We start from the raw sequence: 57,671 nt of genomic DNA, 5'->3' as shown, positions 1-57,671 counted from the left end.
CATACATGCCGGTCCCCTATACGTATGAAGACGCGCGCCGTGAAGCAAGGCCGTCCGCAATATTGTGTCCGCTGCCTCTCGTCGCATTCCGCCTCGTGCGAGAGCATCGCGAAGACCCGCCGGTCGGCAATAACCGCCTGTCACCGTAGAACGGCAAGCCTGCCGGATGTTCCAACGAATACTACGGCCGATGACTGCTGCACGCCGCCATAAGAGAACAACAAGCACAGAGCATACGATATCTAAAAATACAATTATTAGCAGCAGAAAATAGCCGTTAATTGTAAGCTCCGGTTAACCGTGTTAGCAGGGAACGATAAAATTTAACCTATAGTTTGTACTTGGAGACATAATTTCGCCCTACAAAAACGGGGGCGGGGCTATCATGAACACTGTCAAATCGACCGGTCTGACATTGTCTGGCGAAACATTTACCCGGCATATCATTCTGCCGATGGCCAGTATCGTGGTCATCGCGATCGCGGTTGTGCTGGGTTTCGTACTGGCCTCGGCCAGCGGCCAGAACAAGCTGGAGGTGGAGGCCTCCACGAAGCTCGCCACCACGGCCCTCCAGGTAAAGGCGAGGGAGGTCTCGCGAAACCTGCGCGACTACGCGGTGTGGGAAGACGTCTACAAGAACCTTCATGAAAAGGTGGATACCGAATGGGCGGCGACCGACGGCAACGTCGGCGCCAACATCTATGAAGGCCTTGGCTACGAGATGGCCTTCGCGATCGATCCGGGCGGGAACACGGTCTACGCGGTCATCGAGGGCGTTCCGACGAAGGTCGATGCCTTTCAGGTCATGCCGCGCGGATTGAGGGACCTGCTGCACGTTGCTTCCATACAGACCGATCCGGTTACGAGCCTCATCAAATCCGGCCAGGATGTCTTCATCGTTGCCGCCACGAGCATCCTTCCGCCCTCCATCGAAAGATCGACCGTCCGTTCAAAGGACCTGTCGATGCTCGTCTTTGCCAAGAAGCTGAACCAGAAGTTCCTCGACGGCATAGCGCGCGACTACCTTCTTTCCGGGCTGGCGATCATGCCGGAAAACCCGACGAGCGCCGAGGCCTCGATCCCCCTGCTGGCGCAGGATCGCATATACCTCGGCTCGATCACCTGGACACCGGCGAAACCCGGCTATCAATTGCTGCGCTTCATCCTGCCCCCGCTGGCCGTCGCGATCATCTTCCTCGCCGCCTTTTCGGTTCTGGTCGTCCGCGGCGCCCGCCGCTCCACCCGCGCCCTGGAGGAATCCGCCAGGACGGTCGAGGCCTATGCGCAGACGCTCAAGGAGAGCGAAGCCAGGTTCAAGGATGTCGCAGAGGCCTCATCGGACTGGATCTGGGAAAGTGACCCCAACCTCAGGCTGGTCTATTTCTCCGCACGCTTCACCGAGATGACGGGCATCGCCGCCGCAAACGTACTGGGCAAGACCCTCGAGCAGTTCTTCTCGAGCGACACCGATTCGGACGGATGGCGCCGCCTCATCGAGGAAACCCACGAGCGTGCCTCCTTCCGCGACATCAAGTGCTACTATCGCGATGCAGCCGGCCAGACCCGCATCTGCCGCCTTGCCGGACGCCCGATCATGGGCACGCAGGGAGACTTCCTCGGTTTCCGCGGTACAGCAACCGACATTACCGAAGAGGTCGAGGCGCAGCAGCGGGCAACGCATCTTGCGCTTCATGACGCACTCACCGGCCTTCCGAACCGCCTGCTCTTCCGCGAACGGTTGAACGTGGCGCTTGCCGGCAATGCCAGCGAAACCTCGCGCGTCGCCGTCATCTGCCTCGATCTCGACCACTTCAAGGAAATCAACGACACGCTCGGCCATGGCGCCGGCGACGTGCTGCTGCAGCAGCTCTCCAGCAGGCTGCTCGGCTGCGTCCGCACCAGCGACACCGTCGCCCGTCTTGGCGGCGACGAGTTCGCGATCATCCAGGTGGGCGTGCATCAGCCCTTCGAAGCCGAGCAGCTGAGCCGCAAGCTGATCGATGTCGTCAAGGCACCGTTCCACATTGACGGACAGGACCTCCATATCGGTGTCAGCGTCGGTATCGCCATTGCCGACGCCCTCGACAGCGACCCGGAACGACTGCTGAAGAATGCCGACATTGCCCTCTACCGCGCAAAACAGGCGGGCCGTGCGACCTTCAAGATCTTCGAGGCCCAGATGGACCTCGAGCTTCAGGCCCGCAAGGCGCTGGAATACGACCTGCGCCAGGCCGTGCTCAAGGATGAGCTGGAAGTCCACTATCAGCCGCTGATCGACATCGAAACCCGGGCCGTTGCCGCTGTGGAGGCGCTCGTGCGCTGGCGTCATCCGACCCGCGGCCTCGTATCTCCCGGGGAGTTCATCACGCTCGCCGAGGAAACAGGGCTCATCACCGGCATCGGCGAATGGGTCCTGGAAACGGCCTGCCGCCAGGCGCTGCAGTGGCCGCAGTTGCGTGTCGCCGTAAACCTCTCGCCGGTCCAGTTCCGCAGCCGCGAACTGATCGATACGGTGAAGGGCGTGCTTTCGCGCACCGGGCTCGATCCGTCGCGCCTGGAACTTGAGATCACCGAGAGCGTCCTCATCAACGATGCGACCGCGGCGATCGAAATCCTCAATGCCCTCAAGAATATCGGCGTGAAGATCGCCATGGACGACTTCGGCACCGGGTATTCATCCCTCGGCTATCTCAACTCGTTCCCGTTCGACAAGATCAAGATCGACAAGTCGTTCATCGGCGACATGAGCAGCAAGGAAAAGTCCGGAGCGATCGTGAAGTCGGTGATCAGCCTCGGGCAGAGCCTGAACATGGTCACGACGGCAGAAGGTGTGGAAACGATAGAACAGGCCACCTTCCTGACCAAGGAAGGCTGCGACCAGCTTCAGGGCTTTTACTTCAGCAAGCCGGTCACCGCGACGGAACTCACGAGCTTCATCGACCACTGGGATGCAGACGCCGCGCCCAACGGGACGACGACTCAGAAGAAGAAAACTCAAGCAGGAAGAAAATAATGACTGGTCAGGCAGCAACGGCCGCCATCGGCGAGCCGAATCTATCCGCACGCGAACTTCAGGCACGCGTTCACGACGCCATGCCCGCACTGGAAAGAGCCCGCCATATCGGCGCGCCGCTCAGGAGCTATCGCAACGTCGATGCCGTCATTGCGGAGATGCAACCCACGGAGCCCGTCTTCTGCATCTCGCCGGCAACACTTCGCGAGGCCGCCAAGAGCTTCCAGTCATTCCCGGGCCGCCCCCTCTATGCCGTCAAATGCAATCCCCATCCCTTCGTGCTCGAGACGCTCTATCGCGCCGGCATTACGGATTTCGACGTCGCCTCGCTCGATGAAGTGCGGCTGATCGACGGCATCTTCGGCAAGGCGGCGGGCCAGTTCTTCAATAACCCTGCCAAGACCCGCCCCGCCATACGCGCCGCCAGCCAGGACCACGGCATCCGCTTCTATACGGCCGACTGCGCCGAGGAGATCGACAAGATCATCGCCGAAACCGGCGCGCGCGACGATCTGGTGATCGCCGTACGCCTTGCGACCCGCCCTGCCGATGCCCGCTACGTCCTGTCCACGAAGTTCGGTGCGCAGCCCGACAATGCGGCGGAAATGTTGAAGACCATTCACGAGCGGGGTATCAGGGCGGGAATCTCCTTCCATGTCGGCTCCCAATGCCTGGCGCCGGGCGCTTTCGCAGCCGCCGTCGAACTTGCCGGCAAGGTCGCGCGCAAGGCGAACGTGCCGCTCAGCGTGCTCAATGTCGGCGGTGGGTTTCCGGCCCCCTATCCGGGCGACAACATCGCCGGGCAGGAACATTATTTCGGCAACATCGTGCGGGCAATCAGGGCGATCGAGCTGCCGCGCGGCTGCATCGTCCTTTGCGAGCCGGGCCGCGCGCTCGTTGCGACAGCGGGAACGACCGTCGTGCAGGTCGTGATGCGCAGGGGCCGGAACATCTTCATCAACGACGGCGTCTTCGGAACCCTCCAGGAACTTGGCCACCCCAAGGAGCGCCGGCCGACGCGGCTCGTCAGGAGCGACATGCGCGCCGCCGGTTCACCCGTCGATTTCAAGGTCTACGGCCCCACCTGCGATTCCAATGATGTGCTGGGCGCTCCCTTCACCCTGCCCGACGACATCAGGGAAGGCGATTGGATCGAGATCGGCATGATGGGTGCCTATAGCCTGTCGATGCGTACGCACTTCAACGGCTTCTACGCCGATGACATCGTCCAGCTGGGTGAATAGAGGAGCGTAACGGCGATGTCTGCGCGTTTCTCGGGCCGCCTGGTCGCGTCCCTCATAGGCGCGATTGGGGTGGTCCTCTGGGCGACCGAGACGACGCTTGTCACCTATACGACGGGCATTCCACCCCTGCAGACGGTCATGATCGCGTTCTTCGCGGCTGCCGCGATGTCGCCCTTCGTGTGGCTGGTGACGCGCACGCATCCCCTGCTCGCTTTCCGACTGCCGCTCAAGGTATGGCTGCTGACGGTCGTCTCGCTCGTCGGCTACCACGCCTGCATCTATTACGCGACGCAGAAGGCCCCGCCCGCGGCCGCCGCACTCTTGCAGGGGACGACACCGCTCATGATCGTGCTCGGCTCTGCGTTCCTGCCGGGTGAGCGGCTGCGCTGGTGGCACGTCGCCGGCGCGATGATGGGTCTGGCCGGTGTCATCAGCCTCATCGACACGGGCGGCAGCGAGTCCTATACGGCTGACGCGCCATTCTACCTTTCCCTGATCGGCCTGGCGGCCGCGCTCTGGGGGCTGTATTCGGTTCTCACCAGGACCTTCCAGGAGGTTCCCTCCTCGGCTCTCGGCATGTTCTACGCGGCTTCCGCGCTCGTTTCCGGCATTGCGCATCTTTCCCTCGAGGAATGGGTACAGCCGACCGGCGGGGAATGGCTCGCCATGGCCGCGCTCGGATGCCTGCCGATGGGCCTCGCCATCTACTTCTGGGATCACGGTCTCAAGCGAGGCGATATCCAGGCGCTGGGCGCGTTTTCCTACGTCGAGCCCTTCGTCGGGGCGCTGTTGGTGGCCCTGTTCACGACGGCATCGCTCGACCTTTCGCTGCTCTGGGCCGGAACGCTCGTCGTCGGTGGCGCGATCGTCGCAAGCGCGAGCCTCTGGAGACCGCGGAAGGATCGACCCCCCGGCCACAAGGGCGGCGGCGGCAGGGGCACGGCAATCCTGGAGGCACTCGACGATGTCTCGACAGACCATGAGCTCGGCCTCGTCAGCAACCGCATCCTGGAACGTCTCGCGCAGATCGGGGACGACTACGGGAATCCCCGCAAGCACGACGAGGAGATGCGGAACCTGCTGAAGGCGCTGCAGATTTCACTGCAGATCTGGGACGGCAGCGTCGACCACCACTCTCGCCACGATCGATCCGCACAGCCGGACGCAGCCGAACCCGCGACAGCCGGCTAAGCCGGGCGGCCGAGCCAAAAGCAATCTCCTCCACTGACGCGCCGAATGCGAACCACGGATGCCGCCCCACCCTTCACGGTGGCGCGCGGTCGCAGGGCAGGATTTGTTGCCCTTGATGCAGTCCCGGCATTGTCGGCATGTTGGTTTCCGCGAAGGTATCGGCATGATGGTTGCGTGTCGCCCGGGCCGGCTCGATTGCCGCCGGCCGGGCAACATCGACGTGAAAGGGAACGGCAGTGGTCAGCATCGAAACAGTTTTCACCCGTGCAAAGCTGGCGGACGGCTCGCAGAAAGAAATCGGCGTATCCGGCGGCAGGATCGTGTCGATCGAACCTGCCGGCTCGTCGGCACCCGCGGGCAGGACCGTCGACCTCGCCGGCGCGCTGGTCGTGCCCGGCTTTGTCGAGGGCCATATTCACCTCGACACGAGCTTCTATGGCGACGCCTGGATTCCACACAAGCCCTGCACCAACGGCTTCGACGTGCATGAACGCGTTGCCTTCCAGGCAGAAAACATTGCGCAGGCCGCGCCGATGGACGAACGTGCCCGAAACCAGCTCGATCTCTGCATCGCCAACGGCTCGACGCAGATGCGCAGCCATGTAATGGTCGACGGATCCGTCGGCCTGAGATCGCTGGAGACAATTCTCAAGGTGCGCGATGAATACCGAGATCTCATCGATATCCAGCTCGTCGCCTTCCCGCAAAGCGGCATCCTGAAAAGCCCCGGCACGCCGGAGCTGCTCGATGAGGCGGTCAGGCTCGGCGCCGATCTGGTCGGCGGGCTCGATCCGGGCAGCTTCGACCGCGATGTCAAAGGTCATCTCGACGTCGTCTTCGGCGTGGCGGAAAGACACGGGGTCGATATCGACATCCATCTGCATGATGCCGGCACGCTCGGCCTCTTCACCATCGAGGAAATCTGCGCACGGACGGCCGCGCTCGGCATGGGCGGCCACGTTGCCGTGAGCCATGCCTACGGGCTCGGCGATCTCGCCCAGGATGCGGCCCGCAAGGCGGCCGACCTGATCGCCGCAAGCGGTGTCTCGATCATGACCAACGCGCCCGGCAACCACAATTTCCCGCCAGTGGCTCTGCTTCGCAGGGCCGGAGTTACGGTCTTCAGCGGCAGCGACAACATTCGCGATTCCTGGTGGCCCTATGGCGACGGCGACATGCTGCGCCGGGCCGAGATCATCGGCTATCGCTCCGGTTTCTATACCGACGAGGAGCTACAGGCGGCCTTCGACGTCGTGACGGCAGCAGGCGCCAAGGCGCTCCGCCTCGAGGGGTACAGTATCGAGATCGGCGCGAGGGCCGACTTCGTCACGCTCCAGGCCGCCCACGTACCCGAGGCGGTCGTTGCGACGCCGAAGGGCCGCAAGGTCTTCAAGGCGGGCAAGCTCGTTGCCGAAAATGGTGCCGTGATCCGCTGATGCAAAGCGCAACCCGACAGAGCCCGACTGCGAACGCGACCTCCGGCACCGCAATGGTCACGGCACCGCACTGGCTCGCCAGCGAAGCCGGCGCGAAGGTTTTGCGGCGGGGCGGCAACGCGATCGAGGCTGTGGTCGCATCGGGTGCGGCACTTTCGGTGCTCTACCCGCACTTCTGCGCCCGCTTCGCTACGCGCCATCGCCGAAAATGGAGCGCGCGAATTCTACGAGGGGGCCTTGGCCGCCCGCATCGCGACCGGTCTCCAGGCAGCCGGTTCTCCTCTGAACGTCGGCGATCTCGCCAGGACCGGCACGCGTATTGAGCAGCCGCTCTCGCTTGCCTATCGCGGCATGACCTTGCTCGCACCGCCGCCGCCAACGCAGGGCGCAACGACGCTCGGCATCATGGGCGTCCTCGCCCAGTTCGGGATGGCGGATTTCGACTATCGCGGCGCCGATTTCTACCACCGTCTGGTCGAAGCCGTGAAACAGGGCTTTCTCGACCGCCCGGCTATCGCTGACCCTCATTTTGCCGAGGTCGATACCAGCCGCCTACTCGATCCCGCACGGCTCGCCGCAAAGGCGCAGGCGATCGACCCGGACCGCGCCCTGCCTTGGCCCCGGCCGTCCCGCAAGGGGGATACCGCCTTTCTCGCCGCGACCGATGCCGAGGGACGGAGCGTTTCGATGCTGCAGAGCATCTATTTCGACTGGGGCAGCGGCGTCGTGGCCGGCGGCACCGGCATTCTCTGGCAAAACCGCGGCGCGGCCTTCGGTCTCGATCCGGAAAGCCCGAACTGCCTCAAGCCGGGCAAGCGGCCCTTCTACACACTCAACCCCGGCATGGCGCTGAAGGATGGCCGCCCGCATCTCATCTATGGTACGCAGGGCGCCGACGGCCAGCCGCAGACGCTGGCGCTGCTGATTTCCCTGCTGATCGATCACGGGCTCGATCCGCTTGCGGCCCTGTCTCAGCCGCGTTTCCTGCTCGGCCGGACCTTCTCCGACAGCCGCGACAGCCTGAAGCTCGAGGCCAATGCCGGAGAGGCGCTTGCTGCGCGCCTTTCGGCGATGGGACACGAGGTAAGCACCATCGACGCATTCAGCCAGCTCGCCGGCCAGGCAGGCATCGTCCGGATCGGCGCGGATGGACTCATCGAGGGCGCGCATGATCCCCGCAGCGATGGCGGAGCGATCGGTATTTGACGATGAGCACACCTGTCTTCGACCTCCTGATCCGCAATGCCCGCCTTGAGGCCGTCGAAGACCTTGTAGACATCGCAGTCCAGGGCGAAAGGATCGCCTTGATCGGCCACGGATTGCGCTGCGGGGCAATCTAAACCGTCGATGCGGGCGGTGCCTTTGCCTGCGGAGGCTTCGTCGACAGCCATATCCACCTCGACAAGGCCTGCATCGTCGACCGATGCAGCATCTGCGAGGGAACGCTCGCCGACCCGCCTGCCGACGCTGCCCAATAGCCGCATCGGGGAATTGCTGTCGCATCACTGGATATCGGCCAACTAATCTGAGGCGTTAAGGGTGTGTTCGGCGGGCGCTTACGCTCCGCTGGTTTCGCTATTTCTTCTTCGCTTGATCGCGATGCCACTTGATGGCGAAGAACATGCCCGTGCCTAACACGAGAAGCTTCAACGGAAGGAAGACTATAGGGAACCAATCTACCCAGTCGTTCGTCATTGACCAATTCCTTTCAGAAATTGAATGCATTCAATCTCACATACAATAATACCATCATTAGCGAAATGTGCGTTTTGTCGCAGTGGCGACGCACCGCCTTCGCACTTGTCGAGTCATGTTGGACGAACGGGCCGGATACGGCGATCGTATCCGGTGGCGACAGCGCCATCCTGGCCGCACAATCGACCGTGCTGCTTTGATTTCTTGAAGAGATGGCAGGGCGATGCCGACACCTCGCTCGGTCTGTCTCGCCACATTCATCCTTGCGCATAGAGGCCATCTGAACGGCCGGCGCGCGACTACCCATTGGGAAAACTGCGCGAAGTTCCGGCAGGAGCTTGCGCAGATCGACATCCGCGTGGACGCTATTTTTGAAGAAGATGGTGGGGTCTGGACGTCGGCCGCGGTCACGGCCGATGTAGACATGGCCCTCGGGAAGCGCGGCGTCGCGGCTGATGGGGCGAAGCCACGGGATTGGAATAAGCGCACCGGCCGACATCGTTCTGATCGATTGCGACGGCGGGGCAGAAAGACCTTTCAGACAACAAGACCGCAGATATTTCGGCCACAGCCTTGAATAAGGCATGTGCGTATGGGCAACCGGCCACAAGGACGCGCACGGATAGAGCCGTGCAATCAGTCCTTGGCGTTGGGAAAGTACCGCCTCCTACAATTCTCAACCGAGGCCTTCAAAGGCGGGGCTTTCGGCGAGCCTTGAAACGGACCGTTCGATGGTCGCCTGGGCGTGTCGCGTCGCATCGGTCTGCAACCGGTTCGACGGCTGCAGCAGGAAAAGCGTCCGGCGCAAGGGAGGGTTGACGATGCGCCTTGCAATGAGCGCACCGGCCTTGACCTCGCGGGCGACGGTTCCGAAGGGAAGAACCGCGCATGCCGTCCCGTCGGTAATGAGCCCCTTGATCGCATCCATCGATTCGATCTGGAAAGCGACGTTGAGCGGAAGCCCGAACTGATGCATGGCCTCCTTCAGGAGGTGAATGATCTGGCCCTTCTCGGTCGGGATGACGAAGGTGGCCTTGGCCAGCTCTGCCATATCGATCGGCTTGTCATGCCCGAACGGCGAGTTCGGACTGGTTATGAAAAATACCGACTCCTGCAGCATCGGCTGCTTCCGTATGGCCTTGTGATCCGGCACGTTGAAGGCAAGCGCAAAATCGAGGTCGCCGCGGGCAACGCGCTCGCCCAGCACATGGCTCATGTCCTCCACGACCTGGACCGATACGGAACGCGAAAGATGGCTGAGATCCTGCGCGAGCGCGCCGGCCAGCATCGCCGAGAGGCTCGCGGTCAGCCCAACCGAAAGGTGCTCCTTCTCGTTCGGCACGAAGGTCTTGATTGTCTTCTTCACGTCCGAGACATGCTCCAGCATCTTCCTGGCCTCGCCGAGGAAATAGATGCCGGCGGGAGTGACCTTCGTGCCGCGCCGGCCGCGCTCGAAGAGCTGCACGCCAAGTTCCTCTTCCAGGGCATTGATCTGCGCACCAAGCGCCGGCTGCACGATATTCAAGGCGGCGGCCGCCTGTGTGATGCTGCCGAGTTCGCAGACCGAGACAAATGATTCAAGCTGGCGGATGCGCACGGAATCCTCACTCCCTTTCCGAACGATGAACCAGCATGACTATCACAAAACCCGCCGGCGGTCAGGGCCGGCAGGTTGCATATGATCGATGTCGGATCAGAGTCCGGCGCGGGTGAAGTGATAGTCCCAGACCCGTTCGAGGACGCGCGGATCGAGATTCTTGACTCCCGAAAGCGTGACTTCGCCATGTGTCAGCGGCCGCGGTTCGCCGATTACCATGGATTGCAGAAGCACATCGGCATTGCGGCAAAGCTGGATGCTGCGCATGACGAGCTCGCGCACCGTTCCACCGACGACAACGGCTCCATGATTGCGCAGCAGCACCGCGGAATGCCCACCGAGGGCCTCTGCCAGGGAGGCTCCCTGCTCCGGCGTCGAGACCAGCATGTCGGTATCGCCGAACTCCGCCTGCTCGTCCCAGAACGGCACCGTCGCCCCGACTGTCGCCCCCACATGGGTAACGGGGACCCACGGCCTGCCGGTGACGCAGAAGGGCATGATCGACGGCGAATGGAAGTGGCAGACGGCACGCACGTCCGGGCGCCTCTTGTAGATGGCGCCGTGGATGATCCGCTCCATGTAGCCGCCGCGCATGTCGGAGCCGATGATACCGGAATCCGCATCGTAGTGCTGGATGTCCTCCAGCGCCACCAACTCCGGGCTGCGCGATCGGGAAATGTGATAGCCGGTCTCGCTTCCGCGGATGCTCACATGCCCGAAGGCATCCAGCACCCTTTCATGCGCCAGTATGCGATTTGCGTACACGAGTTCCTGCAATGCGGCTTGATCGCTCATCGCCGCCTCACACGACGACCTTGGTCATGATGCCAGGCGGGAAGATCTCCTCCGGCGTCATGTGCCGCTCGGCAATGCCCTGCTGATAGGTGTAGAGCAGCATCTGCTCGAAGGTCGGCCGGTTCTTGTCGATGCCGAACGGGAAAGGATCGGCGCCGAAGAGGTCGCGCATCCTGCGGGCATAGATCGGCAGCCAGGCGAGCGGATAACGTGACACGGCCGGATCGAAGAGGCGCTCCAGGCTGCGGCGCTTCGATTCCTCGAAGGCATTGTAGAGGTTGCGCGCCACCCACGGATTTTCGTCGAGAATCCGCTTCTTCACGGCGATGATATGCATGATCGGCCAGACGCCGGTCGTCTTGTAGTAGTCCTCTTCACGCTCGAGGAAGTCCGGAATGAGGCGCTCGACGCGCGGGTCCTCCTCGATGAAGCAGGTCGGGGGACGGGCGATGATGGCACAATCGATCTCGCCCGATGCCAGCATCTCCGAGAGCGACTTGTCGGCGATACGGCGGATCTCGACGCCTTCGGGAAGCTTCAGTTCCACCTTCTCGATGCGGCCCGGCGCGTTGGCGCCCGCCTGCACCCACTGCACGTCCTGCAGCTTGACGCCGGCCTCATTATGCATCCAGCCGCGCATGTAGACGGCAGCGGAATGCGCCCATTCCGGCACGCCGACGCGCTTGCCCTTGAGGTCCGACACGGTTTTGATGCCGGCCGCCTTGTTGACGTAGAAGGATGAAAACCGGAAGAGCCGCGAGCAGATGATCGGCAGGCCGATGATGTCGCTGTCCGGGCGGCTCACCTGCGCCATGAATTTCGCAAAGGAAAGCTCGGCCACGTCCCATTCGCGGTTGAATGTGAAGCGGGCGAAGATCTCGTGGTGACTGAGCATGGACCAGACGTGGTCTATGCCCTCGGCATTGACCGTGCCGAGACGGAAATCTCGAAAATGATCGTAGTCGGTGGTGGCGATCGAAAGCTTCAAGCGATGCATGGCAATATCCGGGAACTCAGCGGTTGATGACGTTGACCTTGGCAGGATCGATATTCACGAGGATGGGGTTGCCGATCGGCGTGCGCAGGCTCGGATGCGCGCGCGCCAGCAACCGCGTTTCGCCAACGGAAACCATGTAGTCGACGCATTCTCCGAGGAAGACCTTGGTGTCGACACGGCCCTCCAGGAGGTTGCCGGTCGCGCCGTCCTGCTTGCCGGGCTCGATCAGCTGGACGTTTTCCGGACGGATCGCGACGGTAACCTTGTCCTTGACGTCGAGTGCCTCTTCCGAGGCCACCTCAATCAGGCCGGCGGGACTTTCGATCACCCAGCGCCCCGGCTGGTTGCCGCGCCCCATGACCTTGCCGTCCAGGAAATTCGAGGAGCCGATGAAGTCCGCCACGAATCGCGCCTGAGGTGCTTCGTAGATTTCGCGCGGCGAGCCGAGCTGGACGATCTGGCCGTCGTTCATGACGGCGATCTGGTGCGAAAGCGCAAGCGCTTCCTGCTGGTCATGCGTAACGTAGAGAGTCGTCAGGTTGAGCTCGCGTTGCAGTCGCTTGAGCTCGAAGCGCATCTGTTCACGCAGCTTGGCATCGAGGTTGGAGAGCGGCTCGTCGAGAAGCAGCAGGCGCGGCTCCATGACAAGCGCGCGGGCAAGCGCCAGGCGCTGCTGCTGGCCGCCCGAAAGGCGCGTCGCCTCGCGCCCCGCATAGTTCTCCAGCGCCACCGCCTTCAGGACGCGCTCGACCTTTTCCTCGATCTGCTTCTTGGAGAAACCGGACTTGCTGACGCGCAGCGGAAAGGCGGCGTTCTCGAAGACGCTCATGTGCGGCCAGATAGCGTAGCTTTGGAAGACCATGCCGAAATTGCGGCGATTGGGCGCCACGAAAACACCCTTGCCGGCAGAATAGACGACCACGTCCTCGACCGAGATGTTGCCTTTCACCGGCCGTTCAAGTCCGGCGATCGAGCGCAGCGTCGTCGTCTTGCCGCAGCCGCTCGGCCCGAGCAGGGTGAAGAGCCGGCCCTGCGGCACCTCGAAGGCGACATCCTTCGCGGCGCGGACGGTCTTGCCCTTGCCGTCTGAATACTCTGTCGTCAGTCCCTGAACACTCAGCATCTCGAAATCTCCTCACGTCCGCCGGCGCTCCCGTCCGGTCGGCTGCATCGCCGAGACACCGCGGAGGCCGCGGTGTCTCCGTTCAATCCATTGTCCTTACTTGACCGCCGTCTCGAAGGTTTCGCGCCATTCGGCAAGCTTGTCGAGCATGGCAGAACCGTCCACGACCTTGATGTCGAGGTCCTTCGGCAGCGGGGCGATCTTGGTGTTGGTCGGCGTGAAACCGCGCTCTGCCAGAATCTTCTGACCGTCCGTCAGCGTGAAATCCTGGAACAGGATCGCCGCATTGGGATGCTGGGCGGTCTTGGCGACGCCGAGGCCGTTGATACGCGCGACCGAGGGGCCGAGCTGCAGCCAGTTGATAGGCGCACCGTCCTTGTGCATCTGGTCGACCTTGTAGAGGTAGGTCGTCAGCGCCAGCGGCACTTCGCCGGATGCCGTGAGGTTGGTCAGGAGGGTATGGCCCTTGCGCAGCGAAATGCCGTTCGTCTCGGCAAGCTTGGTGAAGAAGTCGATGCCTTCCTTTTCGCTCGGGAAGCTCGCATCGACCGTCGCGAGCCAGTCGTAGGCTTCCGCTTCAAGGCCGACCTTGCCCTTCCACTTCGGGTCGAGAAGGTCGTTCCAGGTCTTCGGCACATCGTTTTCGGCGATGAGGTCCGTATTATAGGCGACCGTGATGATGTTCAGGCGGCTGCCGACCCATTCCTTGTGTGCAGGAACAGCGCCCGGAAAGATGTCCGGCGTCACCGGCGATTCAATCGGCTGCAGCACCTTCTCGCGGTGCAGCGCTTCGAGTTCGGGCCCATTGGTCTCGATCACGTCGGCCTCGTAGCGACCGGCATTGATTTCCGTGACGGCACGGCGCAGCACATCTTCGGAACTGCCGCGCCAGACGGTGACGGGGATGCCGTATTTCGCGGTGAAGGCATCGGTCATGGCAGTGACGTCCTCGACCGGCGTTGCGGTGTAGAGCGTCAGCGAACCTTCGTTCTTTGCAGCGGCTGCGAGCTTTTCCAACCGGTCTGCGCCATTGTAGTTGGCGATCTCGTCGATCGACTGGGCCAGGGCCGGGCCCGCCAGCACCGCGCCGACGGCACCGAGCAGCGCTACAGAGCGCGTCAGCCGTTTCACCATGTTCAGGGTATTGCGCATGTCGTCCTCCTCCAAAGGAATTCGTGGGCGTTATTGTTGAAAAGTCTTCTCGAAGGTTTCCCGCAGCGCCGGCAGGTCATCCAGCATTGCGGTCGGCTCGATGACCTTCACCTCCATATTTGCCGGGAAAGGCACTTCCTTCGTGTTTGCCGGGGTGAAATGACGGCTCGCCAGGATCTTCTGTGCATCGGTCAGGGTGAACTGCTGATAGAGGATCGCCGCGTTCGGATGCTCGGTCGTCTTGGCGATGCCGAGGCCATTGATGCGGGCGATCGCCGGGCCGATGGAGAGCGGCTTGATCGGCGCGCCTTCCTCTTCCAGTTGATGGACGCGATAAAGGTAGACCTGCAGCGTGATCGGCAGTTCGCCGGACGCGGTCATGTTGGCGAGCTGCGGATGACCCTTGACCAACAGCGGATGATTTGTCTCTTCGAGCTTGCTGTAGAACGCCAGCCCATCCTCCTTGGATGGGAAGCTTTGGACAACTGTCGCCAACCAGTCATAGGCCTCGGATTCAACGCCGATCTTGCCGCTCCATTTGGGATCGAGAAGGTCGTTCCAGCTTTTCGGCACGTCGGCATCGGAGACGAGATCGGTGTTGTAGGAGGCGGTGATGATGTTGAGACGGCTGCCTGCCCATTCCCTATGAGCGGGCACAGCGCCGGGGAAGATTTCGGAGAAGACCGGAGAATCGACCGCCTGCAGGATATTTTCGCGGTGCAGTGCCTCCAGTTCCGGGCCATTCGTCTCGATGACGTCGACATCGTGGCGGCCGGCCTTGATTTCGGTCACTGCACGGCGCAGCACGTCCTCGGAGCTGCCGCGCCACAGCGTTACGGGAATGCCGTATTTCGCGGTAAAGGCCTCGATCACCTGGTTTACGTCATCAACAGGCGTCACGGTATAGAGGGTGAGCTTGCCCTCCTTCTTGGCCGCCTCGACCAGCTTCTCCATGCGATCCGGACCGTTGTAGGCAGCGACTTCCGCGACCGACTGCGCAAGCGCCGGTCCCGTTGCAAAGGCAGCCACAAGGCCAAGGATCAAGGCCTTGCTAATAGCCCCCATGCGGATATGCGATTTCATCATTCATTCCTCCCGTTTCGAAAAGCCGGACCTCCCAATCCGGCTCAGGCTTCCTTGACGCCGAACCTCTTGCCGACGAGCTGGGCGAGCATCACGACCACGAAGAGCGCGATGATCATCATCACCCCGAAGGCGGAGAGCTCCACATACTGGCCGTTCTGCCAGAGCTCCCAGATGACGATCGACACGACCTCCGAACCCGGGCTGTAAAGCAGCACCGAACTCGACAATTCGCGGATCGAGACGACGACTATGTAGATCCAGCCGGCGAGCAGGCCCGGCTTCAGCAGCGGCAGCACGATGCGCACGAAGCTCTGGCTCCAGGAGGCGCCGCTCATCGCGGCCGACTCTTCGAGGTCCTTGTGGATCTGCAGCATCGAGGTCGTGTTGTAACGGATGCCGTAGGGCATGAAGCGGGTGACATAGGCGATGAAGATGATCCACGTCGTGCCGTAGATGCCGATGTCGAGATAGAGGTAGAAAATCATCACCGACAAGCCGAGGACGAGGCCTGGAAAGACCATCGGCAGCGAGGCGATGTTGTCGAGAATCCAGCGGCCCGGCAGCTTGGTACGGATGACGATCCAGGAAACGACCGCAGTGAGCAGCATGACCGTCGTTGCCGCGCCGAGCGACAGCAGCGCGCTGTTCCAGACGGCCTGGCCGACCATCGGATAGGCCAGTACCTTGCCGTAGGCGTCGAAGGACAACCGATGCAGCGCGGACCAGGAGGGTACACTGTAATATTTGTTCAGCGACGACCAGAACAGAACAAGGAACGGCAGGACGATCACCAGGACCATGTAGGCGACGATCAGGACCGCCGCCGGAATGCGCCAAGGGCCGAGGTCGAACGGACGCGGCCGGAACCCCTTGCCCGTGACCGTCGAGTACTTGCTGCCCTGGTTGGACAGCTTCGACTGGAAATAGATGCCGAAGGAGGCGATCGCCAGCAGCGACACCGCGTAGGCGGAGGCCAGCCCCACATTGCTTGGATACTCGCGGATCGCCTCGTAGATCGACGAGGTGAAGACCTCGATGCCGACAGGCATGCCGAGCAGCGCAGGCACCTCGAAGGATTCGATCGAGCGAATGAAGAGGATGAAGAAGGAGGCGATCAGAGCCGGCCAGACGAGCTTCAGCGTGATGCGGAACATGATCTGGCCGATGGACGCACCCGACATCAGCGCGGATTCCTCCAGCGACGGATCCATCGAGCGGAAGGCCGCAGACATCAGCAGGAAGGCGATCGGCGAATAGTGCAGGCCCTCGACCCAGATCATCCCACCCATCGAATAGATATCGAAGACGGGACCGGAGATGCCGAACGCGTTCTTGAGGATGAGGTTGAACAGCCCGATCTGAGGGCTCGCCATCATGATCCACGATACGGTGAAGAGGATCGACGGGATGACCAGCGGCACGATGGACGCCGCGTAGAACATCATCTTGAAAGGCGTATTGGTGCGTTCGTTAAGCCAGGCGAACAAGGTGCCGATGACGAGCGCGAGACAGGATGTACCGGTTGCGAACACCACCGAATTTCGGAAAAGCGGCAAGATGCTGCTGTCGGTCAACGCACGGACATAGTTGCCGAAGGTAAAGACGGCCGGAACGTCGCCTGCGGCAGGCGTCATGAAGCTCTGCCACAGAAGGAAAATAAGCGGTACCAACGCCAGCCAGCCGACGATCAGAACGACGGCACCGATGATGAACCATTCCGGTCGGATACGACCGAACAGGCCCGATCTCTCGGTGGCCTTTGCGTAGGTGGTTTCCTGTAACGACATCCCGACCTCCCGAACGAAATGTTGGCGACAGCCGGGTCAGGACCCGGCCGGCGTCATTGCAAGGCTTTCCTTGTGGTAGCCAGCGATCTTCTGGTAGCTGGTGGATAGCCGCTCGAGGTCCTCGTGGCTAATCACCTTGTTGATATCGTCGAACGGCTTGTCGCCCGTCCGCTCGTAGACCTCGCGCAGGATCGCATCCGGCGGGTTCTTGCGGTTGGTGAGAACGACCTGGGCCGTTGCCGGGCGGCGAACCGCCTCGTAGGCGTGCATGGCACTGACCGGATCGCCTTCCTTCACGAGCGCCGTGGTGAGCGCCCGGCAGTCGAGGATAGCCTGGGCGGAGCCGTTGGCGCCGCGCGGATACATGGGGTGGGCGGCGTCTCCGAGCAGCGTCACGCGGCCGAACGTCCACTGGTCGAGCGGGTCCTGGTCGACCATCGGGTATTCGAGGATTGCGTCGGCCGCCTTGAAGAGCGCCGGGCAATCCAGCCAGTCGAACTTCCAGTCCTTGACCACGTCGAAGAAGTCTTCGAGCCGGCCCGGCTTGTTCCAGTCGCGCTGCGCCTTGTACTTCTCGGTCTCGATATCGACGACCCAGTTGATGAGCTGGTTGCCTTCGCCGTCGATGTTGTCGCGGATCGGGTAGATCAGGACTTTCGCGGTATTCAGCCAACCGATGCGCACCATGCTCGCACCCGTAAGGAATGGCTTCCACTTCGTCACGCCGCGCCACATGTTGATGCCGGAGTAACGCGGCGGGCCTTCGTTCGGATAGAGCTGCTTGCGGATCTTCGAGTGGATGCCTTCGGCGCTCACGACCATTTCGGCCTTCACCGACGGGCGTTCCGAGCCATCGCGCGGATCGACGAAATGCAATGTCACTTGCCTGTCGTCCTGCTCGAAACCGGTGCACTGCCAGCCTGTCATCAGGCGGTCGGCGCCGCAACGCGCCTTGAAGGCTTCGACCAGAACCATGTGCAGGTCGCCGCGGTGAATGGAAAACTGCGGCCAGTCGTAACCGGCGTAGCGCCCCGTCGGCTCGGAGAAGATATGCTGGCCGTAACGGTTGTAGAAACCGGACTCCTTAGTGGTGATCGCGACCTTGGCCAGCGCATCCTCGAGGCCGAGCTGGCACATCTCGCGGGCAGCATGCGGCAGGAGGTTGATCCCGACGCCAAGCGCCTTCAATTCCGGGGCGGCTTCGTAAATGCGCGAAGCGATGCCCTTTTCATGAAGCATGAGCGCGAGCGTCAAGCCGCCGATGCCTCCACCTACAATCGTCACTTCCATTGTCTGCTCCCATCTCCATGCGAGAATAGTCACCGCCCCCCGCAGGGTGGTGCGGGAAACATGCAAAGATCAGTTTTCGGGATTTCGTGGCAAAGCTCCGCCGCCGGGCGGAAACACCGCGCCGCGGGCTATCGTCAAACTCCAGCAGTCCTCCCTTTCATCGAATTCGGAGCGAAGCACCTTGGCGCAATCAGCCACCCGACTTTCGATGTACGACGAACGTATGGTCATTCCGGACGGATGACAAATAGATAGATTCTCTGAGGTCATCTGAAAAACAGATGACTGAGCGCAAATAGGAACTTTAAAGCTATGACATGCCCGGCTGGCGAGCACCCATTTCCGCAATGAGTGACGAGCCGAGCGACGCTCTGCGCCTTCGTCATATTTTGATCGAGATGGACCGGTAGTAGTTGCTTCCCGGGGAACCTGAGCCAGGGCTCCATCGCGCCGCACTCGTATAGTTGAAGGCGTGGGCAAGCATAATTCTTGGTGAGAAGCCAAACCTAGCAGTATGGCCAAGAATCTATCCGAATGGATAGGGTCGCTATACACTGGCTCAGTTTATTTCCCGGTGCGACAGGGGTACCCTTAGATAAGGTTGGAAACCGGGAGGTATTTCCCATGGAAATGCAGAGATATAGTCTCCACAAGAACCTCAACATCTACTGGACGGTCTTCGACGAAGTCACCCAGGAGAAGGCGGTCATAGGCGGGCTTGTCATGGACATGCTTACCGCCGAAGAGGCCGAGGACTTGTTCGGCTTGCTCAACCGCACGGATGACCAGGAGATGGTTTTGGCGTCCTGAAACTGGCCGCCAGGTTTCGTGCATCCCAGCAAATGAGAGAGACCCCTTACGCTTCCGACACGGGTCTCCGGATCGACAACTTCCACTCACTCCCGCACTTGCCGCCACGTTGCGATCCGCGACGGTGGGAAGGCATGTCCGGGACCTGGAAGACACCGAGCGGCCGCGAAGCCGCGACGATCGAGCCGGAACGGCCCGATCGGAACAGTTGAAGCCACCCCGATCGGCATCGGCTCAGTCGCGAACGAACAGCACCTCGCAGGCGGCTGCGTCGAGTTCCACGTCCAGCGTTTCCAGGAAGCGCGCCGTCATCATGTAGAAGCCGACAAGCAGCGTGGCATCGGCAATCACATCGTCGGAGAGATGCGCCCGCAGCGCTGTAAACGTCACCGTCGAAACACGCACATCGGCCACGCATTCCTCCACGAAGCGCAGAAGCGCGGCATCGCTTTCGGCAAGGCCTGCGGCCGTTCCGTTCTCTATTGCGGCGATCTCGATATCGGACCAGCCCGCCTGCTTGGCCGGTTCCAGATGCTGCATGCGTTCATAGGTGCTGTTGCTCAGCGCGGCGACACGCAGGATAACCAGCTCGAACTGCTTGTCCGAGAGACCCGTACTTCTCAAAGCAAAGCCAAGCGCCAGGTATCCCGGCGTACAGCCATTGGTCCTGAGAAGCGCGCGTGTGAGATTGGCGGGGAAACGCTCATACTGTGCACGGTCGGCGGGTGTCATGTCCGCGGGATCGGGCAGGCTTAGTCTTGTCATGCGATCGGTTACCTTGCTTGAGAATTCAGGCCGGTCGCGCACCGCGCTGGTGTCGCGCATCCGGCTCGTGTGGATCGCATCGGCCTCAGACGTATGCCTCCATCTCGATCACGGAGGCGACGGTATCGCCATTCTGGATCGATACGGAAAACACGTAGTGAGACAGCGGTCTGGAAGCCGACAGGCATCTGACGTGGAAGGAGAGGCTGTCGGATGCCGAAATGAGGCGAAGCGCGTCTATGTCCATGCGAACCGGACTGTACTTTACGTCCTCGCCCGCGAGGTGATGAAGCAGCCTGCCTGCTGCACGCGATGCGGCCTCGGCATAGATCGATGCAGGCCATGACGGATATTCGTGAAAATGGCCGCTAAAGCGCCCGGACGGCAGCGGGCGGCTGTGCGCCGTCAGCGACATTCCTTCCGGAGCGTCGAATTCCAGCTCGATCGGCTCCGCATAGGGATTGCCGACGGGCTCGATGACATCTTCGCAGCGATAATGCTTGAAGGTTCTGGAAAAGATGGTCTCGGGGATAACCTGGTATTCGCAATGGAAATAGGCCAGAAAGTCCCCGTTCGATACGGTCGAATGGGCCGTCAGGCTCCGCTTGTCCCGGGCGAGCACTTCCGAAAAGGCGTCGAACGTTCCCCTCGCCGTCTTGCTCGTGGCAGGGCGAAGCACTTTCAGCCGGCCTTTTGTTCCCAGATAGTAGGTTTTCGGCATGGCTTGGCCGGCAACGGCCGCGCAGGCACCCAGCGTCGCCAGGTGGCGAACCATTTCGGCCATCGCAATCGGTCCCTGCTCGAAACCTGTCTGATGTTCCGCATCGAAATGGGCGCGGATTGATCCATCGCCATGCATTTCCATATCCGAGAACGCGAAATAGGGCGCCGCAAGGGCCACCCGCTCGCGGATTTCCGCAAGCTCGAGAGGCTGCACGGGCGCCTCCTCCCGCCCGGCTTTTACCCCAATTGAAAACACAGCAGGTCCATTGGCGCGACCCACGGCCGCGCCATCCGATAGATGGAGATCCACTTTGGCACTCCCGATTTTTTGACAATCCGTCAGCGAAAAAATGATAATAATTTCAATAGCCTCGCCATAAAATAGGTGGCGAGTTAAATGTCTTGGTGTCACCACTGCACGAATGCTGCAGCGCCACTAGGTTGTGCGGTTGCAGCAAATTTCGCAATACCCGATTTCTACTCCATCAAAGGTTGCACTGGTCGTCGTTAAGGGCCTCGGGGCGCGCTGCCCAGATCCCACCATTGCGGACGAGATCAAGATCATCGTCCGTCGAAGCGGATTGGAATGCCGGCCTCCCTGCCCTACCTTGACATCGATCTCACAGGAGGAGAACACAATGGCAATCATCTATCATGTCGGTGAGCACGATGGCGGTTACGGATACCGTCTGGGCGACGTCTGGTCGGAAACGTTTCCGGATCATGACAGCGCGCTGGCCGCCGCAAAGTCGGCCGCCGCACGCCAGCATATCCAAGGCCAGGATGCGGAAATCTCCTATCAGCTCGAGGATGGGCGCTGGCGGACGGAGCATGCCGACGGCGGCGACCGTCCCGACACTGAAGTTGTCGATGACGGAAAGCGCAGGTCATGAGCACGCTCACTGGATCGTGCCTATGCGGACGCGTCCGAATAACCGTCCGCGGCGAGCCCAGGCGGATCGGCATCTGTCATTGCACCGATTGCAGGCAGGAAAGCGGATCGGCCTTCACCTTTTACGCCATCTGGCCGGCCGACCAGTTCGAGAGCACGGGCGATACGTCTGAATATTCCGGCCGGCGCTTCTGTCCGGAATGTGGATCCCGAATGTTTTCCGCCGACGAGGACGAGGCCGAGATCAAGCTTGGCATCCTCACCGATGCTCCGACCGGCCTCACCCCGACCTATGAACTCTGGATCAAGCGCAGGGAGGGCTGGCTCCGGCCGGTGCCGGGCGCGAAGCAATACGAGGAGGACAGGCTGTGAGCGACGACTGGCGGCGGGGCCTTCTGCGAGTTTGAAAGGACGTGCCTACCCGGGCTGGCGCCGGTCGCCATTTGCATCAGTCTTGCGGCACGCCTCGTCATTGGCAATTTGCAGCCGTGAGATGACTTTGCCGCCGCCTATCGCGCGGGCAACGGCCTCGATCCGGTCGGCGGTCGCCTTGTCGGGGATGGTGCCCTCCAGCAGGAATTCGCCCGCGCATTCGGTGACCGTCACCCGGATGTCCTGCATGCCGGGCGCGTAGGCGATGGCCGAGGAGATCTCGTTGGCGAGCGATGCCAGGCCTGATTCCTGCGCGTCGGTGATCGGCGTCTGCGGTGTGAACATGGCATCCTCCTTTAAAGGCAGTCGAGTCGTGTCGTCCCCCTTGGCCGCAGCGGGTTCAGGCCACGGTCTCGCCCAACGTGTCGGCAACATAGGCACCGCGTTCCCCCATCGGCAGTGGCGTTCCGGTCGTCGTGTCCTTCGCCGTCTGGTGCTCCAGTTCGGCATTGAGTTCTCCTCCGACGATGAGAATGACGACCGAAAGCCACGTCCAGATGAGGAAGCCGATCAGCGCGCCGAGGGTGCCGTATGTCGCGTTGTAGTTGGCGAAATGCTGGAGATAGAAGGAAAAGCCGATCGACATGGCCGACCACGCGACCGTGGTCAGGACAGCGCCCCATGTCATCCACCGCAGCTTGGCAGGCGCCCGGCTAGGGCCGAAGCGGTAGACGGCGGTGACGGCAACGACGACCACCAGCAGGAGAAACGGCCACCTCAGGAGAAGAGCCATATGCTCGTTGAATTGGTCGAGCCAGAGATAGGAGAGGACGACCGGCATGACGCCGACAAGCGTGACCATGACGACCGCGGACAGCATCGCGCAGAGCGTGAAACACAGTCCGATCAGGTTCAACCGGATAAAGCTCCGCTTCTCGCGCTCCTCGTAGGCCACGTTCATGGCGTCGAAGATCGCCAGCGTTCCGCTATGCGTGCTCCAGAGGGCGATAGCCAGACCAAAGAAGAAGGTGATGCCCAGCGCACTGTCCCGCCGTTCGACCAGCCCCTTTATCTGCTCGGCAAGCAGGTCGAATGCCCCCGGCGGCAGGAGGCCCGCAAGCTGGCGAAGGTGGTCGGATATCGTGATCGGATCCGCAACGAGTCCATAGAGCGACACGAGAGCCGCAAGGGCCGGGAACAGGGCCAGGAGCAGATAGAACGTCACGCCCGCGGCAATCAGAGTGACCCGGTCGTTGACGACTTCGTGGGCCACGCGCCAGAGCACGTCGCGCAGGCCGGTGAGCGGAATGGCTTCGGGTACCTCGGCGTGGCGGCCGTGGCCGTCGTCCGCGCGGCGGGCACCCGGCAACGGCGTAACTGGCTTGCGGTGCGTATCCTGCGTCAGGGCAACCGCGGCGACCGCTGCGACCATGATCGTGACCGCAGTTAGCAATCTGCCGGCGTGGAGGGCGTTTGGCATCGCGACGTACTCCGGATCTTGTCTCCGGATAACGCGGCGCGCCGCCAAAGGATGCACGCTTTGTCATCGGCGCTCATTCCGGGCCAAAGTGGGTGTTGCCGAGCCGAATGAAATGCGCGGCGGAAACCGTTGATATCCGCACGCCGGAAGGCTGAAGCCGCTGCGCGTGGAGGCCGGAATTCGCGGCAAACATTAACATCCAGTAATGTCTGTACAAATGTTAATATATACGTGTCTAATATTTAATTTGAAAACGGCTCTTCTGGCGCACATATTGTCATTCGAACACAAGTTCTTACGGGATTTAAGTATTATTGCCAAAAACGGCAGAAATATAAAAATCCGGACAGAAACAAGTGGATCATTCGGCGCCGGGTTAAGAAGATCAGCCGGGGCGCGATCAAAGCCAAACGATCTTCCAAGGAACTCTTGTCATGCCAGATATACTCCGCAGACATCGTACCGCGGCCCTCCTGGGTGTTGCCCTCATTGTCGGCGCGGCGCTCCCCTTTGCCGTGGAAGCGACAACCGTCTCCGCCGCTCCGGCCACGATTGATGGCACGGTCGCATCAGGCGCCTCCTTTGCCTCGATCGTCGATGCCGACAAGCCTGCAGTCGTGACCATCACCAACACCATGAAGGCAACTCCGGTCAGCGACGACGCTTCGCAGCCCAATCAGCAGTTCCACCAGTTCTTCGGCCAGGGCATGCCGGGCCAGGAGCCGCAGCAGCAGCCGCATGGCGGTGGGATGGCCCTCGGTTCGGGCTTCATCATCAGCCCGGATGGCGTGATCGTCACCAACAACCACGTCATCGACAACGCCGCCGAACTCAAGGTAACGCTCGATGACGGCACGGAACTTCCGGCCAAGCTCCTGGGCGCCGATCCCAAGTCCGACCTCGCCGTGCTGAAGATCGATGCTCCCAAGCCGCTGCCGACCGTCGCCTGGGGCGATTCCAACAAGCTGAAGCTTGGTGACCCGATCCTCGCCATCGGCAATCCGTTCGGCGTTGGCACGACGGTTACCGCAGGTATCGTTTCGGCCCGCGGCCGCGACCTGCACAGCGGCCCGTATGACGACTTCATCCAGATCGATGCCCCGATCAACCACGGCAACTCCGGTGGCCCGCTCGTCGATCGTGATGGCAAGGTTGTCGGCATCAACACGGCGATCTACTCGCCGAACGGCGGCAGCGTCGGCGTCGGCTTCGCGATCCCCTCCGACGAAGCCAAGGCAATCGTTGCCAAGCTCGAGAAGAACGGCTCCATCGAACACGGCTATCTCGGCGTGCAGATCCAGCCGGTGACCCCTGAAGTCGCCGATGCAATTGGCCTGTCCAAGGCGAACGGTGCGCTGGTTGCAGACATCACCAAGGACAGCCCGGCCGCCAAGGCAGGCCTGCAGGCCGGTGATGTGGTGACGGCCGTCGGTGACGAAACCGTCAAGACGCCGAAGGACCTGTCGCGGCTCGTTGCCGATCTCGTACCCGGCGACAAGGAAATGCTCACGGTATGGCGTGACGGAAAGTCCGTCGATCTCAATGTTGCGATCGGCGACAACGACACCCAGCAGGCAGCACTCGAAGGCCAGGACGAACAGGGCCAGAAGTCGAGCCAGCCGAGCATCGGCGTCGGCCTTGCCAACCTGACCCCTGAAATTCGCCAGCAGCTTAACCTGTCGAGCGATGTCAACGGTGTCGTCGTGGCCAGCGTCAACCCCGACAAGCCGGCGGCTGCCGCCGGTATCCAGATGGGTGACGTCATCGTGTCGGTCAACCAGAAGCCGGTTCAGGATGCGCATGATATCAAGGCGGCGGTCGCGGACGCCAGCAAGGCCGGCCGCAAGTCTGTCCTGCTGCAGATCGAACGCGGCGGCAACAAGACCTTTGTCGCGGTTCCCTTCGTAGCCTGACGCTTACTTCAACCCCCCGCTTCCACCTTCTGGAAGCGGGGGTTCGACTTTGTGTACTTGAGACTGCAGGTGGCCGGGGATATGATCCGGTCATCATTCTCTCCGCGGGGGCGGAGAGTAGCCAGTTGGGGGACAGGCAATGACAGGGCGCATTGTTCTCGTTGGGATGGCCTGCCTCGGCCTCGTCGCGTCGGCCGACCTGATCCTGAACATCACCAATACGTTCTGCCTCGCGCGATTTTTCCCCGAGTAGAAATCCAGACATAGCCGCAGTCGGCCGGGATGGCCGTAAGCCACGGACTGGATTCCTCCCGATTGGACCCTTTCCGTCATGACCCGTCGGCACGACGCAAAGCAGCGCCGCAGGCATCTCGATTCGCCTTGTCTCTATTTGCCTGCTCGGTCGGACACCCGACGGCGATCGCGATCGCAGAAAGTCGTCGATAGGGCACTGAGCGGTGGATGACGCATGGATGGGGTCGTTTCAGGTGGTGCCGCCATCTGCTGCTTGCTATTGGCGTCGCTCCGAATCCATACGAAGCAAGATATCCTGATGAACTCACGTGGAAGTATCGCCCAGCGCGTGATCGAACGCGCGAGGGATCGCGGCGTTCCGATCGACGGCGACCCGGATGCCATGGCTCTCGTCTCCTTGTGGATTACCGGTGAAATTCACGCCGATGAAATGCGGAAGCGTTATGTCGCCTTGCTGAACGAGCGTAAGGTAAGGGTCCGACATCCCCTCGGGGACGAGGGCGCGGAATAATTCGCCACGAAAAGGAAGCGATCATGGCAACAACACCCCGAAGACCGGCCAATCCGAAAGATGCTGCGGAGGCGTTGTTCAGGCCGGCAAAGAAGGTGATCGCTCCTGCTGTCGAAAGGCCTGCGATTCCCAATACGAAGGAACTCGTTTCAATCAAGATCGATAGCGACGTCCTTGCTCATTTTCAGGCGCATGGACCAGGCTGGCAGGATCGCATCAACGACGCCCTGCGCGCCGCAATGAAGGATGCCGGCTGATCGGCCGGATATCGAGGTTGCCCTTCGAATAGCGCGCCAGGCGCCACGCGACGATCGCCTGATTTGAGAGTATGGTGATGGTGCTTCGGCCTGTTCGCGGTTTGGCCTGACCCGTACCGTGGTGCGTCAGCAGACAAGAAGGCAGTCGCAGTCATGAGTTGCTCCGCAACGCCGGCCCCAAATGCGCTTTGCGGCAGTCGTTCGACTAGAGCATCGCAACCAATTCGTCGAAGCCAGTGCAGCTCTGATGCCTGATATCAATTTCGAAGGGAGCGAACCAATGGCCAAGGGACAAATGAGAAGCACCCGCGAGGCGCGGAAACCAAAAAAGGACAAGTCACCCGCAAAGGCGGAGGCTACGTTCGCCAATCAGATGAAGGCCGCCACAAAAGACCATCCACAGGGCAGCAAGCCCAAGGCTTGATCCCAGAACCGGTGCCACGAGGCCGGACGGCGCTCATCGCGTGGGCGTCCCGTTCAAGCATGTCGACTGTTGGTTCAGGAGCCACCGCGTTCGCAGCCTAGTGGATCGCTCCCGAGCCCCGGCTTCGACGCGAGCACGAGGAGACCAGTTCGATTGCCTGTTGCAGCAGCAGTTCGACGGCCCGGATGTTGTCGGCAGCGATGTCGCTCGAGCAACCGCGTATCGTAAGTGCAAGGCTGGTCAGATTGGCGACAAGGCGTGCATCGCCGGCCTTCCTTGCATCATCGACTGCCGCCTCCAGCGCTCCCGCCGTCATCGAGATCATCCGGGAACGCTCCTGTGGCGTCATTTCGCTCAAGGTCTTCGCCACTTCCATCATCTCGGTCTTCCCGATGCCTTGCGCCACAAACGATCCAGCCACCGGAACGATGGGCGGGCGGGCGATTCATTCGGCAATTATGGCCGCTTACTCTGGCGCGCTGAAGGCGACGCTCATCAACCTGTCGAGAGCCCGGAACGCATCGCTTTCACGGCATCGCGCTTTCTCATTGATCGGATGGCGCCGATCGTTCTTCAGGAGATCATTCCTATTGATGAGGCAACCGCGGCGAAACCGACTGGCTTTTATCTAATTTAGCGTTATCTAATCACTCGCAGGACAGGGGAGAATCGCGTGCCATTGCCGGAAGAATTCGTGCCTTCGCCAGACGACAACACCCATGCGCCGGAGGCCGGTTTTTTCACCTGGGACATGGCGCTCGATCTCGTCTACGCCGACTCGGCCCTCGCGACGCTTTTCGGGCTGGATCCCGACGAAGCCGAATGTGGTCTGCCGCTTTCCGATTACCTGGACAGGGTTCATCCGGATGATCGCGTCCGGCTCTCCAAGGCCATCAGGGACGCGATCATCGCCCGCCATCCGCAGCAGGAAATGTATCGCGTGCGTGATGCAGCCGGACAATACGCGTCCGTGGTCGCTTATGGACGCTGCTTCAGCAACCGAGAGGGAACCCCGGTTCACTATGCCGGGATCGTCGTTCCGTCGACGGAAGCGGACATCGCGCCATCGTTCAACTAGTCTTCCTGCCCTGGTTCGACCCTAACCCTACAAGCGCTCAGTAGTCCCAGAAGACCGGCACCCAACGGAAGTGGTCGCCGTCGACCGCCACATGGCCGACGGATGGGAACGGCAGGTGAGTGGCCACCAGCAGTTCGCCGCTCGCCGCCAGCTCTCGCAACAGCCTGACCCGGACCCGGGCCGCCTCCTCGGGGTCATGCTCGAAACCGTTGTACCAGTCGGGGTGATCGAACCCGACAGCGAACACGGCGTCGCCGGCGAACGTCAGCCCTTGGCCACCGGACGCCATGCGGATCACACAGTGTCCGGGGGTGTGGCCGCCGGTGCGACGAGCGACCACACCCGGCGCGACCTCGTGCTCCTCGTCGAACAGCCGCAGATGGCTGCGGTACTCTTTCGCAAACCGCTTGGCCGTCTCCCGCAGCGCGTCCGGAAACCCCGGCGGCATCGAGACGTGGGAGAAATCGGGCGCCTCCCAGAACTTGACCTCGGCGGCGGCCACATGGATCCGCAGGTCCGGACGCAGTTTCTCCTTCACGCCATCGACGAGCAGCCCGCCGACGTGGTCCATGTGCATGTGGGTCAGCACCACGTCGGTCACCGATCCCAGATCGATGCCGGCGCCCTCCAGTCGCTTGATCAGCTGCCCGGCCCGCGGCAGGTTCAAGTCCGGGTCCAGGCCCAGTCCGGCATCGAGGAGCACCGTCTGTCCGCCGCTGCGCACCAGGACCACGTTCAGCGCCCAGTCGAAGGCGTCCGGCGGCAAGAACATTTCGTCCAGCCAGGCCGCCCGGACGGCCGCGTCGGCGTTGTGTCCCAACATCGCGGTCGGCAGCGGTAGTACCCCATCGCTGACCACCAACACGTCAATATCGCCGATCTTCAGCGCGTAGCGCGATGGAACCAGCTCGTCGGCGCTCCGTCTGCCGGGGTGCGAGGTGTTGTCCAGGCTCATGCTTGTCTCCTCCTGACCTGTGCCTCCTGCTGACCGCCTTATACACGGCCCTATCGCTGCCGCGCCGCCGCGGAGCGTAACAATTCCCGTCGCCTCATGGAGTTTCCCATCCTGCCAAGGCTTCCGGGCGGGCTGAAGGCTATCACATTTGGCGGGCGACGTCTGTTGTGCATCACTGCAAAATTGGCAGCCGATGGCGACTGAGGCTCATGCAGCCGCCCGTCAGCCGCGCAAGAACCAGGTACAGCTTCTCGCCAGGCCACCCCGTTTGTGCTCGACGCACGAAGCCCCGCGATGCTCCCTCCCGTTTCATTCACGCCGCGGAGCCAAGCGCGCGGAGTCTGGCTGGCTCCTCATCAAAGGCAGGATCGAAGCCGACAGCGATGCGGGAGCAGCGCATTGGGAAGATTTCTCGGACGATTTGTCGAATTCCCGCCCGGCCGTTCGTTTATTAGTGAAGGCAGGGCAACCGCCCCACCCGAGGAGCGTGACAGGAGGACGTCATGACGCAGTATCTGGTCGCCATTCACCATCCCGACGACTACGACCCCTCCGTCGCGGAGGACGAAGCGATGTCCCGCGATATCGACGTGCTGAACGACGAGATGACGGCTGCCGGCGTCAGGATTTTCGTTGGCGGCCTGCGTCCGGCAAGCAGCGCCATGTCGCTGCGGGCGCGACCCAATGGCGAGGTGTTCATCACTGACGGGCCGTACCTGGAGACCAAGGAACATGTGGGCGGTTTCTGGGTGCTGGAAGCCGCTGACCTTGACGAGGCGCTGGTGTGGGGCCGCAAAGCCGCCGTCGCCTGCCGGGCGCCGGTCGAGGTGCGCCCGTTTCACTGACGAAGGGCTCGACGAAAGCAACTTGGCCAGCCGTCATCCGAGAGTTGGCTAGCGGTATCTGCTGCACAACTTCCACAAAAAAGCCCCGGCGCATGGCTGGGGGGCGGCGGCCGGGGCAAACGGCCGACAGTCGTTAGGGGAAGCGTCGGCCGGAGAAGTTCTCTCTGATCGATAACCTGCAACGCCGAAAAAGGTTCCAAAGGGCCTGGCCGGCAATTCACTGCTGCGGCCCGTTGGATGGCGGCGATGACGGCGGCTCGCCCACAGGCTGCGCAGGGATGACTATCGAAGGTTGCGGCTCAGGCTGGCTAATCGGCGATGTCGAAGCGGTCGTGCCCGGGTCGAGCTCCGAACCCCAGAGTATCCAGACCGCCGCACCCACGACAACCACAGCGGCGACAGTCGCCCACACAGCCCAGAAAGTCGAACGGCTTCGAGCTGTTGTCGGGCCGCGCAGGTCGGGGTCTTCATTCTGATCGTAGCTCATCTGTATCTCCTTGCACTACGAGCGAACACCTCCGCGCGGCATTTGTTCCGGGGGCCGGCAGTCGCCCCCGCGGACCGGACAGGCAGTCGGCAGTCGCGCCGGCCGCTTCAGGCAAGGCATGGCCGGTGACCATGCCCCGGACCTCGCATCGAATCCGGCCTCGTAATGGGGCGCCCGTGTAAAAGGCCATGAAAGGATGTAAACAGATAGCCGGGAACTCAGCGGGGGCTGCGAATGGCCAGGACGGCTATCATGGCAGGTGACGGCGAATCGAGAACCGGCGAGATCGTATTTTTCGGCCCGTTCGATCTGGCTCCAGCAGAGAGATTGCTCGCAAGGGATGGCACGCCGGTCCCTATAGGCGGACGCGCGCTCGACATCCTGATCGCCCTGACCGGCCGAGCCGGACAGGTCCTGAGCGTGCGCGAGCTGATCGATCTCGTCTGGCCAGACGTGACCATCGAGGAGTCAAATATTCGCGTGAACATGACCGCGCTTCGCAAGGCGCTGCGGGAAAGCGAGGACGGGGCGCGATACATCGTCAATATTCCCGGCCGGGGCTACAGCTTCGTCGCCCCGGTCCGGCGTGGCGCTCCGGAGCCGATCACCATTGTCGTTACCCCCGCAGCCTCGGCCCGGCCGACCAACCTTCCGCCGCCGCCGCGATTTCTCGTCGGCCGCAGCGATGCCATCGACATGCTGTCCTCGCTGCTTCTGTCGCGGCGCTTCGTCAGCGTCGTCGGGCCGGGCGGCATTGGAAAGACCACCGTCGCAGTGGCGGTCGCCCACGCGCTGCGCCGCGAGTTCGAGGAGGACGCGGTCTGTTTTGTCGATCTCGGTTCGCTGACCGATCCGGCGGACGCTCCGAGTGCCTTCGCATCCGCCCTCGGCTGCGTCGTCCAGGGCCCGGACCCCGAGCCCTATATCGCCGCGTTCCTCGCCGACAGGCGGATGCTCGTCGTGTTCGACAATTGCGAGCATGTGATCGGGGCAGCCTCGGCGTTGGCCGAACGGCTCTTGCGCGCTGCCCCGTCGGTGCATCTCCTGGCGACAAGTCGCGAGGCGTTGCGCGCCGAAGGCGAAAACGTGCATCTGCTCCCGCCCCTCGAAAGCCCGCATGATCGTACGCCCTCCGCTGCCCAGGCGCTCGCTTCAGCCGCCGTGCAGCTCTTCATGGAGAGGGCGGCGTCGAGCGGCCACCGCGCCGAGCTGAGCGAGACCGAAGCCCCGGTTGTTGCCAGCATCTGCCGCCGGCTCGATGGCCTCGCGCTTGCGATCGAACTCGTGGCCAGCCGGGTCGGCACCTACGGCATACAGGGAACCGCCGACCTTCTCGATTCCGACGTCGAGCTGCAGCTGCGGGGTCGGCGCACCGCCTCGCCTCGGCATCAGACGTTGCAAGCCATGCTCGACTGGAGCTTCAACCTCTTGCCGGGATATGAGCGGGAGATCCTTTGCAGGCTTTCGGTATTCGTCGGCCAGTTCACCCTGGAGGCAGCGCATGCGGTCGCCGGTGATGCCGAAGGCGGGACAATGGCTCAAGCCAGGGCGATCAACAGCCTGGTCGACAAGTCCCTGATCCTGGTCTCATCGACGAGCGGACCCGCCTATTACCGGCTGCTGGATACGACCCGTGCCTATGCCGCTGCCAAGCTGAGCGACAGCGGCCATGAAGACGCGGTTGCAAGGCGTCATGCCGGTTACTTTGCCGGGTTCCTCGAGGCATCCGCTGCCGGTCCGGGATTTGATGGCCGCGAGGCGGCGAACCACGCTTTCCACCTGGGCAATGTCCGCAAGGCATTGGCATGGAGCTTTTCCAGCTCGGGCGACCGCTCGATCGGCGTCGAACTCGCAGCTCAGGCGGCCCCGCTGTTCCTCAGTCACTCGTTGCTGAAGGAGTGTCTGCAGTGGTGCCGGCAAGGCCTCAACGCAATGCAGGAGAGCGATCGCGGGACGCTGCGAGAGCTGAAGCTCCAGGAAGCCTTGGCGATGGCGTCCATGTACACGCAGGGCAACAGCCAGGAGGTGGGAGGCGCCATCGAGCGCGGCCTGGAGCTTTCGGAAACGCTGGGCGACAAGCAGCACCAGCTGCACCTGCTTTCCAGTCTCAATCATTTTCTCACGCGCCGTGGCGACTTCGGCGGCGCATTGGAGGCCGCAAGGCGAAGCGCCGCGGTCACGGAAACCTGGGGGAGCCCGGCCGAAAAGGCCATGACCGAATGGCTGTTGGGTGCGGCCCATCATCTGGCCGGCGATCAGGCCGCCGCGCTGCGTCACTGCGAGTCCGGCTTCAGGCTCATGTCGGACGTCGCGCCGGGCGGACAGGACTTCTTCGGCTACGATCTCAATGGACGCGCCTTGGCGACACTTGCCCGCTCCCTGTGGCTGCGCGGTTTTCCGGACCAGGCCTGTAAAGTCGCGCGCCAGGGGATCGAAGGCCTGAACCGCTTCACGCACCCCGTCTCGTATTGCATGGTCGTTCTCTACTGTGTCCCGGTTTTTCACTGGACCGGCGATGTCAAAGGTGCGGCAGAGCACACCGATCGCGCGATCGCGCACGCCATCAAGTATTCGCTCGGTCCGCATCGCACCCTCGGCCTCGCGCTCAAGGGCGAACTCACGGTCGCGAGCGGCGATCCCTCGTCGGGTGTCGAGATCTTGCGCCAGGCGCTCAGGGCCATGGATGGCAACCAGTATCACATCGTGACGCTGGCAACATCGCGCGCGCTGGCGGAAGGATTGGCTCTTTCCGGCCACCTCGATGACGCGCTTGCCACAATCGACGAGGCCGTGGCCCGCGCCGAGGAAGCGAGCCAGACCCTGTGGCCGCCCGACCTGCTGCGGGCCCGGGGTGAAATCCTGCTGGCGCAGCCGCAGCCGGACCTCAGAGCGGCCGAGGAATCGCTGCTCCAGTCGATCCGCCGTGCCCGGCAGCAATCTGCGCTCGGCTGGGAGCTGAAGGCGGCAATCCCCCTGGCACGCCTATGGAACGATCAGGGAAGGAGCAACGAGGCCTGGGCGATGCTGAAGGATATCTACGGGCAATTCACAGAGGGCTTCGAAACTCGGGATCTCGTTGCCGCACGCCGTCTTCTCGATGAACTGGGCCACGCCACCCCCGAGCCCGTGGCCTCCCAAGGCTAGGCATGGCCAGGGCCGACTTCACGACCCAGCGAAGCATCCATTCCATGCGGCAACCCATGCAGAGTTGGCAGGTGGGCCCTTTTGTCGTGAACGCGAAAGGCATGGCCGACACGAGGCTTGCCCAGAGTCAGCGAGACGCCTAGCATCCGGCCATCGGCTCCGATCCCGCTTTCCAGGAGTTCCATGATGTCACGGCTACGCTTTGGCGCCTTCCTCCCGCCTCATCATCCCGTTGGCGAGCACCCGATGCTGCAGTACCGGCGCGACCTCGACCTCGTCGAGCATCTGGACCTGCTCGGCTACGACGAGTTCTGGTGCGGCGAGCACCATTCGGGCGGCTGGGAAACGATCGCCTCCCCGGAGATGTTTCTGGCCGCCGCGGGCGAACGCACAAAGCGCATTCGCCTCGGAACAGGCGTCGTCTCGCTGCCCTATCATCATCCCTTCAACGTTGCCCAGCGCATGGTGCAGCTTGACCATATGACGGGCGGCCGGGCGATCTTCGGCTCGGGACCGGGCGCCTTGGCCTCCGACGCCCATGCGCTCGGCATCGATCCCATGGTCCAGCGCGACCGCCAGGACGAGGCCATCGGCATCATCCGGCGCCTGTTCAACGGCGAGCGCGTCACGGCCAGAAGCGATTGGTTCACCCTGCAGGATGCGGCACTGCAGATCCTGCCGCTCCAGGAAGAGATACCCTTCGTCGTTGCCTCGCAGATCAGTCCCTCAGGCATGACGCTCGCCGGCAAGCACGGTATCGGGGTCATCTCGCTCGGCTCGCTGTCGAGCCAGGGCCTGCTGTCGCTGCCGCGGCAGTGGGCTTTCGCCGAGCAGGCGGCGGTCGAGCACGGTAACACGGTCGATCGGCGGAACTGGCGGGTGATGCTCAGCTGGCACATCGCCGAAACGCGCGAGCAGGCCCGCAGCGAGGTGCGCGATGGCCTCCTTCGCTATCATAACGAATTTGTTTGCGGGCTTCTGAAGATGCCGGGCGTGCAGCCGTTCACATCGCCGGACGAGGCCGTCGACATGACCGCCTTCTCGGAAGGTGCGCCCACCACCATCGGCACACCCGACGACCTCGTTGCCAAGATCAAATCCGTGCTGGAGATCAGCGGCGGCTTCGGCACAATCATCGGCTTCGCCCATGACTGGGCCAGCCCCGAAAACATCCGCCGCAGCTGGGACATGGTCGCGCGCTATGTCGTGCCCGAGATCAACGGCCACCTCGCGGCGCTTCGCAGATCGCAGCAGTTCGCCATGGACAATCGTGGTGCATTCACACGCCAGCACGAGGCGGTCATGGCCAAGATCATGGAAAACAAGGCCGCCGCCGCCGCACTCCCCCTCACCCAGGCCCCCCACCTCCCCCCCGCCGCCGGCAACGTGCCAGAGTTCGACAACCCGCAGGACGACCAATGATCGATGTAGCGGTTGCCTGACAGAACGACCAGGCTTGGTGACGCCCGCTTATCCTTCGAGCGCGGAATGGAATGCAGGCCTTGGCGCGGCCAGAACCGTCGCCGGCCCTGCCCATATGATTGCGCCAGGATTCGCCGCCGGACATCGCCGACCAGCAAAGGCTTGAGCTTTCTTACTTGCTGAGTGTCCGGTCTAAAGTGGAACGCCCCACTCGGTGAGAAGCAATTCCATCGAGATGGAAATCGAATTGTCTAAAGTAATTCTCTAGTGTATGGTCTTATAAAATGAAAACGCGGAAACAATACTGGATATACATATTGCATACCGTAACGATGGAGCGGCTGAAATATAGGTAATTATCCAGCGCATAACCAATACAATAGGGCCTCGCCCCGGCGAGTGAGTAATGCTGCGCTCTAATTAACTTGGATGATCAATCGGATGAGCTACAATGTCTCAGCCGTGTTTGTTCTTGAGCCACTCTGGAGCAGATACTGAAGCTGCTCGCGAACTCAAACGTCGGATCCTTGACTCGGAGGCGGCGAAGGCCGCTGGCTTGACCGTTTGGTTTGACAAGGATGACTTGAGTCCGGGCGACCTATGGCAGCGTGAACTAGCCGACGCAATTAGCAAGCAAGCGACAGCCTTTGCCGTCTACGTTGGTTCTAGGGGTGTGGTGAACTGGGTTGAACGCGAGGTGAGCCTCGGAATCTCGCGAGCGACTGGTGAAAATGCCATTCCATTTATTCCGATTTTGGCCGCAAACGCAGCGGGCTCCAGATCCCTTCCGCCGTTTGCGGCGCAGCACCAAGGTGTCCGAGACCCGCTCAACAATCAGCAGGAATTTACTAAATTACTAACCGTCATAGTCGCCGGCCCAGAAAAGCGCCGTTTCGTAGCAACAGATCAGCCCTTTATTGGCCTCCGCTCAATGACGGAAGATTGGGCGGATAGGTTTTTTGGACGCGAGGAGGAGATTGAGCAAGTCATCGCGCTAATGCAGCGCTACAATTTGATGGCGATTGTGGCCGACAGCGGAGCGGGCAAATCATCCCTCGTCCAGGCTGGATTGGTCCCTCGGTTCCGAGGCGGCGCCCTTGAGGAATTAGGTGGGCGGGAGCCCGATGATCGAATCCGCCACGTAGTCATAATGCGGCCTGGCGCCGATCCATTGATTGGCCTGAAGGACGGCATCGACGCCGCGGCGCGAGTACTGAATTTAGACCCCGAACACCGCCGCAGGTTGCGCGAGCGTGTTGATCTCAGCCAGCCATACGAGACGGCTCATGCAATTCGTTGCGATCTCGATCCAAAAAAGACGCAGTCCCTGTTGTACGTCGATCAGTTTGAGGAATTGCTCACATTAACACCGGAAGACGACCGTCAACCATTTGCAGATCTGCTTCTTGCTTTGGCCGATTGGAACTTTTATGTCTTGCTGACTGTCCGGTCTGACTACTTCAATCTCCTGAGCGGGCATGACCGTCTGTGGCAGCGGCTTGGTGAAGATGGCAGTGGCGCCGTCTACAGGTTGCGCCGCATTGGCAATGAAGGTCTGGTGCAGGTCGTAAGTCGACCGCTGGAGATGGCCGGCCACACAAATGTTGATGAAATCAATGCTTTGGCGCGCGCCTTCCAGCGCGACATGATGGATCAACCGGGAGACCTTGCCCTTGTGCAAATGGCACTGGATGCAATATGGCGCCATCGTCAGGAAGCCGGGGGTCTGCTTGAGGCGTACGAGAAGGTCAATGGCATTGCGGGTGCGCTGGCGTACGAAGCCGACAACGTCCGCGAGACCAAGCTGTCTGCTCAAGAGCAGGATCTACTGGTTCCGCTATTCGTACGCCTGATCCGGCTCGGCGATACAGGGGGCGTGACTCGGCGGGCAGCTCGCCTTGCGGACCTCGATGAGGCGCGCGCCTCTCTCGCCAGGAAGCTGACCAGCAGCGACTGCGCCCGGCTGCTGGCGACCACAGAAGGAGAGTCGGTTGAACCGGCGCATGAAGCGTTAATTACTCAGTGGGTTTGGCTGCAAAACCAGCTCGGCAGCAGGGAAACGTCGCTTGCCGTTCGACGACTCGGGAGCCTGATTGACAGCGTGACAAATTGGGTCGCTGCGCCGACAGGCGAGAAGCCCAAGACACTCGCCAATCGTGCAGATTATGATCGCTACGCTTCACTGAGATCTGAACATCGAGCCTGGCTTACCGACATCGAGGACCATTACATTAAAGAAAGTGGCGAGACATTTCTCCTCGCCGAGACCGAGCGGCTTAGACGTGACCGCATACGCGCCTGGACAACCTATGGGTCCCTGGCGGCAGCACTCGTCCTGGCCCTGCTTTCCGCGGCAACGGGTTACTTCTATCTATCGTCGGTTCAACAGCGAAACGACGCCCAACGTTCGGAATCACTGGCACTCGCTGGCCAATCGCTTAAAGAGACCGAGGCCGGCGATCCCATGGCGGCTCTCCGCCTCGCTCTTCAGGCTCTGCCGGATGATCTTTCCAACCCGAATCGCCAATTTGCCCCGGAAGCACTCGGTGCATTGCGACAAGCTGTCATAGCGGCGTCAGGAGAAAGCGACGTAGTGCTGAAGCACAAGAATGACGTCACCTCGATAGCCTTCTCCCCGGACGGAAAATTGCTAGGCACGACCTCGAAGGATGGGACCATCAAGCTTTGGAACGCCAGTACCGGAGCTCAGATCTGGGAAAAAGGTAGCACCACAGCCGCCCGGGGCGTCGCCTTCAGCTCGGATGGGCAGCAGATTGCTAACGGTTCATACGATCGTACGGTGCAAGTCCGAGACACGGCTGACGGTCATATCATCTCTCGGCTGATAGGGCACACCCGGCCGATCACAGCGGTGAAGTTCGCGCCTACATTGCCGATAGTTGCCACAGGCTCTTATGACGGAACAGTTCGCCTATGGGACTCAGCGACGGGAGAGCCGATCTGTACATTGGGAAGCTTCCGTCAAGGTGTCCTCTCCCTTGACTTCAGTCCTGACAGCAGCGTCCTGGCAGCCTCATCATACCAGACCGTGGTCCGCTTCTGGGATATTCAAACCAAGAGTGAATTGGCGCCGTTGCCGCAAACACAAGTCGACGCAGTATACGCTATTACCTTTAGCCTAGATGGCATGAGACTGGTGACAGCATCCAGTGACGGCACGGCTTCTGTCTGGGAATATCCGAGTAGGTCGCTGCTTCATACCTTGAGGGGCCATAAGGGTGGTCTGTACTCGGCGGAGTTCAACAAGGATGGAACCCAGATTATTACGAGTTCCGCCGATCGAACTGCGCGCATCTGGGACATCGAGACCGAGAGCGAGCTTGCAATTCTGACTGGCCACCATCGCGATGTCTTCTCCGCCGTGTTTAGCCCTGACGGTAACCGGGCCGTCGTCGGCGGACGATCTGACGATGCAAGGATCTGGGCGCTCTCTGCTCCAGAAGGGCAGGAGTTGATCAATCGAGCAAAGGAACTACTCGAGCAATCTTGATGGATGTGCCACAAACCGGAGGATCGGACGATGTCGTCTAGTGGAGGTATTTCTCGGAGGCAATTCGTTAGCGGGCTCTTTGCTGCGAGCCTCGCAGGCACCTGCAGCTTAGGTGTAAGACGCACCGCTTTCGCGCATGTCGATTATTCCATAGACGACACTGTGAGGGCATGCATACCAATTTCCCCAGTCGAAACAATGTGGCATTTCCCGCGGCCCTTTGAAGTGGAACTCATTCGCGGAAGTGACCGGCTTAGGTCCGCCCTGACGAACAGAGCACTTGATATCATCCGATCCGGTTTCTCACCCGACCGTTTCGGAGAGCCAGAACTACTCTCCGTGCCCAAGCCCAGCGCACCAGGCATGCGCCAATTCTCCGTTTTCGAGCCTGGCGATCTTCTGGTCTACAACTCACTTGCCGTACAGCTCGCACGTGAGTTTGAATCGCTCCGGCCCCGGTCGGACCAAAATGTCGTGTTTTCATATCGGGGGAATCCCGAAAGGATCGATTTTGTTGGCGGCATTCAAAGTCATCGTGCCTTTCGGCAGCAGGCAAAATACTCGGATCGTGCCATTGATTCAGAGTATATCCTAAAGGCGGACATTAAGGAGTTTTATCCGAGCATCCCCCTTGACAATCTTGAAAACAGCTTATCGCGGCTCACTCGTCAGGAAAAAATCGCAGAATATTTAATGAGACTGGTGCGACATTGGAATTCAAACTTTGACGGCGGTCTTCTGATCGGTTCCTTAGCATCGAGCTTGCTTGCGGAAGCCCTGCTAATTCCTGTCGATCAAAATTTACTGCGTGAAGGATTCCAATATTGCAGGTTCTCAGATGATTTTGTGTTTTTCTGCTCCAGTCAAGACGAGGCACACGACGCACTTGACGCCGTCACTCAAGCCGTTGGCAATATTGGACTGGCAATAAATCCTTCAAAGACAAAGATTCTTCGAAAGAAGGTAGGTCAAGCCGCAGACCGCTATGAAATAGTCGCATCTAACCGCTTGGACGAACGCATATCGCAAGTGGAATCAGGGGCTCCGCCGGAAAATGCTTCCCCCATGGTGCGCGGCGCGATGAGATCATTGAAGAGGGTGGATTTCGATGAATTGTATGTGACCGCGATGGAAACTCAAGCGAGAGGCGACATCCAACGATGGATTCGATCCGCCGTTTTTCTTCGCAACATGCATCACACGCGGCTTGCGGCGCAGTTCGTGGCCGAGCACACACATCACACAGCCTTTTTCGTCAGTACTGTGAAGAGGGCTATTCGTCGGAGAACGCAGGCAGGCCGAGATCGCATGCTTGGCAACGTCTCGGAGTTGCTGCTGGATGATGCATCCCACCCATTTTCGCGGTTGAAGGGTCTTGTGCTCGTTCGCGGAAGCGCCATCGGGGCCTCAAGGGCAACAAGGTTTCTGCGAGAAGGCGATGGCACGGACGATGGATATCTCCATCGGCTTGCCCTCGAATGTCTGGGAACGGAGCCGGCCGCTCGTTCAGTCGCGGAGCGTTACCTGCATTCGACGCATGGTTGGTGTCGTAGGGCTGCTATACGAAAGTTGCCTATGGCAACAGACAAGCAACACAAACAGTTCGGAAACGGCAAGGATGACCCGATCACCAATGAGCTGTGCGCATGACCAGGACGTGAAGACGGTCGCTCTAGCGACGTGACCGACGGCTGAGCTCGAAGGCAACGGCCGCGATGATCGTCAGCACGATCAGAACAAGGCCGAGCGCATTGACGGCTGGCGTCAGGCCGGTGCGAACCTTCGTCGCGATGTAGATCGTCAGCGGCGTTTCCGTCCCGCGCACGAACAGCGTCGTGTTGTAGTTCTCGAAGGACTGCAGGAAGGCGATGAAGGTCGCTGCCAGAAGCGAAGGCTTGAGATAGGGAAGCAGGATGCGGCGAAACACCATGAAGCGCGAGGCGCCGAGGCCTATTGCGGCATCCTCCAGCGTCCGGTCGAATCTTTGCAGCCGGGCCGCAATCATCAGCATGACATAGGCGGTGATGAAGCTCGACTGCGCCAGCACGATCAAGAGCGTGCCGCCGCCAACGCCCGCCTGCCGCCACAGAACAAGCGTGGCGATGCCGATGGCGACGCCCGGCGTCAGTAGCGGTGACACCATCAGCGCATAGAAGAAGCTGCGGGAACGGTCCTGAAGGCTGTTCAGGAACAGCGCCGCAGCCGTCCCGATCGGCAACGAAATAGCGATGACACCAAGACCGATGAAGATCGACAGCCGAAGCGCCTTCCACATCGCCTGATCCGCCCACAGGGCGGCAAACCAATCGAGCGTCGTGCCGAGCCAGGGCGTGACCGTGGGGAACTTGCTCGCATTGAACGTGGCGATCGCCATGACCGCGAGCGGCAGGAACATGTAGATGAAGAAGAGCGCCATATAGATGGCGAAGATAAAGCGTGGCAGGGCTGCCAGCACAGTCGCGAGCACCGTATCGCTTCGCGACGCCTTCGCGGCACCTTCGAGGGTCATGGTCATTTCGCTACATCCGCAAGGTTGACCTTGAAAATCCGGAGAGCGGCCATCACGACCGCCATACACAGGGCCAGCAGCACCAGGGCGTAGGCGGCGCCCCGGTTCCAGTTTCCGCCCTCGAAGAACCAGTTGTAGATGATCTCGGTGAACCAGCGGCTTCCCGGAGCGCCGAGGAGAGCTGGCGCGACGTAGCTTCCGGCCGCCAGCATGAAGGTGAAAACGCAACCGGTCGCGATGCCGGCCTTGGCGTGGGGAATGACAATCCGGCGATGGATCTGCATCGTCGAGGCGCCAAGATTGCGCGCCGCTTCGATCTGCACCGAATCCAGCGTCGAAATGGAATTGTAGACCGGAAACAGCATGAACAGGGTGTAAGCATAGACCATGCCCGCCAGAACGCCGATATCCCCGAACCAGCGCATAGGCGCATCGAGAATGCCGAGCCCGACGAGGACCGCATTGAGCGGCCCGCTGAAGGCAAGCAGGATATACCAGGCGAGCGTCCGCAGCACCTCGTTGATCCAGAACGGAATGATCAGCGCCAATGTGACCCAGGCGACGGCACGGGGCGTCGCCAACTTGGCGAGCCAGAACGCCATGGGATAGGTGACGACGAGCGTCGTCAACATGACGAGCGCACTCGCCCAGATCGTCTTGAAGAAGATCGCCCGGTGCACCGGGTCGGCGAAGAGCGCGCCAAAATTCGTCAGTGTGTATTGATCGTCGGGGCCGCCGATCTGCGCCGGCGTCAGGTTCGGACGGAGCGAAAAATCGAGCATCATCAGGTTCGGTGCGAGCACCATGCCCACGAGCCACACGAAGATGCAGAGGATGATGAGACTGCCGAGGCCGGGACCAAACCTCTGGAGGAGACTACGCATCGGCCAGGACCAGCGCCTGCGTGGGCTCGAAGGTGAGCCGCACGCTTGTTCCGGCGGCCGGCGCCTCGGTGAGGCGGTGGTGCGGCAGGGCCGCGATCACCCGCTGCCCGCCGCCCGTCCGGGCATGCAGCATCGCCGTCGCACCCTCGAATTCCAGTTGTTCGGCAAGCGCATCTAGCCCGTTGCCGCTCGCCTCTACGCCGAGCGATATCGCCTCGGGCCGGATATAGATCATCGCGGCGTCCCCCGCCTTCAGACCTGTTGCGCCCCGCCCCAGAAAGACGCCGTGTTCCGTCCTGACCGCGGCCAGCCCATCGTCGATCCGCTCGACCCTGCCGGAAAATTCATTGGTCTCGCCGACGAATTTCGCGACGAAGGGCGTGCTCGGATTGGCATAGAGTTCTCGTGGCGTCGCCACCTGCTGCAGGACCCCGGCGCTCATGACCGCGACACGATCGGACATGGCGAGTGCTTCCGACTGGTCATGCGTGATATAGATGAAGGTAACGCCGGTGCGCTTTTGCAGCGATCGCAGTTCGGAGCGCATGTGCTGGCGTAGTTTCAGGTCGAGCGCCGAAAGCGGTTCGTCGAGAAGCAGGACCTGTGGCTCGACGGCAAGCGCTCGCGCGATGGCGACACGCTGCTTCTGCCCGCCGGAGAGTTCGTGGACCATGCGGTCGGCGTAACCCGGAAGCGCGATCAATTCGAGAAGTTCCTCGGCGCGCCGACGCCGCTCCGCTTTTCGGACACCGCGCACCTCCAGGCCGAAAGCGATGTTTTCCCACACCGGCATCAGCGGAAACAGGGCAAGCGACTGGAAGATCATCGATGTCGGCCGTTGGTTGGCGCCAATACCGACCATGTCGCGGCCGCCGATCAGGATACGTCCCGCGGTCGGCTGCATGAAGCCGGCGATCAGCCGCAGGATCGTCGTCTTGCCGCATCCCGAGGGCCCGAGAATGGAGAAGAACTCTCCGCTTTCCACGGCCACGGAGAGCTTCTCGACCGCGCGGGTGAAGCCGAAGGTCATTTCGATGTCGATCAGTTCGACGGAGCGGGACATGACTGCACGATCCTTGAAACGCAACGGCGGGGTCATCGCCCCGCCGCTTTTGATGACGTGCGAGCCGATCAAGCCGACAGGAACTTGTCCTGGTACTCGTTGCGCAGCGCGACGAACCAGTTCTCCTGCACCGGCCACCACCACAGCTTCTCGAGGGCGTCGCCAGGATAGGCGGCCTTGAAGAAAGCCTGCGAGGATTCCGAAAGGAGCTTTTCGGCGCCGACCGCCGTCGTGTTGATCGACGTGTGGTTGGCGTAAAGGGCACCTGCTTCCGGGGTCAGCACCCAGTTCAAGAAGGCGTAGGCCTGTTCGACATTGGCAGCGCCGACCGGGATGGAAACACCTTCCATCCAGGTGAGCGCGCCTTCCTTCGGCGCGACGAAGCCGATCGGCAGGCCTTCCTTTGCGAGGCCGGCGGCAGAGGAGTCCCACGTCTGGCCGATCGTCACGCCATTGGCGCGGAAGGCGCCCTGCGCCTCGTTCTCGTTCGACCAGAACTGGGCGATGTTGCCCTTGCGGGCGATGGCTTCGACGATGATGGCATCGTAGTTGGCGCGCATCGTGGCTTCATCCTTGAAGCTGTCGCGCATCGGCTTCGGCAGCTTGCCCTGCGCTTCCATCCAGAGGCCGAGGCCGACGAGGCCCGAATGGCCGCGAACGGTGGCCTCGCCGGCCATCTCGGGCTTCCAGATATCGCCGTAGGAGGCCGTGCCGTATTCCAGCGGCGAGGTGTTCTTGTCGAAGCTTATCGCTTCGGTGCCCCAGTCGGTCGGAACCTGGTAGCGCTTGCCGCCGACCACCGCGCCAAGGGTTTCCGAGCCCTTCACGGCGCTCGAAAGCGCGCGGTCCCAGAGAACCTTGCTCTCGTCGATCGGCTGAATGAGGTTGAATTCGACATAGTTGGGAACGCGGTCGACGGCCGGCCAGATCACATCATAGCCCGTGCCGTTGCTGGAGCGCATCTGGTTCAGGAGCTCGTCGTTGGTGCCATAGGGCGTATAGACCGGCTTGATGCCCGTGTCCTTTTCGAAGGCTGCGAGCATGTCGTCTGAAATATAGCCGGCCCATGCGAAGATGTTCACGGTGCCCGACGAGCCGGCGGCAAAGCCGGTGCGCGATACGAACGGAGCGGCAAGCGCGAAGCCTGCTGTTGCGGCAGCACCCTTCAGCAGAATACGACGGTTAACATGTGTCATTGGAAAACTCCCCTGCGGCGGCCGCTATCGGCCCCCCGATGAACTCGCTCATAGGGGCGGTGTATGACAACCATGCGACCACTTTCGACCGCAGGCCGAAGAACAGGAGATAAAGCCCGGAAAAGGAAATTTCATATAATTGTCATGCACTTGTCGCCATCCCGACATGCAACTCGACTAGCGCAGGCGCCTTCGTCCCAGCCGCCTACCGGCGGTTCTCTCCTGATGAAAAGGTTCTGTGGAAATGGTCGCCAGCGGCGTCAAGGGCATCGGTATTTCCGCCCACAAAAGGGCAGATGATCTCTCCGACTTTGGTGCGGAACTCGACATGATCGAGGCGCTGGGCGTAGACTCGATAGAGATCCCCACATTCGATCTCGATCTGGTCGTGGGCGGAAAGGTCCGCAGGCCGCAACTCGATGCACTGCTGCGCGCCATCCGCGGTCGCGGCGTGACGTACTCAGTTCACGGACCCCTTGCCATCAATTTCATGGATGAAGCTTGGCGGCTGCCTCGCCATTTCGATGTCCTGAAAGCCTCGCTGGAGGTGGCCGCGGAAATCGGCGCCAAGCACTACGTGATGCATTCCGGCCTGACGCAACGGCAACAGGCGGCGGGAACCGAAGCTGCCTATGAGAGGCAGCGCGAAGCGCTCTCGCGAGCCGGCGATCTGGCGCGACAGCATGACCTTATCCTCTGCGTCGAAACGCTGTTTGCCGATTTCGACGGGAATGGCTACGCCTCGTCTCCCAGGCGTCTCGCCAGGGAGCTTGCCGCCATCGCACACGACCACGTCATGGCGACGCTGGACTTCAGCCACTCCTACCTCAAGCTGGATTTCGACGGAGACCGGGAGGCCTTCGTTGCAGAGGTCTCGACGCTGGCTCCCTACGCCAGGCACCTCCACATCCACGACAGCTTCGGCAGACAGGACGATATCTGGATGTACACGGAGGGCGAACGCCTTGCCTACGGCCACGGCGACCTCCACCTGCCGGTCGGCTGGGGCGACATTCCGTGGCAGTCGCTCATGGAGCAATGCGTCTTCCCCGAAGGCGTCGTCTTCAACATCGAGCTGAACAAGCGCTATTGGTATGCCGCGGTCGAGTGTGTCCAAGCAACGAAGGCACTCGCAGCCGCCGCGCAAACCCAACGGCGCGCCGCCGCCTGATGCAGGTGCCAGGGGAACTCACATGCTCCCACTGGCTCAAAGTCGGATAGCCCCTCACAACTCCGTTGCTCTGGCAGGCTAAGAAGGAGCTATCCGGGGGTCACCGCACCGAGAATTTGCGCCGTGCGGCCCTGGCAAGGCTCTCGCCCAATATGGCAAGGCAGCCGGCGAACACGACGACGGCCGCGACAGTCCCACCGACCAGGCCGATCCTTGCCGCATAGCCAACGGCAAGGACAAGGATCAGCGACAGAAGCGCGAGCGCTCCGTCGTCGATGAACATTCCGACCAGTTCGTTGAATGCGATTCTTATGATGTTCATCGGGCCACGGGCTCCATGTGGGAATTGTAGTATTGGCGAAGCATCTTGACCGCGAGGAAAGAGAACGCCGCGAGAATGCCGAAGATCGGAAGCAGGGACAGATCGGCGCCCGGCCATTCCGCGCCGATACCCTCCCCGACCCAGAAGACACCGAAGGCGCTGAGCATCAGGCCAACGACGAACTTCAGCCTGTTTTCCGGCACCGTCGACAAGGGCTTGTGGACAAGCATCCCGACAATGAGAACCAGGACGCAGGCCGCCAGGGCTCCGAGGCTGGCGTAGCCCAGCATTCCATGTCCGGCCCCGGTGGCGATGACGATGAAGACCACCTCGACGCCCTCCAGCAAGACGGCCTTGAAGGCGGCGGTACCTGCGAGAAAGTTCGCGCGACGGTCAGCCGCGTTGCGGCGAAGACTGTTGGTTTCGTCGGCGAAGGCCTTCTCCTCGTCATGCAGGGCGATGAAGCCTGAGGCGCGAAGGATCGCCTTTCTCAGCCAGCGAAGGCCGAAGAGAATCAGGAGCGTCCCGATCACGAACTGCATGATCTCGATAGGGATGAGGCCGAGAAGCGGGCCGAATAGCAGGACGAGGACGGCCAGAACCGCAAGGGCCAGCCCCGTGCCGATGAATGCGGGACGCCAGCTCTGCGTCACGCCGACGGCGAGAATGATCGTGAATGCCTCGACGACCTCGACGAAGGAGCCGAGAAAGGCGGCCGTCACAGTTGATGTGATGCTTGTTATTGTTGTCATGATGTTGGTCCGCTGTTCATTGCCTTTGGTTTCTTGGAGGGTTTCAGGCCGGCAGCACCATGCAGCGCTCCGGCGGCAGCGAGAACGCGAGTGACGACCCCGGCTCCTCCCGCCGCGGCCAGTCGATGCGGATGACATCCTGCCCGACCTTGACCTGCAGGCGCCAGCAACGGCCGTGGAAGGCGCTGTCGACGACCTCGCCGGTCAGATTATTCTCCGGGTGCTCAGCCGCCGGACGACCGTCCTCGGGTCGCACCACCAGCATTGCCGAACCCGAGAAACCGGCCGAACTGTGATTGAGCCGCTTGCCGTCTCCACAAACCGCGAAATGGTTCTCGTGTGCAGTTCCGCTGATAAGCGAGAAGCCACCCAGGAAGCGCGCCACGAATGCATTGACCGGCGCGGCATAGATCGACTGCGGGGTTGCGAACTGTACGATCGATCCCCGGTCCATCACCGCCAGCCGATCCGAAACCGCCATGGCCTCGACCTGGTCGTGGGTGACGTAGACCGCGGTCATTCCCTCGGCCCTGATCAGCCGCATCATTTCCGAGCGGAGATCGTCGCGCAGTGCTGCATCGAGGTTGCTCAGGGGCTCGTCGAGCAGAAGCAGGCGAGGACGCATGGCAAGACATCGCGCTATGGCCACGCGTTGCTGCTGTCCGCCAGACAGTTCACTCGGTCGACGAGCCTCAAGCGCGCCGAGCTGCGTGATTTCCAGGGCATGCGCCACACGACGCCTGATCTCCTCCCTTGCGTAGCCCTGGACCTCCAGGCCGAAACTGAGATTCTGCCGTACCGACATGTGCGGCCAGAGGGCGTAATCCTGGAAGACGAGGCCGATATTGCGGTCTTCGGCGGGCACCTCCCGGTCCCGTCTCCACACGACCTCGCCTTGGATTCTGATCTCACCCTTGTCCGGTGCCATCAATCCGGCGATCGAACGCAGGAGAGTAGACTTCCCCGAGCCGCTCGCGCCGACGAGCGCGACAACCTCTCCGGAGCCGACCGACACCGCAAGATCGTTCAGGACGACCTTGCCTCCAAGGGACTTGGACAGCGAGGAACATTGCAATGCTGGCTCAGTCACGATGCGGTCTCCATAAGCTTGCATTTGCGGAATAGGAGAGCGATGCCCGCCACAACGCCTACCACCACCAGGGCCACCAGGGCCATGGCACAAGCGACGGCGTCGCGATCCTGCGTGAAGTCGTTGACGATAAGGGCCGGAAGCGCGGGTCCCGATCGAGGCATCAGGAACTGTGACATCGGCAGCTCGAAAACCGACCGCACCATTGTCACTCCGAACGCGACAACGATCGCCCTGCGCGTGAGCGGCATCACGACACGCCGCAGATGCTGCATCGGCCCGGCGCCCGAAAGTCGCGCCGCCTCGCCGAGCGAGGGACCAAGTCTGTCCAGTGCAGCCCAGAGAAAGATCAGACAGTAGGGCAGCGCAGCGGCAGCGTAGCCGATCACAAGCAGCGTTCGCGATCCGTACAGACCGAGGTCGCGGAACCCGAAAAGCCGGTTATAGACAAGGATGTATCCGAAGGCGAGGATGATCCCCGGAATGGCGACCGTCACCATTGCAAGACCAGCGGAAACCAGCCGCGTCGTCCGCGACGCCAGAGAAATGCGATAGGCAAACATGATGGCGAACGTGACGGCGACTACCGCTGCCAGGAACGCATAGACGAAGCTCCAGACCAGAGCCTGACCAGCAGCGCTGGAGATGTCGAAGACCGTCCGCATCGCCGCCAGCGAGAAATTGTCAGGCGACAACGCGTCGCTGAGCGAAACTGTGAATGCTCGCACCACGATTGCCAGCAGAGGAAGGATCGCTGCACCAAGCGCGAATATGATCATGCAGCCAAGCGCGATTGGCTGCCACTTCCCAAGCCCGTACCTGACGAGACGGCGGTTCCTGCCCGAGACGAACCTAGTCTCCTTCTGCGCCCCGCCAAGGGCAGCGGCAACGACCGACCCTGACACCAGCACGACAAGGAGCAGCGCCTGGGCGCCTGCCGCGGCGAAATCGACCGGAAAGCTCGCCGTGGCGGCATAGATGTTGTACGTGAGGAGGCTGAAGTTCATCGATCTGGCAATCGTGTTCGCCATTCCGAAATCCCCGACGATCTCCGCGAAGGTCGTGAGCAGCGAGAGGCCGATGGCGGGCAGAAGCATGGGCGCGACGATGCGTCTGATTGTCTGCCAAGGCCGAGCGGACGCCATACGCGCGGCGTCGATGAATTCTCCTCCGAGGCCCTGCAGGCGGGACCGCACGATGAAATACGGTACCGGGAACAGCGCGAAGGCCATCACCATGAGCAGGCCTGGAGGCCCGAAGAAGGCTGATGCGCGCTCCGGGCTGAGAACGCCGAGATAGACAAGATAGCCGCCCTGGGACATCAGCAGAACCCAGGCCAGTCCCTTAAGGTAACTGGGCGTCGCGAATACCAGCCACGGCAGGGCAAGCCAGAGCTTCCGCAAGCGAATGTCCGTCACAGTCAGCACGAGTGCGAGAACGGTCCCAAGCGCGGTCGACGTGACGGCGCCGACGATGCCAAGCAAGACGGTGTTGACGACGCCATTGAGCAGCCTTGGGGAACTGACGAGTCTTGAAAGCGCGCCAAGCGTCGGCTCGAAACTCGGCGCGACTGGATCGAAAAGCCTCGGAAACGCCGCCTGCCCCAGGACAAGCAGGAGGGGTAGACCGATCAGGACGAAGGCCAAAAGCCAGAGGATGGGTGCTCCGCCTCCCCAGCGCTGTCTCCTGATCATAAGCGAAACTGTCATTTCAACACCGTAAGCCTCTGTCGAACGAGACGCGGCCGATTGGCCGCGTCTCCGATCCGCACATCAGGGAACAAACTGATCCCGGAACCACTGCTTCCAGTCAGCCTCGTTCGCGGAGGCGACCTTGTCGTCGAGGATCTGCCATGTGTTCGTGTTGTCGGCGCGAGCGCCCTTGCCCTTCACGCCATTGATCACGGGAGCGAAGAAACCATCGCCGCCTTCTGCCTGAAGCATTGCTGCCTCTCCTTCCTTCGTCAGAAGGAACTGGATGTAGGCTCTCGCCTGCTCCTCGTGAGCGGAGGTCCTGGCAATGCCGGCGCTGGAAGGAATGGCGGTCACGCCTTCCGAAGGATAGACCACCGAGACCGGTTCCTTTTTGTCGATCAGCGCATAGATCGAAGTGTCCTGCTGGATCGCCAAGGCAGCGTCGCCGGTGATGAGCGCCTTGTTGACCGCACCGCCACTCGGTATTCCGCTGATCGCCTTATTGGTGAGGATCTTCGCGAGCTCCTCCTTGCCTGCATCGACGCCCTTGTCGGCGAAGTAGCCCGCTAGCCATTGAAAGGCCGGGCCGGAGAAGTTCGGATCCTTGGCAGCGACTTTACCTGCAAAGTTTTCCAGGTCGGTCCAGGTCTTGGGAGGCTGGGCATCGCCGACCTTCTTCGTGTTCACGGCGATCGCTGTCGTCGACACCGTGATTGGGAAATAAGCCTGCGTCTCCGGAACAAGGCGCCGGCCGAGCTCGGTATAGTCAACTTTGTCGGCCAGACCCGGCTCAGGCTTCAGAATGCGCTGTTCGGCAAGACGGTTCATGACAGCCGACCCCTCGACCCACAGCACGTCGAACTGTGGGTTGTCACCTTCGGCAGCGACCTTGCCAAGCAGCTCACCGGTCGAAAGCCGGACGATATCAACCGAGATTCCGGTCTTTTCGGTAAACGCCTTCGTCGCGGTATCGACGGTGTCGAGCGCCGAATAGACCACCAGATGGTCAGCAGCGAACGTTGGAGAAACCGAACAAAGCAAGGCTGCAGTAAGTGAAACTGCAATTATATACTTATTCATATCATGATCCTCGAAGATTATGTTTCGTGCGCGCAAAGAATGCGCAGCAATTATATATTATAAATAATTCAGAATTATTACACAGTATCGATATTTCTATACGATATACTATCTCTTTGCGCCGCGCTTCAGCCAAAGCTTGTCGATAGCCCCGCGCAGGGCGCCAAGCTTCTGCAGCGCCGATAGAGCGGCGCCGCGATCCTGCTCGGCCAGCGCCACGATCATCGCTTCGATGAGGACGATCGTTGCGCCGTGCATCGAGAGATGATCAGCCCTGCCACGAGGTACGGCCAGGACATCCCTGACGCGACGCCTGACAAAGGGAGCCAAGCTGTCGCCGACGAGCGCTACCGGCACCTTGTTTTCCTCGGCATGATCGAGGACGACAGTCACTTCGCGGTAGATTGGAGCGTAGGCGATCATGAGGATCACATCGCCTTCGCCGACGGTCATCAAGCGGTCGGCAAGACCGATGCCGCTGTCGGAAAGAGCCGTCGTCGCGAGCCCGAGCCGGTTGAACTGCAGTGCCGCATAGTCGGCAACGGCACCGGAGGGGCCGATCCCGAAGACGAAGCGGCGGCGCGCGGCGAACATCAGTTCCACCGTGCGGTTGAACGCGTCGCCGAACTCTGCCGTCGTCATCGCCTCGAGGCTCTCGCGGTGGCTCTTTAAAACATGGCCGAGGGCGCCGTCGGGATCCCCAGCCATATCGTCGAGGGTCCGTTTCATGCGACCCTCCGGGCCGCCACCGGTCAATTCTGCAAGGATCATTTCTCGCAACGCCAGCAGACCATCGAAGCCAAGGGAGCGCGCAGCACGCACGACGGTCGCATCGCTCGTGCCAGCCTTGTCGGCGATCTCTGCCGCAGAATTCAGAAGCACGGCCTCTTTCTGGTTTCGGAAGAAGAGCGCCATCTTGTGCTCGGCAGGAGACATCGATGGGAGCGCAATCTCCAGCCGTTCGTCCAGCGGCATGTCAGAGGTGATCACCCTGTCGACCATTTCGTCCCGATCCATTCTGTTGTATTTGCTACAGGCTCTATATATCCGAAATGTTTATTTCATAAATGTGACGGCTGCATAACATTTCGGTGCTTCTCTACCCGACCTCGCGCGAAATGGATTCAGCGATGGGCGCCTGTCGGGGACAGATCCGCCTCCTCGTGAAGCTTGGCAACATGGCTGCCTGGGCCAATGAGCCGTTCGCCATCCCTCGGCTACGAGAGAGTTCCACAAGGCTTCCTTACGGAATGGTAAAGGCGCCGAAAGGCGCGGCTGAACTTGGCCGGTCATACAGGCTTCGGTTCATCCTGAACCGTCAAAGGAGCAATCAATGACAAGCTACAGAACGCTGAAGGCCGCCCTCGCGGCATTCGTCGCAACTGGAACGATCGCCATTGCGGTCGCGACCGCACCGGCAATGGCCGCCGATCCGCAGGGCAAGGATGATGCGGCAGAGTATTCCAAGCTCGAGGGTGCCAAGCTCGGCCTGGCGGACGCAGTCGCAGCCGCTGAGAAGCAGTCTGGCGGCAAGGCCGTCAATGCTGCGCTCGACAACGAGCAGGCCAACGCAACCTTCGAAGTCGAGATCATGACCTCGAACGGGTCACATTCGGTCGCAGTTGACGCACAGACAGGCACAGTCACGCCGGTCGCCGATAGCTCCGATGGTGAGCAAGGGGGCGACAACGAAGACAGCGAGTAGTCCTCGACTTTTCCATCCCTTCCGGATCAGGGGCCTCGAGACAAACTCGAGGCCTTTGTCGTTTGTAAGACTTTGGGCCGGCGTGCCATACCTGCCAGCCCACTCTTCGACAGTCGGCTCAATCCGAACTCGCAAACGTCATGAAGGCCTTTCCAACCGCACGAAAAAGCCCCCGATGTTAGTCGGGGGCTTCTGGGGAAGACGTGCCGCGATCAAGCCGGCCACTCCTCCTGTCCCTCTGTCAGTTCCGCTTCATAGCGGATCGTCATGTAGACGACGGTCACTGCAATGACGATGAGAAAAAGCAGGCTCGTATATACCGTTCCAAGCCCCAGGCCGCCATATTCGACCGGTTGCGAGAGATAGTCGCCGAGGGATGCGCCAAGCGGGCGGGTAAAAATATATGCAAGCCAGAAGGACAGTACCGCACTGGCGTTGAGGGCGTAGTAGGTGAAGGTGACCACGCAGATCACGCCCAGGAAGATCAGCCCTGTCGTCACGTAACCGAAGCCGAACACTTCAGCGAGCAGATCACCGATGGCGGTCCCAAGCGCGAAGGTCAGAAGAATGGCCAGCCAGTAGAACGCCTCTCTTCGATCCGTGGTGATCGAATGGATTGACAATGTCCCTTCCCTGGCCTTCCAGACGATGAAGGTCAGGATCAAACCGACGCTGAACGCGATCGTGGAAACCTTCAGGGGAACGCCGAAATTGTCGGTCAGATTGTCAGTCACCAGCGTGCCGACGATGCTGACCAGTACGACCACCCACCAGTAGATCCACGGCACGTACCGTTTCTGCAAAAACTGAAGGACGATCGCGCCTGCAAGTATGGCCGTCATGATGACCGAAGTGGCAGTCAGACCCAATCCCATGTTCACCGCAAGGTAGTCCGCGGCCGTCTCACCCATCGTCACCGCCATGAGCTTGATCAGCCAGAAATCAACGGTCACGCGCGGGACCCTGTTCAATGCCTGTCTCATAGGTCTTCTCCTCGGCGGCGGCTCACTTGCCCAGGATCTTCAAGGCATCAGCCAGAAACTTGTCGGAACGGGTATCGTCGTCGGCGTTGCAGCGTTCGACGGCTTTCGTCTCGAGATCGTTGACCTTGGCCGAGTCGACGTCGCTGAGCTTGGCGGAGGCCTTGGCAGCACGCATTTCGCTGAGCATCTGCTCGCAGGGAACGGCGGCGGCGCTGGCCGGCAGTGAGCCGGCGACGAGGCCGACAATTGCAAGCGAATTGAAGACGGTTGCGGTCACAAGCTTTTTCATTGGACTACTCCGGTTGCACGGCCTTTGCACCGTTGCGTTGAACCCGCCGGCAACCATCTGTCGGAAGCCGGTGCCCCTGGCTTGTAGAGCGGTGTTCATACCTGCCTCTTGCCGCAAGAATACAGTTTCGTAAGAAACGCCCTCAGCAAGCCGCGCCTCGTTCCGTCTCCGCCTTACGAAAGCGTAAGATTCCGATAAGGTGCCTGAAAGGCTGGATCGTCATGTGTGAGACGTGAAAGCTTGAAGGCTCCAGAAAGGCTTTGGCGCGGCGATGCGAATCCTGGTCATCGAAGACGATCAAATGACCGCTGACTATATTGCGAGAGGGATGTCGGAGGCCGGTCATGTCTGCGACGTGGTGGCAGATGGACGGGACGCCCTGTTCCACGCGACGCGCGAGCAGTACGACGTGATGGTCGTTGACCGCATGGTGCCCGGCCTCGACGGACTGTCCGTCGTCAAGGCCATACGGGCTGCGAAGGTGAAGACACCGGTCATCTTCCTCACTTCGATCGGTGGCGTCGACGACCGTGTCGAAGGACTCGAAGCGGGTGGCGACGACTACCTGGTCAAGCCATTCGCATTTTCCGAGCTTCTTGCTCGCGTCAACGCCCTTGCCCGTCGTCCTCCCGTCCAGGACCAGAAGACCGTACTGCGGGTCGCCGACCTCGAACTCGATATCGTCCGGCGCCAGGTAATGCGTCAGGGTCTGCCGGTCGACCTGCAGCCGCGCGAGTTCACGCTATTGGAAGTGCTTATGCGTGCGGAAGGGCGGGTGTTGACCCGAACGATGCTGCTGGAGCGTGTCTGGGATTTTCACTTCGATCCGAAGACCAGCGTCGTGGAAACCCACATCAGCCGGCTCCGCTCCAAAATCGACAAGCCTTTCGACATCCCGCTTCTCCACACGGTCAGGAACATCGGATACTGCCTGCATGTACCGCGTTAGCTTGCTGCGCAGCACGCCCTTTCGACTGGCGCTGACGTTCAGCCTCCTTTTCATCGTCGCATTTCTCATCACCGGTGCCGTGACCTACGCGCTCTTCAAACGAGAGCTGGGGCGCGCACTCGACGTTTCGGTCCACGACACCTACGCGGTCGTCGCCTCGACCTACTCCTCCGACGATCTCGAGGACCTGATCGCCGCGGTCAATACTTATTCCACCCTCAACAGCTCGGAGGGCCGCGTCTTCCTGCTCGTCGATGCGAATGGCAGACGGTTGGCGGGAAACGTTAACAACGTCGCCGTCCCCGACAACTACTCTGACATCGACGCTCGGCCCCTCGGCTTCAAGGGCGATGATCGGATCAGGATCTTTGCAGGAACAGTCGGCGGAAACCGTCTCCTCGTCGGCCAGAGCTATGCTGAGACAAACGATCTCGAGCATATCGCCCTGATGAGTTTCGGGTGGGCGTCCGCCCTCATCGTCGCGCTTGCGTTCGGCGGTGGCATCCTCCTCGCCCGGCGCGCTCAACACCGCCTGGACGGCATTGCGCAGACGATGGCCGACGTTTCGAACGGCAGCCTGTCCAGTCGCATTCCGCTGCACGGCAACGGCGACGACATCGACGTCTTGTCCTCGCAAATGAACCAGGCGCTCGACCGCCTTTCAGGATTGGTGGAAGGTATGCGGCAGGTCAGCGCCGATATCGCCCATGATTTGAAAACTCCACTCAATCGCCTGCGCATGACGATCGAACGCATCCAGCAGCGCGCCCGCGACGAGGATCTACTCAAGCTCGTCGACAATGCCCGTGAGGAAAGCGACCGCATCAACGCAACCTTCGAGGCGCTCCTGCGGATATCGCAGATCGAAGCGGGCGCACGCAAGGCGCGCTTCGTGCCGGTGGACCTGCTGGGCGTCATGGCAACGATTGCCGAGATCTACGTCGACGTCGCCGAAGACAACGGCCAGCGGCTGACCCTTGCTTCGCCGGTCGGCACGCCGGCGATGGTAAACGGCGATCGCGAACTCCTCACACAGCTCTTCGTCAACCTCGTCGAAAACGCGATCACGCATTGCCCGCCCGACACTGAGATAAGCATGGTGCTCAAGGCCGGAACTTCCGGATGGACGGTCATCATCGCCGACAACGGGCCTGGCATCGCGGCGACCGAGCGGGAACTCGTCTTCCGCAGGCTTTACCGCCTCGACAAGAGCAGGACGACGCCGGGCAGCGGCTTGGGCCTAAGCCTCGTCCGAGCCATCGCAGACCTCCATGGAGCCACCGTCTCGCTGGAAGATCATGACCCCGGCCTGCGTGTCGTCCTTCACTTCAATTCCTGGGTGTAGCGGCGATGGATTTGAAGCTTTCCTGGACTGATGAGATATCACAGCCCTCCAGAAGGGAAGGTCCCGATAGGCACGCCGCGCGCAAATCCTCGATCGTCGCCTTGCTTGCCGCCGCTCCACCGATGTCGCGGAGTCGCCGAGGTGGCGGCTCGCCAAACCCAACCAACGAGCTCGGCTGTGTAGCGCTCTTGCACAAGCCGAAAGGGGCGGCGCCGGTCCTCTCGGATGAGCGCGCGCCGCTCGCTCCGGAGACGTTCGTGTTTACGCGCGTAGGGGCTGCTCCGGGAACTCCAACCGGAAATGTCCTTGCCGACCATCACGCGAACCGATTGCCGCTGCCTTTGTTCGAAGTTTCGCAAACTTCCTTGCCGCCATCCAACCCTTTCAGGTGCGACAGAGCTCCAGCCCATTCCGCCCTTCGAGAAGTCCCATCGGCAGGTCCGAGCGAAGCTCATACAAACTGGAAATCCGCCGACTGCAGGCTCGACACGGCCACGTTCTTCAGCGTGATGGTGTTGTCTGCATCGGCCGTGATGATCGTGTCGGTGCCTGACAGGACCGATACCGCGAGCAGCGATGCCCAGTCCGCAAAGATCGTGCGATCGATCTTGATGGTGTCATGTGCCGCGCCAACTGCCTCGAAATTCATGATAGTATCATGACCCCAATTCGGCGCGTAGACGAAGAAGTCCGCGGCCATTCCACCACTAAGGATGTCGTCGCCCGCGCCACCCGTCAGCGTACTCGACGCGGCGAAACTACCCACGATCCGATTATCGAGCTCATTGCCTGTCCCGGTAAAGCCTTCGAAGCCGTTGCCGACGGAGGACAGGTTTTCGATGTTTTCCCCTAACGTGTAGTTGGAGAGAGACGTTTGCACTTGGTCGATCCCTTCTCCGGCGTTTTCAACGATGGCGTCTCCGGCGTTGTCGACGATGTAGATGTCGTTGCCAGCCCCGCCGATCAGCGTGTCTGTCCCCGCATTGCCGTTTAGTACATCGTTGCCGGCACCCCCGGTGATCGTATTGGAGAGCGCATTGCCGATGCCGCTAAAGTCACCGGTGCCCGTGTAGACGAGGTTCTCGACATTGGCAGCAAGTACCAACAGCCCAAGCCCTGTCTTCACGGTGTCGGTGCCCTCGTTGGCTGCTTCCGTTACCATGTCCGTGGTAAGGTCAACGATGTAGGTGTCATCGCCCGTTCCGCCGATCAGCGTATCGGCGCCTGCTCCCCCGTCCAGCGTATCGTTGCCGGCGCCACCCGACAGCCTGTCGGCGGCGTCGCCACCGGTGATCGTGTTGTTGAGGTCGTTGCCCGTGCCAGCGAAGGCCACCGTGCCGGTATAGGTCAGGTTCTCGACATTGTCGGCAAGCGTATAGGCAGCCGACGCAGCCTTCACCGTATCAATTCCCTCACCGACATTCTCAACGATCACGTCGCCGGCAACGTCGACGATGTAGGTGTCGTCGCCCGTCCCGCCGATCAGCGCGTCGGCGCCTGCTCCCCCGTTCAGCGTATCGTTGCCGCCGCCGCCCGACAACCTGTCGGCGGCGTCGCCACCCGTGATCGTGTTGTTGAGGTCGTTGCCCGTGCCAGCGAAGGCCACCGTGCCGGTATAGGTGAGGTTCTCGACATTGTCGGCAAGCGTATAGGCCGCCGACGCGGCCTTCACCGTATCAATGCCCGCGTCGGCGTCTTCGGTGACGACGTCGCCGGCAACGTCAACGATGTAGGTGTCGTTGCCGATCCCGCCGATCAGCCTATCGGCACCTGCTCCGCCGTTCAGCGTGTCGTTGCCGGCACCGCCGGTGATCACGTTCGCCGCCGCATTGCCGGTGCCGGTGAAGCTGGCGGACCCGGTGTAGGTCAGGTTCTCCACGTTGGCCAGTGTGGCAATTGAGTAGGCCGCAAGCGCCGTCCGGATCTCGTCGGTGCCCGCACCTGCCGCCTCGCTGACCACGTCGCCCACGACATCGACGATGTAGGTGTCGTTGCCGATCCCGCCGTCCAGCATGTCGGCCCCTGCCCCGCCATCCAGGATGTCGTTGCCGGTGCCTCCGGTGATGATGTTGGCCAGGGCATTGCCGGTCCCGGCAAAATCGCCTGACCCGGTGTAGGTCAGGTTCTCGACATTGGCTATATTGCTCAGCGCATAGGTGGAAAGCGCCGTCCTGACCAGGTCCGTGCCTGCATTGGCTGCCTCGGTCACGACGTCGGCCAGATCATCGACGACGTAGGTGTCGTTGTCGGCACCACCGATCAGGATGTCTCCCCCCGTCCCGCCGATCAGCGTGTCGGCGCCTGCTCCGCCGTTCAGCGTGTCGTTGCCGGCGCCGCCGGTGATCACGTTCGCCGCGGCGTTGCCGGTGCCGGTGAAGCTCGCGGACCC

Annotated in this window: 52 protein-coding genes and 1 pseudogene; 23 read left to right on the top strand and 30 right to left on the bottom strand. The window is 61.4% G+C overall.

What is annotated here, in order from left to right; genetic code table 11:
* The first annotated feature begins 385 nt into the window (after window positions 1-385).
* The 3 genes from EV286_RS20905 to EV286_RS20895 are packed head-to-tail and all read left to right on the top strand — an operon-like array spanning window position 386 to window position 5,448.
* Window positions 386-3,013, top strand: a complete 2,628-nt coding sequence (locus tag EV286_RS20905; RefSeq protein WP_132959096.1) for an EAL domain-containing protein — start codon at window positions 386-388, stop codon at window positions 3,011-3,013.
* Window positions 3,013-4,257 carry a type III PLP-dependent enzyme gene (locus EV286_RS20900; protein WP_132959095.1) on the top strand — a complete coding sequence of 415 codons (1,245 nt, stop codon included), beginning with the start codon at window positions 3,013-3,015 and terminating at the stop codon, window positions 4,255-4,257. Before EV286_RS20905 ends, EV286_RS20900 begins: the two co-directional genes overlap by 1 nt.
* Window positions 4,258-4,272: 15 nt before the next feature.
* On the top strand, window positions 4,273-5,448 hold the full coding sequence (locus tag EV286_RS20895; RefSeq protein WP_132959094.1) for a DMT family transporter: 1,176 nt from the start codon (window positions 4,273-4,275) through the stop codon (window positions 5,446-5,448).
* Between the two features lie 73 nt (window positions 5,449-5,521).
* On the opposite strand, the gene EV286_RS32065 is transcribed toward EV286_RS20895, so the two are convergent.
* The gene (locus EV286_RS32065; protein ID WP_165932906.1) at window positions 5,522-5,695 is read right to left on the bottom strand and encodes a hypothetical protein; all 174 of its coding nucleotides are present in this window, start codon (window positions 5,693-5,695) and stop codon (window positions 5,522-5,524) included.
* Here EV286_RS32065 and EV286_RS20890 point away from each other — a divergent pair.
* The 3 genes and pseudogenes from EV286_RS20890 to EV286_RS32770 all read left to right on the top strand — a co-directional run bounded on the left by EV286_RS20890 (window position 5,685) and on the right by EV286_RS32770 (window position 8,224).
* Window positions 5,685-6,884, top strand: a complete 1,200-nt coding sequence (locus tag EV286_RS20890) for an amidohydrolase family protein (RefSeq protein WP_132959093.1) — start codon at window positions 5,685-5,687, stop codon at window positions 6,882-6,884. The genes EV286_RS32065 and EV286_RS20890 overlap by 11 nt on opposite strands.
* Window positions 6,884-8,090, top strand: a pseudogene (locus EV286_RS20885) (gamma-glutamyltransferase). Before EV286_RS20890 ends, EV286_RS20885 begins: the two are co-directional and overlap by 1 nt.
* Window positions 8,091-8,092: 2 nt before the next feature.
* On the top strand, window positions 8,093-8,224 hold the full coding sequence (locus EV286_RS32770; RefSeq protein WP_281041098.1) for a hypothetical protein: 132 nt from the start codon (window positions 8,093-8,095) through the stop codon (window positions 8,222-8,224).
* A 368-nt stretch (window positions 8,225-8,592) separates the two neighbouring features.
* Here EV286_RS32770 and EV286_RS20880 read toward each other — a convergent pair whose 3' ends face one another.
* The 9 genes from EV286_RS20880 to EV286_RS20840 all read right to left on the bottom strand — a co-directional run bounded on the left by EV286_RS20880 (window position 8,593) and on the right by EV286_RS20840 (window position 18,406).
* The gene (locus EV286_RS20880) at window positions 8,593-9,078 is read right to left on the bottom strand and encodes a hypothetical protein (RefSeq protein ID WP_132959092.1); all 486 of its coding nucleotides are present in this window, start codon (window positions 9,076-9,078) and stop codon (window positions 8,593-8,595) included.
* 177 nt (window positions 9,079-9,255) lie between these two features.
* Window positions 9,256-10,176 (bottom strand): LysR family transcriptional regulator, encoded by a 921-nt coding sequence (locus EV286_RS20875; protein WP_132959091.1) that lies wholly within the window; start codon window positions 10,174-10,176, stop codon window positions 9,256-9,258.
* A gap of 96 nt (window positions 10,177-10,272) precedes the next feature.
* Window positions 10,273-10,971: a class II aldolase/adducin family protein gene (locus tag EV286_RS20870; protein ID WP_132959090.1), complete on the bottom strand. Its 699-nt coding sequence runs from the start codon at window positions 10,969-10,971 to the stop codon at window positions 10,273-10,275.
* A gap of 7 nt (window positions 10,972-10,978) precedes the next feature.
* Window positions 10,979-11,968, bottom strand: coding sequence for an ABC transporter substrate-binding protein (locus tag EV286_RS20865; RefSeq protein ID WP_132959089.1), 990 nt, complete (start codon window positions 11,966-11,968; stop codon window positions 10,979-10,981).
* Between the two features lie 16 nt (window positions 11,969-11,984).
* Window positions 11,985-13,091 (bottom strand): ABC transporter ATP-binding protein, encoded by a 1,107-nt coding sequence (locus tag EV286_RS20860; RefSeq protein WP_132959088.1) that lies wholly within the window; start codon window positions 13,089-13,091, stop codon window positions 11,985-11,987.
* Window positions 13,092-13,187: 96 nt separating this feature from the next.
* On the bottom strand, window positions 13,188-14,243 hold the full coding sequence (locus EV286_RS20855; protein ID WP_245500781.1) for an extracellular solute-binding protein: 1,056 nt from the start codon (window positions 14,241-14,243) through the stop codon (window positions 13,188-13,190).
* Between the two features lie 30 nt (window positions 14,244-14,273).
* A complete protein-coding gene (locus tag EV286_RS20850) occupies window positions 14,274-15,329 on the bottom strand; it encodes an extracellular solute-binding protein (RefSeq protein ID WP_245500780.1) in 1,056 nt (351 codons plus the stop codon).
* 41 nt (window positions 15,330-15,370) lie between these two features.
* Entirely contained in the window at window positions 15,371-17,116 is a 1,746-nt protein-coding gene (locus tag EV286_RS20845; RefSeq protein ID WP_132959087.1) for an iron ABC transporter permease, read from the bottom strand.
* Window positions 17,117-17,152: 36 nt separating this feature from the next.
* Window positions 17,153-18,406 (bottom strand): flavin-dependent oxidoreductase, encoded by a 1,254-nt coding sequence (locus EV286_RS20840; RefSeq protein ID WP_132959086.1) that lies wholly within the window; start codon window positions 18,404-18,406, stop codon window positions 17,153-17,155.
* A gap of 624 nt (window positions 18,407-19,030) precedes the next feature.
* Between EV286_RS20840 and EV286_RS20835 the strand changes: the two genes are divergently transcribed.
* Window positions 19,031-19,216 carry a hypothetical protein gene (locus EV286_RS20835; RefSeq protein ID WP_132959085.1) on the top strand — a complete coding sequence of 62 codons (186 nt, stop codon included), beginning with the start codon at window positions 19,031-19,033 and terminating at the stop codon, window positions 19,214-19,216.
* A gap of 234 nt (window positions 19,217-19,450) precedes the next feature.
* On the opposite strand, the gene EV286_RS20830 is transcribed toward EV286_RS20835, so the two are convergent.
* Window positions 19,451-19,981, bottom strand: a complete 531-nt coding sequence (locus tag EV286_RS20830; RefSeq protein ID WP_132959084.1) for a carboxymuconolactone decarboxylase family protein — start codon at window positions 19,979-19,981, stop codon at window positions 19,451-19,453.
* 85 nt (window positions 19,982-20,066) lie between these two features.
* A complete protein-coding gene (locus EV286_RS20825) occupies window positions 20,067-20,918 on the bottom strand; it encodes a hypothetical protein (protein ID WP_132959083.1) in 852 nt (283 codons plus the stop codon).
* 424 nt (window positions 20,919-21,342) lie between these two features.
* On the opposite strand from EV286_RS20825, the gene EV286_RS20820 reads away from it, so the two are divergent.
* The gene (locus tag EV286_RS20820) at window positions 21,343-21,597 is read left to right on the top strand and encodes a DUF2188 domain-containing protein (protein ID WP_132959082.1); all 255 of its coding nucleotides are present in this window, start codon (window positions 21,343-21,345) and stop codon (window positions 21,595-21,597) included.
* Window positions 21,594-21,968: a GFA family protein gene (locus tag EV286_RS20815; RefSeq protein WP_132959081.1), complete on the top strand. Its 375-nt coding sequence runs from the start codon at window positions 21,594-21,596 to the stop codon at window positions 21,966-21,968. Before EV286_RS20820 ends, EV286_RS20815 begins: the two co-directional genes overlap by 4 nt.
* 45 nt (window positions 21,969-22,013) lie before the next feature.
* Here the strand turns inward: EV286_RS20815 and EV286_RS32060 are convergent, their stop codons facing one another.
* Window positions 22,014-22,313 (bottom strand): BON domain-containing protein, encoded by a 300-nt coding sequence (locus tag EV286_RS32060; RefSeq protein WP_165932905.1) that lies wholly within the window; start codon window positions 22,311-22,313, stop codon window positions 22,014-22,016.
* Between the two features lie 55 nt (window positions 22,314-22,368).
* Window positions 22,369-23,448, bottom strand: a complete 1,080-nt coding sequence (locus EV286_RS20805) for a YihY/virulence factor BrkB family protein (RefSeq protein ID WP_132959079.1) — start codon at window positions 23,446-23,448, stop codon at window positions 22,369-22,371.
* Between the two features lie 434 nt (window positions 23,449-23,882).
* Between EV286_RS20805 and EV286_RS20800 the strand changes: the two genes are divergently transcribed.
* The 4 genes from EV286_RS20800 to EV286_RS32055 all read left to right on the top strand — a co-directional run bounded on the left by EV286_RS20800 (window position 23,883) and on the right by EV286_RS32055 (window position 26,808).
* On the top strand, window positions 23,883-25,361 hold the full coding sequence (locus tag EV286_RS20800) for a DegQ family serine endoprotease (protein ID WP_132959078.1): 1,479 nt from the start codon (window positions 23,883-23,885) through the stop codon (window positions 25,359-25,361).
* Between the two features lie 553 nt (window positions 25,362-25,914).
* A complete protein-coding gene (locus EV286_RS20795; RefSeq protein WP_132959077.1) occupies window positions 25,915-26,127 on the top strand; it encodes a hypothetical protein in 213 nt (70 codons plus the stop codon).
* Window positions 26,128-26,150: 23 nt separating this feature from the next.
* Entirely contained in the window at window positions 26,151-26,384 is a 234-nt protein-coding gene (locus EV286_RS20790) for a BrnA antitoxin family protein (RefSeq protein ID WP_132959076.1), read from the top strand.
* Window positions 26,385-26,664: 280 nt separating this feature from the next.
* On the top strand, window positions 26,665-26,808 hold the full coding sequence (locus EV286_RS32055) for a hypothetical protein (RefSeq protein ID WP_165932904.1): 144 nt from the start codon (window positions 26,665-26,667) through the stop codon (window positions 26,806-26,808).
* 97 nt (window positions 26,809-26,905) lie between these two features.
* Here the strand turns inward: EV286_RS32055 and EV286_RS20785 are convergent, their stop codons facing one another.
* Window positions 26,906-27,187 (bottom strand): hypothetical protein, encoded by a 282-nt coding sequence (locus tag EV286_RS20785; RefSeq protein WP_132959075.1) that lies wholly within the window; start codon window positions 27,185-27,187, stop codon window positions 26,906-26,908.
* A 294-nt stretch (window positions 27,188-27,481) separates the two neighbouring features.
* Here EV286_RS20785 and EV286_RS20780 point away from each other — a divergent pair, with 294 nt between their 5' ends.
* Window positions 27,482-27,886, top strand: a complete 405-nt coding sequence (locus EV286_RS20780) for a PAS domain-containing protein (RefSeq protein ID WP_245500779.1) — start codon at window positions 27,482-27,484, stop codon at window positions 27,884-27,886.
* A gap of 37 nt (window positions 27,887-27,923) precedes the next feature.
* Here EV286_RS20780 and EV286_RS20775 read toward each other — a convergent pair whose 3' ends face one another.
* Window positions 27,924-28,841: an MBL fold metallo-hydrolase gene (locus EV286_RS20775; protein ID WP_132959074.1), complete on the bottom strand. Its 918-nt coding sequence runs from the start codon at window positions 28,839-28,841 to the stop codon at window positions 27,924-27,926.
* A 503-nt stretch (window positions 28,842-29,344) separates the two neighbouring features.
* On the opposite strand from EV286_RS20775, the gene EV286_RS20770 reads away from it, so the two are divergent.
* Window positions 29,345-29,686: a YciI family protein gene (locus tag EV286_RS20770; RefSeq protein ID WP_132959073.1), complete on the top strand. Its 342-nt coding sequence runs from the start codon at window positions 29,345-29,347 to the stop codon at window positions 29,684-29,686.
* Window positions 29,687-29,903: 217 nt separating this feature from the next.
* Here the strand turns inward: EV286_RS20770 and EV286_RS20765 are convergent, their stop codons facing one another.
* Window positions 29,904-30,173, bottom strand: coding sequence for a hypothetical protein (locus EV286_RS20765; protein ID WP_132959072.1), 270 nt, complete (start codon window positions 30,171-30,173; stop codon window positions 29,904-29,906).
* A gap of 234 nt (window positions 30,174-30,407) precedes the next feature.
* Here EV286_RS20765 and EV286_RS20760 point away from each other — a divergent pair, with 234 nt between their 5' ends.
* The 4 genes from EV286_RS20760 (at window position 30,408) to EV286_RS20745 (ending at window position 39,900) form a co-directional block, all read left to right on the top strand.
* Window positions 30,408-33,317, top strand: coding sequence for a winged helix-turn-helix domain-containing protein (locus EV286_RS20760; RefSeq protein ID WP_165932903.1), 2,910 nt, complete (start codon window positions 30,408-30,410; stop codon window positions 33,315-33,317).
* Between the two features lie 186 nt (window positions 33,318-33,503).
* Window positions 33,504-34,739 (top strand): LLM class flavin-dependent oxidoreductase, encoded by a 1,236-nt coding sequence (locus EV286_RS20755; RefSeq protein ID WP_132959455.1) that lies wholly within the window; start codon window positions 33,504-33,506, stop codon window positions 34,737-34,739.
* A gap of 451 nt (window positions 34,740-35,190) precedes the next feature.
* Window positions 35,191-38,250 carry a TIR domain-containing protein gene (locus EV286_RS20750; protein ID WP_132959071.1) on the top strand — a complete coding sequence of 1,020 codons (3,060 nt, stop codon included), beginning with the start codon at window positions 35,191-35,193 and terminating at the stop codon, window positions 38,248-38,250.
* Between the two features lie 339 nt (window positions 38,251-38,589).
* On the top strand, window positions 38,590-39,900 hold the full coding sequence (locus EV286_RS20745) for an RNA-directed DNA polymerase (protein ID WP_165932902.1): 1,311 nt from the start codon (window positions 38,590-38,592) through the stop codon (window positions 39,898-39,900).
* 22 nt (window positions 39,901-39,922) lie between these two features.
* Here the strand turns inward: EV286_RS20745 and EV286_RS20740 are convergent, their stop codons facing one another.
* From EV286_RS20740 to EV286_RS20725, 4 genes are all read right to left on the bottom strand, one after another.
* On the bottom strand, window positions 39,923-40,765 hold the full coding sequence (locus tag EV286_RS20740; protein ID WP_245500778.1) for an ABC transporter permease: 843 nt from the start codon (window positions 40,763-40,765) through the stop codon (window positions 39,923-39,925).
* Window positions 40,762-41,643, bottom strand: coding sequence for an ABC transporter permease (locus tag EV286_RS20735; RefSeq protein WP_132959069.1), 882 nt, complete (start codon window positions 41,641-41,643; stop codon window positions 40,762-40,764). Before EV286_RS20735 ends, EV286_RS20740 begins: the two co-directional genes overlap by 4 nt.
* On the bottom strand, window positions 41,636-42,706 hold the full coding sequence (locus tag EV286_RS20730; protein WP_132959068.1) for an ABC transporter ATP-binding protein: 1,071 nt from the start codon (window positions 42,704-42,706) through the stop codon (window positions 41,636-41,638). Before EV286_RS20730 ends, EV286_RS20735 begins: the two co-directional genes overlap by 8 nt.
* Window positions 42,707-42,774: 68 nt before the next feature.
* Window positions 42,775-43,902, bottom strand: a complete 1,128-nt coding sequence (locus tag EV286_RS20725) for an extracellular solute-binding protein (protein WP_132959067.1) — start codon at window positions 43,900-43,902, stop codon at window positions 42,775-42,777.
* Between the two features lie 244 nt (window positions 43,903-44,146).
* Here EV286_RS20725 and EV286_RS20720 point away from each other — a divergent pair, with 244 nt between their 5' ends.
* On the top strand, window positions 44,147-45,073 hold the full coding sequence (locus tag EV286_RS20720; RefSeq protein WP_245500797.1) for a sugar phosphate isomerase/epimerase family protein: 927 nt from the start codon (window positions 44,147-44,149) through the stop codon (window positions 45,071-45,073).
* Window positions 45,074-45,173: 100 nt separating this feature from the next.
* On the opposite strand, the gene EV286_RS20715 is transcribed toward EV286_RS20720, so the two are convergent.
* From EV286_RS20715 to EV286_RS20690, 6 genes are all read right to left on the bottom strand, one after another.
* Window positions 45,174-45,395, bottom strand: coding sequence for a hypothetical protein (locus tag EV286_RS20715; RefSeq protein WP_132959065.1), 222 nt, complete (start codon window positions 45,393-45,395; stop codon window positions 45,174-45,176).
* Complete coding sequence (locus EV286_RS20710; RefSeq protein ID WP_132959064.1) at window positions 45,392-46,147, bottom strand: COG4280 domain-containing protein; 756 nt, start codon at window positions 46,145-46,147, stop codon at window positions 45,392-45,394. Before EV286_RS20710 ends, EV286_RS20715 begins: the two co-directional genes overlap by 4 nt.
* Before the next feature lie 43 nt (window positions 46,148-46,190).
* Window positions 46,191-47,237: an ABC transporter ATP-binding protein gene (locus tag EV286_RS20705; protein WP_165932901.1), complete on the bottom strand. Its 1,047-nt coding sequence runs from the start codon at window positions 47,235-47,237 to the stop codon at window positions 46,191-46,193.
* Entirely contained in the window at window positions 47,234-48,946 is a 1,713-nt protein-coding gene (locus EV286_RS20700; RefSeq protein ID WP_132959062.1) for an ABC transporter permease subunit, read from the bottom strand. Before EV286_RS20700 ends, EV286_RS20705 begins: the two co-directional genes overlap by 4 nt.
* Before the next feature lie 63 nt (window positions 48,947-49,009).
* A complete protein-coding gene (locus EV286_RS20695; RefSeq protein WP_132959061.1) occupies window positions 49,010-50,011 on the bottom strand; it encodes an extracellular solute-binding protein in 1,002 nt (333 codons plus the stop codon).
* A 108-nt stretch (window positions 50,012-50,119) separates the two neighbouring features.
* Window positions 50,120-51,028 (bottom strand): MurR/RpiR family transcriptional regulator, encoded by a 909-nt coding sequence (locus EV286_RS20690; RefSeq protein WP_245500777.1) that lies wholly within the window; start codon window positions 51,026-51,028, stop codon window positions 50,120-50,122.
* Between the two features lie 316 nt (window positions 51,029-51,344).
* Here EV286_RS20690 and EV286_RS20685 point away from each other — a divergent pair, with 316 nt between their 5' ends.
* Window positions 51,345-51,716 (top strand): PepSY domain-containing protein, encoded by a 372-nt coding sequence (locus tag EV286_RS20685; RefSeq protein WP_132959060.1) that lies wholly within the window; start codon window positions 51,345-51,347, stop codon window positions 51,714-51,716.
* A gap of 212 nt (window positions 51,717-51,928) precedes the next feature.
* Here EV286_RS20685 and EV286_RS20680 read toward each other — a convergent pair whose 3' ends face one another.
* A complete protein-coding gene (locus tag EV286_RS20680) occupies window positions 51,929-52,699 on the bottom strand; it encodes a hypothetical protein (RefSeq protein ID WP_132959059.1) in 771 nt (256 codons plus the stop codon).
* 22 nt (window positions 52,700-52,721) lie between these two features.
* Window positions 52,722-52,988, bottom strand: a complete 267-nt coding sequence (locus EV286_RS20675; protein WP_132959058.1) for a hypothetical protein — start codon at window positions 52,986-52,988, stop codon at window positions 52,722-52,724.
* Window positions 52,989-53,259: 271 nt separating this feature from the next.
* Between EV286_RS20675 and EV286_RS20670 the strand changes: the two genes are divergently transcribed.
* Window positions 53,260-53,937, top strand: a complete 678-nt coding sequence (locus EV286_RS20670) for a response regulator (protein ID WP_132959057.1) — start codon at window positions 53,260-53,262, stop codon at window positions 53,935-53,937.
* Entirely contained in the window at window positions 53,924-55,282 is a 1,359-nt protein-coding gene (locus EV286_RS20665; protein WP_132959056.1) for a HAMP domain-containing sensor histidine kinase, read from the top strand. Before EV286_RS20670 ends, EV286_RS20665 begins: the two co-directional genes overlap by 14 nt.
* Before the next feature lie 451 nt (window positions 55,283-55,733).
* On the opposite strand, the gene EV286_RS20660 is transcribed toward EV286_RS20665, so the two are convergent.
* Window positions 55,734-57,671, bottom strand: a 1,938-nt coding sequence (locus tag EV286_RS20660; protein ID WP_132959055.1) for a calcium-binding protein, incomplete at its 5' end; no start/stop codon positions are given.

This window comes from Rhizobium sp. BK251 (assembly GCF_004345245.1).
Taxonomy (GTDB): domain Bacteria; phylum Pseudomonadota; class Alphaproteobacteria; order Rhizobiales; family Rhizobiaceae; genus Rhizobium.
Note: the sequence above shows the minus strand (reverse complement) of the source record. Positions and strands in the feature narration are given on the sequence as shown.

Coding starts and splice junctions, on each gene's coding strand:
- EV286_RS20790 (WP_132959076.1), top strand. CDS start 26,151: ATGGCAACAACACCCCGAAGACCGGCCAATCCGAAAGATGCTGCGGAG.
- EV286_RS20865 (WP_132959089.1), bottom strand. CDS start 11,968: ATGCATCGCTTGAAGCTTTCGATCGCCACCACCGACTACGATCATTTT.
- EV286_RS20715 (WP_132959065.1), bottom strand. CDS start 45,395: ATGAACATCATAAGAATCGCATTCAACGAACTGGTCGGAATGTTCATC.
- EV286_RS32770 (WP_281041098.1), top strand. CDS start 8,093: ATGAGCACACCTGTCTTCGACCTCCTGATCCGCAATGCCCGCCTTGAG.
- EV286_RS20795 (WP_132959077.1), top strand. CDS start 25,915: ATGAACTCACGTGGAAGTATCGCCCAGCGCGTGATCGAACGCGCGAGG.
- EV286_RS32065 (WP_165932906.1), bottom strand. CDS start 5,695: ATGCTGACCACTGCCGTTCCCTTTCACGTCGATGTTGCCCGGCCGGCG.
- EV286_RS20670 (WP_132959057.1), top strand. CDS start 53,260: ATGCGAATCCTGGTCATCGAAGACGATCAAATGACCGCTGACTATATT.
- EV286_RS20785 (WP_132959075.1), bottom strand. CDS start 27,187: ATGATGGAAGTGGCGAAGACCTTGAGCGAAATGACGCCACAGGAGCGT.
- EV286_RS20820 (WP_132959082.1), top strand. CDS start 21,343: ATGGCAATCATCTATCATGTCGGTGAGCACGATGGCGGTTACGGATAC.
- EV286_RS20775 (WP_132959074.1), bottom strand. CDS start 28,841: ATGAGCCTGGACAACACCTCGCACCCCGGCAGACGGAGCGCCGACGAG.
- EV286_RS20730 (WP_132959068.1), bottom strand. CDS start 42,706: ATGTCCCGCTCCGTCGAACTGATCGACATCGAAATGACCTTCGGCTTC.
- EV286_RS20710 (WP_132959064.1), bottom strand. CDS start 46,147: ATGACAACAATAACAAGCATCACATCAACTGTGACGGCCGCCTTTCTC.
- EV286_RS20870 (WP_132959090.1), bottom strand. CDS start 10,971: ATGAGCGATCAAGCCGCATTGCAGGAACTCGTGTACGCAAATCGCATA.
- EV286_RS20840 (WP_132959086.1), bottom strand. CDS start 18,406: ATGGAAGTGACGATTGTAGGTGGAGGCATCGGCGGCTTGACGCTCGCG.
- EV286_RS20845 (WP_132959087.1), bottom strand. CDS start 17,116: ATGTCGTTACAGGAAACCACCTACGCAAAGGCCACCGAGAGATCGGGC.
- EV286_RS20895 (WP_132959094.1), top strand. CDS start 4,273: ATGTCTGCGCGTTTCTCGGGCCGCCTGGTCGCGTCCCTCATAGGCGCG.
- EV286_RS20695 (WP_132959061.1), bottom strand. CDS start 50,011: ATGAATAAGTATATAATTGCAGTTTCACTTACTGCAGCCTTGCTTTGT.
- EV286_RS20740 (WP_245500778.1), bottom strand. CDS start 40,765: ATGACCATGACCCTCGAAGGTGCCGCGAAGGCGTCGCGAAGCGATACG.
- EV286_RS20675 (WP_132959058.1), bottom strand. CDS start 52,988: ATGAAAAAGCTTGTGACCGCAACCGTCTTCAATTCGCTTGCAATTGTC.
- EV286_RS32060 (WP_165932905.1), bottom strand. CDS start 22,313: ATGTTCACACCGCAGACGCCGATCACCGACGCGCAGGAATCAGGCCTG.
- EV286_RS20690 (WP_245500777.1), bottom strand. CDS start 51,028: ATGGATCGGGACGAAATGGTCGACAGGGTGATCACCTCTGACATGCCG.
- EV286_RS20665 (WP_132959056.1), top strand. CDS start 53,924: ATGTACCGCGTTAGCTTGCTGCGCAGCACGCCCTTTCGACTGGCGCTG.
- EV286_RS20765 (WP_132959072.1), bottom strand. CDS start 30,173: ATGAGCTACGATCAGAATGAAGACCCCGACCTGCGCGGCCCGACAACA.
- EV286_RS20680 (WP_132959059.1), bottom strand. CDS start 52,699: ATGAGACAGGCATTGAACAGGGTCCCGCGCGTGACCGTTGATTTCTGG.
- EV286_RS20855 (WP_245500781.1), bottom strand. CDS start 14,243: ATGCGCAATACCCTGAACATGGTGAAACGGCTGACGCGCTCTGTAGCG.
- EV286_RS32055 (WP_165932904.1), top strand. CDS start 26,665: ATGGCCAAGGGACAAATGAGAAGCACCCGCGAGGCGCGGAAACCAAAA.
- EV286_RS20860 (WP_132959088.1), bottom strand. CDS start 13,091: ATGCTGAGTGTTCAGGGACTGACGACAGAGTATTCAGACGGCAAGGGC.
- EV286_RS20850 (WP_245500780.1), bottom strand. CDS start 15,329: ATGATGAAATCGCATATCCGCATGGGGGCTATTAGCAAGGCCTTGATC.
- EV286_RS20770 (WP_132959073.1), top strand. CDS start 29,345: ATGACGCAGTATCTGGTCGCCATTCACCATCCCGACGACTACGACCCC.
- EV286_RS20800 (WP_132959078.1), top strand. CDS start 23,883: ATGCCAGATATACTCCGCAGACATCGTACCGCGGCCCTCCTGGGTGTT.
- EV286_RS20880 (WP_132959092.1), bottom strand. CDS start 9,078: ATGTCGGCCGGTGCGCTTATTCCAATCCCGTGGCTTCGCCCCATCAGC.
- EV286_RS20835 (WP_132959085.1), top strand. CDS start 19,031: ATGGAAATGCAGAGATATAGTCTCCACAAGAACCTCAACATCTACTGG.
- EV286_RS20750 (WP_132959071.1), top strand. CDS start 35,191: ATGTCTCAGCCGTGTTTGTTCTTGAGCCACTCTGGAGCAGATACTGAA.
- EV286_RS20755 (WP_132959455.1), top strand. CDS start 33,504: ATGTCACGGCTACGCTTTGGCGCCTTCCTCCCGCCTCATCATCCCGTT.
- EV286_RS20905 (WP_132959096.1), top strand. CDS start 386: ATGAACACTGTCAAATCGACCGGTCTGACATTGTCTGGCGAAACATTT.
- EV286_RS20815 (WP_132959081.1), top strand. CDS start 21,594: ATGAGCACGCTCACTGGATCGTGCCTATGCGGACGCGTCCGAATAACC.
- EV286_RS20720 (WP_245500797.1), top strand. CDS start 44,147: ATGGTCGCCAGCGGCGTCAAGGGCATCGGTATTTCCGCCCACAAAAGG.
- EV286_RS20900 (WP_132959095.1), top strand. CDS start 3,013: ATGACTGGTCAGGCAGCAACGGCCGCCATCGGCGAGCCGAATCTATCC.
- EV286_RS20685 (WP_132959060.1), top strand. CDS start 51,345: ATGACAAGCTACAGAACGCTGAAGGCCGCCCTCGCGGCATTCGTCGCA.
- EV286_RS20760 (WP_165932903.1), top strand. CDS start 30,408: ATGGCCAGGACGGCTATCATGGCAGGTGACGGCGAATCGAGAACCGGC.
- EV286_RS20700 (WP_132959062.1), bottom strand. CDS start 48,946: ATGACAGTTTCGCTTATGATCAGGAGACAGCGCTGGGGAGGCGGAGCA.
- EV286_RS20735 (WP_132959069.1), bottom strand. CDS start 41,643: ATGCGTAGTCTCCTCCAGAGGTTTGGTCCCGGCCTCGGCAGTCTCATC.
- EV286_RS20830 (WP_132959084.1), bottom strand. CDS start 19,981: ATGACAAGACTAAGCCTGCCCGATCCCGCGGACATGACACCCGCCGAC.
- EV286_RS20725 (WP_132959067.1), bottom strand. CDS start 43,902: ATGACACATGTTAACCGTCGTATTCTGCTGAAGGGTGCTGCCGCAACA.
- EV286_RS20805 (WP_132959079.1), bottom strand. CDS start 23,448: ATGCCAAACGCCCTCCACGCCGGCAGATTGCTAACTGCGGTCACGATC.